44 protein-coding genes, 3 tRNA genes and 3 pseudogenes (1 of these 50 running past the window's edge) are annotated in these 57,671 nt (G+C 72.5%); 28 read left to right on the top strand and 22 right to left on the bottom strand.

Annotation, left to right across the window (positions count from 1 at the left end; translation table 11 throughout):
• Positions 1-117 precede the first annotated feature (117 nt).
• Positions 118-570 (bottom strand): TIGR03618 family F420-dependent PPOX class oxidoreductase, encoded by a 453-nt coding sequence (locus DTL70_RS32435; protein WP_114025605.1) that lies wholly within the window; start codon positions 568-570, stop codon positions 118-120.
• Between the two features lie 243 nt (positions 571-813).
• Between DTL70_RS32435 and DTL70_RS32440 the strand changes: the two genes are divergently transcribed.
• The 8 genes from DTL70_RS32440 (at position 814) to DTL70_RS32470 (ending at position 9,488) form a co-directional block, all read left to right on the top strand.
• Positions 814-1,593 carry a DUF4232 domain-containing protein gene (locus DTL70_RS32440; RefSeq protein ID WP_147266854.1) on the top strand — a complete coding sequence of 260 codons (780 nt, stop codon included), beginning with the start codon at positions 814-816 and terminating at the stop codon, positions 1,591-1,593.
• A 139-nt stretch (positions 1,594-1,732) separates the two neighbouring features.
• Complete coding sequence (locus DTL70_RS32445; protein WP_114025607.1) at positions 1,733-2,986, top strand: glycosyltransferase family 4 protein; 1,254 nt, start codon at positions 1,733-1,735, stop codon at positions 2,984-2,986.
• Positions 2,983-4,185, top strand: coding sequence for a hypothetical protein (locus DTL70_RS32450; RefSeq protein WP_114025608.1), 1,203 nt, complete (start codon positions 2,983-2,985; stop codon positions 4,183-4,185). Before DTL70_RS32445 ends, DTL70_RS32450 begins: the two co-directional genes overlap by 4 nt.
• A 156-nt stretch (positions 4,186-4,341) precedes the next feature.
• Entirely contained in the window at positions 4,342-5,289 is a 948-nt protein-coding gene (locus DTL70_RS32455) for an NADP-dependent oxidoreductase (RefSeq protein ID WP_114025609.1), read from the top strand.
• A 336-nt stretch (positions 5,290-5,625) separates the two neighbouring features.
• A complete protein-coding gene (locus DTL70_RS33805; RefSeq protein WP_181861162.1) occupies positions 5,626-5,790 on the top strand; it encodes a hypothetical protein in 165 nt (54 codons plus the stop codon).
• A 307-nt stretch (positions 5,791-6,097) separates the two neighbouring features.
• Positions 6,098-7,108, top strand: coding sequence for an RNA polymerase sigma factor SigF (locus tag DTL70_RS32460; RefSeq protein ID WP_114025610.1), 1,011 nt, complete (start codon positions 6,098-6,100; stop codon positions 7,106-7,108).
• Between the two features lie 198 nt (positions 7,109-7,306).
• Positions 7,307-8,392 (top strand): RNA polymerase sigma factor SigF, encoded by a 1,086-nt coding sequence (locus DTL70_RS32465; protein WP_114025611.1) that lies wholly within the window; start codon positions 7,307-7,309, stop codon positions 8,390-8,392.
• 352 nt (positions 8,393-8,744) lie between these two features.
• Positions 8,745-9,488: a hypothetical protein gene (locus tag DTL70_RS32470; protein ID WP_245980288.1), complete on the top strand. Its 744-nt coding sequence runs from the start codon at positions 8,745-8,747 to the stop codon at positions 9,486-9,488.
• Positions 9,489-9,592: 104 nt separating this feature from the next.
• On the opposite strand, the gene DTL70_RS32475 is transcribed toward DTL70_RS32470, so the two are convergent.
• Entirely contained in the window at positions 9,593-9,817 is a 225-nt protein-coding gene (locus tag DTL70_RS32475) for a hypothetical protein (RefSeq protein ID WP_114025613.1), read from the bottom strand.
• A 261-nt stretch (positions 9,818-10,078) separates the two neighbouring features.
• Here DTL70_RS32475 and DTL70_RS32480 point away from each other — a divergent pair, with 261 nt between their 5' ends.
• From DTL70_RS32480 to DTL70_RS32490, 3 genes are all read left to right on the top strand, one after another.
• Positions 10,079-10,555, top strand: coding sequence for a MarR family winged helix-turn-helix transcriptional regulator (locus tag DTL70_RS32480; protein ID WP_114016640.1), 477 nt, complete (start codon positions 10,079-10,081; stop codon positions 10,553-10,555).
• 187 nt (positions 10,556-10,742) lie between these two features.
• A complete protein-coding gene (locus DTL70_RS32485; RefSeq protein WP_245980290.1) occupies positions 10,743-13,259 on the top strand; it encodes an MFS transporter in 2,517 nt (838 codons plus the stop codon).
• Positions 13,260-13,446: 187 nt separating this feature from the next.
• Positions 13,447-14,406 (top strand): YceI family protein, encoded by a 960-nt coding sequence (locus DTL70_RS32490; protein WP_425470432.1) that lies wholly within the window; start codon positions 13,447-13,449, stop codon positions 14,404-14,406.
• 67 nt (positions 14,407-14,473) lie between these two features.
• On the opposite strand, the gene DTL70_RS32495 is transcribed toward DTL70_RS32490, so the two are convergent.
• Complete coding sequence (locus DTL70_RS32495) at positions 14,474-15,280, bottom strand: TetR/AcrR family transcriptional regulator (protein WP_114025616.1); 807 nt, start codon at positions 15,278-15,280, stop codon at positions 14,474-14,476.
• A 252-nt stretch (positions 15,281-15,532) separates the two neighbouring features.
• Positions 15,533-15,859: pseudogene (locus tag DTL70_RS32500) on the bottom strand (winged helix-turn-helix domain-containing protein); the annotation flags it as partial.
• 358 nt (positions 15,860-16,217) lie between these two features.
• On the opposite strand from DTL70_RS32500, the gene DTL70_RS32505 reads away from it, so the two are divergent.
• A complete protein-coding gene (locus tag DTL70_RS32505) occupies positions 16,218-16,733 on the top strand; it encodes a hypothetical protein (RefSeq protein ID WP_114025617.1) in 516 nt (171 codons plus the stop codon).
• 101 nt (positions 16,734-16,834) lie between these two features.
• On the opposite strand, the gene DTL70_RS32510 is transcribed toward DTL70_RS32505, so the two are convergent.
• The 4 genes from DTL70_RS32510 to DTL70_RS32525 form a co-directional block, all read right to left on the bottom strand.
• Positions 16,835-17,245 (bottom strand): VOC family protein, encoded by a 411-nt coding sequence (locus DTL70_RS32510; RefSeq protein ID WP_114025618.1) that lies wholly within the window; start codon positions 17,243-17,245, stop codon positions 16,835-16,837.
• 76 nt (positions 17,246-17,321) lie between these two features.
• Positions 17,322-17,681, bottom strand: a complete 360-nt coding sequence (locus DTL70_RS32515) for a helix-turn-helix domain-containing protein (protein ID WP_114025619.1) — start codon at positions 17,679-17,681, stop codon at positions 17,322-17,324.
• A 407-nt stretch (positions 17,682-18,088) separates the two neighbouring features.
• A tRNA-Arg gene (locus DTL70_RS32520) sits at positions 18,089-18,161 on the bottom strand.
• A 237-nt stretch (positions 18,162-18,398) separates the two neighbouring features.
• Positions 18,399-18,488: transfer RNA gene (locus DTL70_RS32525), tRNA-Ser, on the bottom strand.
• 456 nt (positions 18,489-18,944) lie between these two features.
• On the opposite strand from DTL70_RS32525, the gene DTL70_RS32530 reads away from it, so the two are divergent.
• Together DTL70_RS32530 and DTL70_RS32535 are read left to right on the top strand one after the other, a co-directional pair.
• Positions 18,945-19,301, top strand: coding sequence for an SSI family serine proteinase inhibitor (locus DTL70_RS32530; RefSeq protein ID WP_245980292.1), 357 nt, complete (start codon positions 18,945-18,947; stop codon positions 19,299-19,301).
• Between the two features lie 458 nt (positions 19,302-19,759).
• Positions 19,760-24,745, top strand: a complete 4,986-nt coding sequence (locus DTL70_RS32535; protein WP_114025621.1) for a PAS domain-containing protein — start codon at positions 19,760-19,762, stop codon at positions 24,743-24,745.
• Between the two features lie 53 nt (positions 24,746-24,798).
• On the opposite strand, the gene DTL70_RS32540 is transcribed toward DTL70_RS32535, so the two are convergent.
• The 11 genes and pseudogenes from DTL70_RS32540 to DTL70_RS32590 all read right to left on the bottom strand — a co-directional run bounded on the left by DTL70_RS32540 (position 24,799) and on the right by DTL70_RS32590 (position 36,442).
• Complete coding sequence (locus DTL70_RS32540) at positions 24,799-26,454, bottom strand: long-chain fatty acid--CoA ligase (RefSeq protein WP_114025622.1); 1,656 nt, start codon at positions 26,452-26,454, stop codon at positions 24,799-24,801.
• 311 nt (positions 26,455-26,765) lie between these two features.
• A pseudogene (locus DTL70_RS32545) lies at positions 26,766-27,332 on the bottom strand (SigE family RNA polymerase sigma factor); the annotation flags it as partial.
• A 170-nt stretch (positions 27,333-27,502) separates the two neighbouring features.
• Entirely contained in the window at positions 27,503-28,372 is an 870-nt protein-coding gene (locus tag DTL70_RS32550) for a DUF1906 domain-containing protein (protein ID WP_245980299.1), read from the bottom strand.
• Positions 28,373-28,718: 346 nt separating this feature from the next.
• Positions 28,719-29,879 (bottom strand): lipid-transfer protein, encoded by a 1,161-nt coding sequence (locus DTL70_RS32555; RefSeq protein WP_114025624.1) that lies wholly within the window; start codon positions 29,877-29,879, stop codon positions 28,719-28,721.
• A complete protein-coding gene (locus DTL70_RS32560; RefSeq protein ID WP_425470433.1) occupies positions 29,876-30,403 on the bottom strand; it encodes a MaoC family dehydratase in 528 nt (175 codons plus the stop codon). The genes DTL70_RS32555 and DTL70_RS32560 overlap by 4 nt, the downstream gene beginning before the upstream one ends.
• Positions 30,400-31,548 carry an acyl-CoA dehydrogenase family protein gene (locus tag DTL70_RS32565; protein WP_114025626.1) on the bottom strand — a complete coding sequence of 383 codons (1,149 nt, stop codon included), beginning with the start codon at positions 31,546-31,548 and terminating at the stop codon, positions 30,400-30,402. Before DTL70_RS32565 ends, DTL70_RS32560 begins: the two co-directional genes overlap by 4 nt.
• Positions 31,548-32,666: a bifunctional MaoC family dehydratase N-terminal/OB-fold nucleic acid binding domain-containing protein gene (locus DTL70_RS32570; protein WP_147266855.1), complete on the bottom strand. Its 1,119-nt coding sequence runs from the start codon at positions 32,664-32,666 to the stop codon at positions 31,548-31,550. The genes DTL70_RS32565 and DTL70_RS32570 overlap by 1 nt, the downstream gene beginning before the upstream one ends.
• Positions 32,663-33,799: an acyl-CoA dehydrogenase family protein gene (locus tag DTL70_RS32575; RefSeq protein ID WP_114025627.1), complete on the bottom strand. Its 1,137-nt coding sequence runs from the start codon at positions 33,797-33,799 to the stop codon at positions 32,663-32,665. Before DTL70_RS32575 ends, DTL70_RS32570 begins: the two co-directional genes overlap by 4 nt.
• A gap of 146 nt (positions 33,800-33,945) precedes the next feature.
• The gene (locus DTL70_RS32580) at positions 33,946-34,227 is read right to left on the bottom strand and encodes a hypothetical protein (RefSeq protein ID WP_114016697.1); all 282 of its coding nucleotides are present in this window, start codon (positions 34,225-34,227) and stop codon (positions 33,946-33,948) included.
• 562 nt (positions 34,228-34,789) lie between these two features.
• Positions 34,790-34,876 (bottom strand) — tRNA-Ser (locus tag DTL70_RS32585).
• A gap of 45 nt (positions 34,877-34,921) precedes the next feature.
• Positions 34,922-36,442, bottom strand: coding sequence for a S1C family serine protease (locus tag DTL70_RS32590; protein ID WP_425470434.1), 1,521 nt, complete (start codon positions 36,440-36,442; stop codon positions 34,922-34,924).
• A gap of 910 nt (positions 36,443-37,352) precedes the next feature.
• Here DTL70_RS32590 and DTL70_RS32595 point away from each other — a divergent pair.
• The 3 genes and pseudogenes from DTL70_RS32595 to DTL70_RS32610 all read left to right on the top strand — a co-directional run bounded on the left by DTL70_RS32595 (position 37,353) and on the right by DTL70_RS32610 (position 40,582).
• Positions 37,353-38,285, top strand: a complete 933-nt coding sequence (locus tag DTL70_RS32595) for a glycerophosphodiester phosphodiesterase family protein (protein WP_114025628.1) — start codon at positions 37,353-37,355, stop codon at positions 38,283-38,285.
• A 71-nt stretch (positions 38,286-38,356) separates the two neighbouring features.
• Positions 38,357-38,906: pseudogene (locus tag DTL70_RS32600) on the top strand (ATP-binding protein); the annotation flags it as partial.
• 686 nt (positions 38,907-39,592) lie between these two features.
• On the top strand, positions 39,593-40,582 hold the full coding sequence (locus DTL70_RS32610; protein ID WP_114025629.1) for a DUF5926 family protein: 990 nt from the start codon (positions 39,593-39,595) through the stop codon (positions 40,580-40,582).
• A gap of 279 nt (positions 40,583-40,861) precedes the next feature.
• On the opposite strand, the gene DTL70_RS32615 is transcribed toward DTL70_RS32610, so the two are convergent.
• Positions 40,862-41,437, bottom strand: coding sequence for a hypothetical protein (locus tag DTL70_RS32615; RefSeq protein ID WP_114025630.1), 576 nt, complete (start codon positions 41,435-41,437; stop codon positions 40,862-40,864).
• Between the two features lie 478 nt (positions 41,438-41,915).
• Positions 41,916-42,641 (bottom strand): bifunctional DNA primase/polymerase, encoded by a 726-nt coding sequence (locus DTL70_RS32620; RefSeq protein ID WP_114025631.1) that lies wholly within the window; start codon positions 42,639-42,641, stop codon positions 41,916-41,918.
• A 985-nt stretch (positions 42,642-43,626) separates the two neighbouring features.
• Here DTL70_RS32620 and DTL70_RS32625 point away from each other — a divergent pair.
• The 3 genes from DTL70_RS32625 to DTL70_RS32635 all read left to right on the top strand — a co-directional run bounded on the left by DTL70_RS32625 (position 43,627) and on the right by DTL70_RS32635 (position 47,858).
• Positions 43,627-44,907 (top strand): PP2C family protein-serine/threonine phosphatase, encoded by a 1,281-nt coding sequence (locus tag DTL70_RS32625; protein ID WP_342776527.1) that lies wholly within the window; start codon positions 43,627-43,629, stop codon positions 44,905-44,907.
• Positions 44,908-45,105: 198 nt separating this feature from the next.
• Positions 45,106-46,548, top strand: a complete 1,443-nt coding sequence (locus tag DTL70_RS32630; RefSeq protein ID WP_114025633.1) for an aminopeptidase P family protein — start codon at positions 45,106-45,108, stop codon at positions 46,546-46,548.
• Positions 46,549-46,754: 206 nt separating this feature from the next.
• Positions 46,755-47,858 carry a PP2C family protein-serine/threonine phosphatase gene (locus tag DTL70_RS32635; RefSeq protein ID WP_114025634.1) on the top strand — a complete coding sequence of 368 codons (1,104 nt, stop codon included), beginning with the start codon at positions 46,755-46,757 and terminating at the stop codon, positions 47,856-47,858.
• A 79-nt stretch (positions 47,859-47,937) separates the two neighbouring features.
• Here DTL70_RS32635 and DTL70_RS32640 read toward each other — a convergent pair whose 3' ends face one another.
• Entirely contained in the window at positions 47,938-48,381 is a 444-nt protein-coding gene (locus tag DTL70_RS32640) for an ATP-binding protein (protein ID WP_114016710.1), read from the bottom strand.
• 229 nt (positions 48,382-48,610) lie between these two features.
• On the opposite strand from DTL70_RS32640, the gene DTL70_RS32645 reads away from it, so the two are divergent.
• From DTL70_RS32645 to serS, 8 genes are all read left to right on the top strand, one after another.
• Positions 48,611-49,498: a hypothetical protein gene (locus DTL70_RS32645; RefSeq protein WP_114025635.1), complete on the top strand. Its 888-nt coding sequence runs from the start codon at positions 48,611-48,613 to the stop codon at positions 49,496-49,498.
• 336 nt (positions 49,499-49,834) lie between these two features.
• A complete protein-coding gene (locus DTL70_RS32650; protein WP_114025704.1) occupies positions 49,835-50,506 on the top strand; it encodes a YcnI family copper-binding membrane protein in 672 nt (223 codons plus the stop codon).
• A gap of 226 nt (positions 50,507-50,732) precedes the next feature.
• Positions 50,733-51,398 carry an SCO family protein gene (locus DTL70_RS32655; protein WP_114025636.1) on the top strand — a complete coding sequence of 222 codons (666 nt, stop codon included), beginning with the start codon at positions 50,733-50,735 and terminating at the stop codon, positions 51,396-51,398.
• Positions 51,395-51,922 (top strand): copper chaperone PCu(A)C, encoded by a 528-nt coding sequence (locus tag DTL70_RS32660; protein ID WP_114025637.1) that lies wholly within the window; start codon positions 51,395-51,397, stop codon positions 51,920-51,922. The genes DTL70_RS32655 and DTL70_RS32660 overlap by 4 nt, the downstream gene beginning before the upstream one ends.
• Positions 51,923-52,113: 191 nt before the next feature.
• Positions 52,114-54,279 carry a copper resistance protein CopC gene (locus DTL70_RS32665; protein WP_114025638.1) on the top strand — a complete coding sequence of 722 codons (2,166 nt, stop codon included), beginning with the start codon at positions 52,114-52,116 and terminating at the stop codon, positions 54,277-54,279.
• A 19-nt stretch (positions 54,280-54,298) separates the two neighbouring features.
• Positions 54,299-55,789 carry an iron uptake transporter deferrochelatase/peroxidase subunit gene (gene efeB / locus DTL70_RS32670; protein WP_245980303.1) on the top strand — a complete coding sequence of 497 codons (1,491 nt, stop codon included), beginning with the start codon at positions 54,299-54,301 and terminating at the stop codon, positions 55,787-55,789.
• Positions 55,790-55,831: 42 nt separating this feature from the next.
• Entirely contained in the window at positions 55,832-56,761 is a 930-nt protein-coding gene (gene pheA / locus DTL70_RS32675) for a prephenate dehydratase (protein WP_114025639.1), read from the top strand.
• Positions 56,762-57,294: 533 nt separating this feature from the next.
• Positions 57,295-57,671, top strand: partial view of a serine--tRNA ligase gene (serS, locus tag DTL70_RS32680; protein ID WP_114025640.1) — the beginning only. It continues 901 nt past the right edge of the window; the window shows 377 of its 1,278 coding nt (coding positions 1-377); its start codon is at positions 57,295-57,297; its stop codon lies off the right edge, out of view.

Genomic DNA, 57,671 nt, shown 5'->3' on the forward strand with positions numbered 1-57,671 from the left:
CCGGCAATAACGGCTCGATCTTCAGCCACTGCGCATCACTCAGCTCATGCCGTCGCACCATGCAGGACACCTGCCCAGCACCACACCGATCCATCACCAAGAGCCATCAGAAACGGCCTAGCCGTTGACGTCCAAGGCCGTCCCGTACAGCTGCTCGACCCTCAGCCGAATGACGAGCCTGCGCTCGGCGACCAGTTGCTTGAGGAACGCGTCCTCGTCCTCCGGCTTCGCGGGGGTGACCGTCAGCAGCTCCCGCCCCACCGCGTCGCCGGGAATCGTCGTGAGCTCGGAAGCCTCTGCGACACCCTCGGCGACGGCGAACGACCACACGTCGCCACCCGGCACGTGCAGCGCCGCGCGCGGGTCGCGCTGCACGTGTTTGACCTTGATGCGGTCGGCCGTGGTGGAGAGCCGCACGATGCGGGCTCGGGGATCCCAGCTGTAGAGCATGGTGGTCAAGTGGGGGTGACCACTTTTTTTGACCGTGGCGAGGGTCCCGAACCGCTGCTCGGCGAGTAGGCCGGAGAGCGCTTCGTCGGACAGGGATCGTGGTGCGGGCCCTTGAGTCATGCTGCGGTCAACTCCCCATGGAACGCGGACATTCCACAGCCCTCTCGCACCCTTTCCCCTCCTCCCTCCCCTGTGCTGTCGCCACAGGTGGTCGCAGCCGGGCGGGCCGTCGCCCGCCCGCCACCGCACCGGGCTGTTACACGGTGCGGACAGATTCCCGTGAACAATCCCCGTCGGGTCGTCATCACAGTGAATGTACCGACAAGCGAACCCGGCCGGGGACCCCCGCAAAAGTGGGCGGCCGTGCCGAATCGACACCTGTGGGGGAACCTCGTGAAGACCGCCCGTACGCGCCGTACCTTCCGATCCGCCGGCCTCGTCGCCGTCGCTGCCGCCGCCGCGTTCTCGCTGACCGCCTGCCAGGACGGGGGCGGCAAGGACGACGACGCCGGCTCGTCGTCCTCGTCGTCCTCCTCGTCGGTGGCCAAGGACTCGCAGGCCGGAAAGTCCGACTCGGGCGACTCCGGCTCGGCGGGTGACGGCAACCCGGACGACGGGAACGGGCACGGCGGCGACGGCAACGCCGTCAGCGGGCATGGGGGCGACCGGAACGCGCTGAGGGCCCAGGCGGATGCGGGGGGCGCGAAGGCCGCTTCGGGGGGCGTGAAGCGGTCGGCGTGCGACGTCGGCTCTGTCCAGGTCAGGCTCCAGCCGACCGGCGGCTCCGCACCGGTCATCCTGCTCAAGGCCACCAACAAGGGCGACGAGCGCTGCGACCTGTACGGCTACCCCTTCGTCGGCTACCCCGGCGCCCAGGCACCGATCAAGGTCGGCGGCGGACAGCCGCAAGCCGTGATCTCCCTGGAGCCGGGCACCTCCGCCTACGCGGCGCTCAGCCTGGAAGAAGGCGACGGCGCGAACATGCACCGCGAGAAGGAACTCACCGTCGAACTCGCCAACCGCGACCAGAACGGCACCGGCTCCACCGCCACCGTCAACGCACCCGAGGGCGCCGGTCTCGCGCTGAGCGACAACTCCACCGTCTCGTACTGGAACACCACCCCCGAACTGGCCCTGCAGTAAGCGAACCAACGCTGCACTAGGGCGATTCGGGGGAGCTCGCCGGATTTTTCCGGCGCCGCACGGTCATCGCTGCACCGCTGCTGTGGAAGACATACAGCGAGTGGCGGAGCGTCATCCACTTCTAGAGGTACGAGGAACGATGCACATCTCCTTCTTGATCTTCAGCGCGTACGGGATGGGAGGAACGGTCCGCACCACCTTCAACCTGGCGCAGGCACTCGCCGAGCAGCACGAGGTGGAGGTCGTCTCGGTCTTCCGCTACCGGGACAGGCCGTTCTTCGAACCGGACAACGGCGTACGGCTGTCGTCACTGGTCGACATGCGCCGGCACAGACCCACCTTCGACGGTGACGATCCCGAACACGCCCGCCCCGCCAAGGTGTTCCCCGCAGCCGACGGCCAGTACAAGCAGCACAGCGCGCTGACGGACCGCAAGATCGGTGAGTACCTGAGCAGCACCGAGGCGGACGTCGTCGTCGGCACACGGCCCGGGCTCAACGTGCACGTGGCCCGGCAGACGCGCCGCGGCCCCGTGCGCCTGGGACAGGAGCACCTCACGCTCGCCACGCACTCCGCGCGGATGAAGCGCCTGCTGCGCCGCACCTATCCCCGGCTGGACGCGGTCACGACGGTGACCGAGGCCGACGCCCGCGACTACCGCAGCACCCTGCGGCTGCCCGGCGTGCGCGTCGAGTCGCTGCCCAACAGCGTGCCCGAGCCGGACGTCGCCCCCGCGGACGGCAGCAGGAAGTGGGTCGTCGCCGCGGGCCGGCTCGCCCCGGCCAAGCGGTACGACGTGCTCATACGCGCCTTCGGCGAGGTCGTCCGCGAGCGCCCGGACTGGGGCCTGCGCATCTACGGTCACGGCCGCGAGGCGAACAAGCTGCGGAAGCTCATCGACGAACTCGGCCTCTACAACCACGTCTACCTGATGGGCTCGGCCAATCCCATCGAGGCCGAATGGGTGAAGGGTTCGATCTGCGCGGTCACCTCGAGCCTCGAGTCGTTCGGCATGACCATCGTCGAGGCGATGCGGTGCGGTCTGCCGGTCGTGGCCACGGACTGCCCGCACGGTCCCAAAGAGATCATCCGCGACGGTGTGGACGGGCTTTTGGTCCCGACGGGCGACGTGCAGGCGATCGCGGGCGGACTGCTCCGTCTCATCAACGACGAGGGGCTCCGCACGCGGATGGGCAAGGCGGCGCACAGCGCGTCGGCGCGGTTCGACCCCTCGCAGGTGGCCGCCCGGTACGAGGAGCTGATGACCTCGCTGGTCAACCGGCGGTCCGGCACGCTGCACCGGGCCCGCGGCACGCTCCTGGGCGGGGCGTACGCGGCCAGGGAAGCGGCTCGGCTGGGAGTGAAGTACGCCCTGGAAGGAGCACGGACATGACTCTCGCACTCTTCGGCACCTCTCCGAGCGGCGTGCCCCCGCGGGGCGTGTCCCCGCACGGCATGCCCCACGGCATGCCCCCACGCGGCGCAGCGGTGGCAGCTCCGCCGCTGGAGGTCACCTCTCCCTCCGGACCCGAACTCCCCGTATCGGAGATCTCCGTACCCGAGGCCCCCGTACGCGCGGTCCCGGCGCCGGAGACCCCCGTACCCGAGGTCCACCACCCGCGCGTCGACTGCACGGCCGACAGCACCGTGGGGCTCACCTTCACCGTGCGGCTCTTCGGCAAGGACGCCAAGGAGATCGCCGCCTCGCAGGTGCCGGAGTCGGCGGCCGTACTCCTGCGCCTGCGCCACCAGCACGGCCCGGACGCCTCCCTGCGGCTGCCGCTGAGCCCCGTCGCGGCGGACGGCAGGCTGCGCGCCACCCTGCCCAGCACCACACAGCTGCCCGAGGGACGCTGGGACGCCTACCTCTCCCTTGCCGACGAGGAGCCGCAGCGCCTGCTCCCCGGGGTGCACGATCTGCGTGCCCTCGTCGACGGCGGCTCGCCCTCCGACGCGCACGCGTGGCTCGGCGTACGTATTCCCTACACGACCAAGAACGGCAATCTCGCCGTCCGCGCGTGGCTGCGCAGACCGCACGCGGAGGCGGGGACGTTGCGCGTGGAGGACGGCACCATGGTGCTGCAAGGGAGGCTCTACGGTGCGCGGCTCACCGCCACCGCATCCCTGGAGGCGCTCCCCCGCGACGCAGCGGCGTCACCCGTGCGCCTACCGGTGCGCCCGGACAGCGGGGCGGACTCCGGCCCGGGGAGGGCCCCCGAAGGCCCGAAAACCTCCTCCAGGGCCCCGGAGAGGGCCCCCGAGGGCCTGGAGACCCCCGAGGGCCCGGAGGGGGAGCCCGGCGACGCCGACGCACGCCACGCGGCACGCGACTTCACCGTCGAGCTGCCCTTCACTTCCCTGCTGCCCGGACACCAGGCCTGGGATCTGTGGCTGCGGCCCTCCGCGGACGAGGAGCCCGTTCGTCTGGCACGGATCCTCGACGACATCCCCGACAAGAAGCGCATCTTCACCTATCCGTCGCGGCGCGTGGCCGACCGTGACGGTGCGCTCCATTCGGTGAAGCCGTACTACACGATCAACAACAACCTCTCGGTGCAGGTGAGCACCGTGGACACCCAGGCGGCGGGGTGACGGTCGCGGGAGACGGGGTGACCGGACAGAGGGCCGGACGGGCGGAAGCTCCCCGCCCCGCGAGGCCCCGCCCGTGCGGACTGCGAGGCGGGGCCGCCTGTCGTACGTTGAGAGGGCGACCGCTGGTCCCAGGGGGGAGCAGGGAGGCGCGGGCGGATGCGTGCTGTCGGTGTGCGGGAGCGGAACGGGCGGCCCGAGGTTCTGCAGGCGCGGCGGCCGGAGCCGGGCGAGGGCGAGGTCCTGGTGCGGATCGCGGCAGCCGGCCTCAACCCGCTGGACTGGAAGATCGCCGACGGCATGCTCGAGGACGTGGTGCCGTACGACTTCCCGCTGGTGATGGGCGTGGACTTCGCGGGGGTCGTCGAGGGGAGCGGCCCCCAGGCGCACCGGTTCGTCACGGGTGAGCAGGTGTTCGGACACGTGGTGAGCGAGCCCGTGGGGCGGGGCACGTACGCCGAGTACGTCGTCGTGAACGAGACGGGCAGCGTGGCGCCCACGCCTCTGACGCTGCCGCTGACCGCGGCAGCGGGAGCGCCCACGGCGGGGATGGCGGCGCTGGGGATCATGGGTTCGGCGGCGCTGCGTTCGTACCGGTCCCTGCTGATCATCGGCGCGGCAGGCGGCGTCGGTACGTTCCTCACCCAGCTCGCCGCGGCCGACGGCCTGCGGGTGGTCGCCGCCACGCACGGGCACGACCAGGCCCGTATGGCCTCGTTCGGCGCGGCCCTGACCGTCGATGCCAGGGAGCGTCCGCTGGAGGAGGCGGTACGGGAGGAGTATCCGGCGGGCGTGGACGCGCTGGTGGACCTCACCTCCCACGCCCGGGAGGACTTCGCGGCGCACGCGGGGCTCGTACGCGACGGGGGCGTGGCGGTCTCCACCGTGGACGCGGCGTCGCTCGACGCGCTCCACGGGCGCGGTATCGAGGGCATCAACTTCCACCTCGACCCCTCCGCCGAACTGCTGGAGGGGCTGGCCAGAGAGATCGACAGCGGCCGGGTGGCCGTCCCGATCGAGGCGGAGGTCCCGCTGGACGAGGCCCCTGGCGCGCTCGCCCGCAACCGGGCAGGCGGCGCCCGCGGCAAGACCGTCCTGCTGCCCTGAGGTCTTCCCCGCGGCCCTTGCTCCGGCTGGAGAGTGCCACTGCCCGCGGTGTGCAGTCTCGGGGTGGACGGGGGGCTGGTCGCGCCGTTCCCCGCGCCCCTTCGCGCCATTCCCCGCGCTCCTTCGGGCGCGTCCACGTCTTCCTGCCGCGCTGAGCCCACCCGCCGGCGTCTCGCACACCTCCCCATTCACGTCCTTCCCGCTACACTCGCCGCCGCACAGCCATACGGCGCACAGGCGGACGCAGAACAGACGTACTGGCGCACAAGAGTGCAAAAGACAGGACACGCAGGGGCGCAGGGTGTCGATGAGAGCACCCGGGGGAGGGACAGCGCGATGGCGCAGGCGAAGAAACTCGTGGGCTACCTTCTGGTCGTCTTCGTGCTGTACACGGTCATCACGTCCCCCGAACGCGCCGCCGATCTGGTCCAGATAGGTTTCGAAGGCATCTCCAGCGCCGCGCAGGGTGTCGGCCGGTTCATGACCTCGCTCGTGAACTGAGAGCCCCGCAGAGCCCCTCCAGCGCCCCGCAGAGCCCCGTCAGGACCCTCTTCTCCTGCACCCGCCGGGGGCTTCGGCATGCAACGGGCCAGCAACACGGAGTGATCTGGTGCTTGCGCACGGTGCACCTGTCTTGTGATGCTATGACCGCTTTTTGCAGGGCGAATCGCGACCGAAGTACGCGCGATCGATCACGACAGATCGGCACCGATCTGCACCGTAAAGGGGTGGTGGCTGAGTGGACGGGACCCGGACGCCCACCCAGACTCACTCCGGCGATGCCGCAACGGCATCCGACGCGCCCCCGGTGACCCCGGCCGCCGTCCCGCCCGCGGCCTCCCCGGCTGCCGCGTCTCCCACCGCCTCGTCTCCCACCGCCGCATCTCCCACCGCCGCATCTCCGTCCGCCGCGTCGGCTCAGCCCTCCCCCTCGACAGTCGCCACCTCGACGGCCGCCACCTCGACGTCTGCCACCTCCGCCGCCGGCTCTTCAGAGGCCCCCTCGGATGCCCCCTCGGAGACACCGCGCACGCCCGCCGAGGCGCAGCGGGAGCGGGCCGCGCGGACCCGGGCGTTGACGCAGTCCCTCTTCGAGCAGCTGTCCAGGCACGAGTCGGGCACGGCCGAGCACGAGCGCATCAGGGCCGCGCTGATCGAGGCCAACCTGCCGCTCGTGCGGTATGTCGCGGCGCGCTTCCGCAGCCGGAACGAGCCGATGGAGGACGTCGTCCAGGTCGGCACGATCGGGTTGATCAACGCGATCGACCGGTTCGACGCCGGCCGCGGGGTGCAGTTCCCCACGTTCGCGATGCCGACGATCGTGGGCGAGATCCGCCGCTACTTCCGCGACAACGTCCGCACCGTGCACGTGCCGCGGCGGCTGCACGAGATGTGGGTGCAGGTCAGCGGCGCCACCGAGGATCTGACGACGCTGCACGGGCGGTCGCCCACCACCGCGGAGATCGCCGAGCGGCTGAAGATCTCCGAGGAGGAGGTGCTCGCCTGCATCGAGGCCGGGCGGGCGTACCGGGCCACGTCGTTGGAGGCCGCTCAGGAGCGCGAGGACGGGATGCCGGGGCTGCTGGACCGGCTCGGCTACGAGGACCCGGAGCTCGACGGTGTCGAACACCGCGATCTCGTCCGCCACCTGCTCGTACAGCTGCCCGAACGCGAGCAGCGGATCCTGCTGTTGCGGTATTACCGGAACCTGACGCAGTCGCAGATCAGCGCGGAGCTGGGCGTCTCGCAGATGCACGTCTCGCGGCTGCTGTCGCGCAGCTTCGCCCGGCTGCGGGCCGCAAATCGAATCGACGCGTAACCGGTTCGAGCGACCTCAACTTCCGCCCCACCGCTCCCAGCTGTGCAGTTTTATCGACATGAGGCTACGTCGCGTTGCCTACTTGTGACATTCTGCAAGAGCTGCGTTTGCCGCGGCGGCGGTCCCGGTATGGAGGGGGAGGTGCCTCTTCCAGCCGAGGGCGCCGCAGCGACCCGTCCGCGACCTCAAGGGGGTGGCATGTCCGTAGAACTGGGCAGCTCGAAGGTGCTCACCGAGAACACGTCCCCGGCCCCGGGGGCACCTGACGGGCCGGGGGGGTACGTCCTCCCTCGCGCCCTCGTCGACGAGCCCGTCACAGAGCCGGGCGCCGAACTGGCAGAGGGCACAGGCCTGCCGGGTGGCGCCGAGCTGGCAGCCGACCTGACGAGTGACCTGGCCGGCGGAGCGGAAAGGGTGGAAGGGCCCGACGGGCCGGACAGCGCGGGCACGGCGGCCGGGGAGCTGGCGGGCGTCGCCGCGGCGTCCGGCGAAGGGCTCGACACGCGCACGCTCTCCCGCTCGCTCTTCCTGCGCCTGGCCGCGCTCGACAAGGCGGCGGCAGAGTCGCCCGGTACGGATCCGACCGCCGAGCGGATGTACGTGCGGGACACGCTCATCGAGCTGAACCTGCCGCTCGTGCGGTACGCGGCGGCGCGCTTCCGCAGTCGCAACGAGCCGATGGAGGACATCGTCCAGGTCGGCACCATCGGGTTGATCAAGGCGATCGACCGGTTCGACTGCGAACGGGGCGTGGAGTTCCCGACGTTCGCGATGCCGACCGTCGTCGGGGAGATCAAGCGCTTCTTCCGCGACACCTCGTGGTCGGTGCGGGTGCCGCGCCGCCTCCAGGAGCTGCGGCTGGCGCTGACGAAGGCGAGCGACGAGCTGTCGCAGACCCTCGATCGTTCTCCGACCGTCACGGAGCTGGCCACCTGCCTGGGCGTCTCGGAGGAGGACGTGGTCGACGGGCTGGCCGTCGGCAACGCCTACACCGCCTCCTCGCTCGACTCCCCCGCGCTGGAGGAGGACGGTGGCGAGGGCTCGCTGGCGGACCGGCTCGGCTACGAGGACACGGCGCTGGAGGGCGTGGAGTACCGCGAGTCCCTCAAGCCGCTGCTGGCCAAACTGCCGCCGCGCGAGCGCCAGATCATCATGCTGCGGTTCTTCGCGAACATGACGCAGTCCCAGATCGGTGAGGAGGTCGGCATCTCCCAGATGCACGTCTCCAGGCTGCTGACCCGCACACTCGCGCAGCTGCGCGAGGGACTGATCGCGGAAGACTGACATCGTCGAGGCGATCGGGGGGCCGAGTGCGGCGGGGGACACGCAGACGAGCAGGCATACGGAGCCGAGCTAGGACAAGGAGCCGAGCATGCGCACACGTACCGGCGTGCGAACGGATACGGGCAGACGGAGACTTCACATCTGACGGCACGTCAGTGACACTGGCGCCATGCGAGGGCAGAGGAGCCAGCGAAGCCACACGAGCCGGGCCGCCCGCGGAAGTCAGGGACGGCGGAAGAGCGGCGGCAGGACTCGGAGCCGCCGAGGTGGTCGGATAGCCGCCTCGGCGGCTCTCGTCTGTCTGGGCGCGCCCCTGCTCGGCGGGTGCGGCGGCAGCGGGGACGAGGGGTACGTGGCGGTCGGCGCCGGCGAGCCCTCCGGCGGGAGCGGGGACGGCTCCGACGCGGGAGAGGGGGGCGGCAAGGTCCGGCTGGTGCCGCTGCCGGGCGAGGGCGGGGAAGACGGCGGGGACAAAGGCGGCGACGCCCGGCGCGGCGACGGAGGCGGCGGGGGCGGGAGCGGCCGGGACGGCGAGCAGGACGGCCCCGCGGGCGCCGGAGAAGACCGGGAAGGCGACGGGGACGGCAGCGCAGCGGGCGGGGGGAGCGGTGGCGGCCGGCCGCCCGGCTCCCCGGCGTCAGGCTCCGGCGACACGTCGGCCGGCGGCGGGCCCGGGGCGGGCGGCGGAGGCGGCAGCCCCTCCCCCGGCGACTCCGGTGGCTCGGGCGGCTCGGGTGGGTCTTCGGGAGGCTCGGGCGGGCCGGATACGGAGCACGACGGTCCCGCGGTCCTCACCGCGGGCGAGCCGCAGCGGGCGAAGGCGGACAAGCGGTGGTGCGAGAAGGTGACCGTCCGTCTCGCCAACACCGGTGGCCGCCCGGTCACGGGCGGCAAGATCACTTTCTCCACCCACATCATCGGCGGTCTCGGCGTCGACTGGGCCACGCGCGAGAGCACGCGGGCGCTCCCCGTGCCGATCGACGCCGGGGAGAAGAAGGAGAAGACCTGGAAGGTGTGCGTGGACGCCTGGCGGGTGCCGCTGGGCATGCACGTCGAGACCCGCGAGGTGGAGCTCTCCGGCTGGAAGGAGAGGTGAGCCTCTCCGGCCGGAGGAAGAAAGGGGTGAGCCGGGCGGCCCGGTGACGCCGCGCACACCGTGTCAGGTGGCGTGACGCGGCGTGCACGCCGCCCGGGGAGCCGTCAGGAGAAGGCCAGCCAGGCGACGGCGCCGAGGACGACGACGGCTGCCACGATGCCGACGATCACGCCGACGCGCGGCCCCGCGGGGGCCGGTGCCGGAGCGGGTCGCCTGCCCTGCTGGGGGCCGCCCTCGTCGACGAAGGCGCGGAACATCTGGGTGTTGCCTGCCGGGTCGGGGTGTCCCTGTGCGTCCGGACCTTGGGGCGCGTGCGGGTTGTGAGCCATGCCCCAGGACCCTAGCGAACCGTCGCTCGGATGGCACAGCGCGGTCCTGACCGCCGGTGTGCGGTCCCTCACATCCGGCCCGGGGCCCTGCCGGCGGGGTGCCCCGCACCCACCTGGGATTCTCCCGGGCCCGCGGTCCGTGCTTGGCGGGTGCCACACCCCGACTTGGTCCAGTGTTTGCCTGGGTTGCCCGGAATCAACTTGCCTACAGCAACCAACCACTCGTATGGTTGCCTTAAGCAACAAGTTCATGGGGTGCAGATGGCCGAACGCAGTCAGTACGAGGAGCTGGCCCGGCAGATCAGCGCCATAGGCGCCGTCAAACGTGAGATGGCACGTGGTCTCCCCCCGGAGTGTCCGCCCGCGTCGGCGGCCGTACTGATGCTCCTGAACAAACACGGGGAGATGCGCACCAGCCAACTGGCCGAGCTGATGGCGATCGACATGTCGGTGACCAGCCGGCACGTCGCCCACGTCGCCGACCGCGGCTGGATCGAACGCCACCCTGACCCGCAGGACGGCCGCTCCCGGCTGCTGCGGATCAGTGACCGAGGTGAGCGGTTCCTGACGGACCTCTCGGCACACACGATCGAGTCGCTGGCCGCTCACCTGCACGACTGGAGCGACGAGGACGTCGCCCAGCTCAACGACCTGCTGAACCGGCTCCGCGCGAGCTTCGGGGACTGCCGCGCCCGCGGCGGACAACCCCACGAGACGAAAACCACCGCAACACACTGAGTGAGAAGGACGCCGAATGGCAACAACCCGACCCCAGCCACCGGTTGGGGGGCCCCGCGACACCGTGCAAGGGGCCGGCGGCGGGGCCCGACACGCGGCTCACGGACACGCAGTCGGCGGCCAGGCCCAGGCCCCGGCTCCGGGTGCGGGCACCCCTGCCGCACCGGCATCCGACGGCACACCGAAGATGACACACCGGCAGATCATGGAGGCGCTCTCCGGGCTGCTGCTCGGCATGTTCGTCGCCATCCTGTCGTCGACGATCGTCTCCACGGCCCTGCCGAAGATCATCGCCGACCTGAACGGCAGCCAGAGCTCCTACACCTGGGTGGTCACGGCATCGCTGCTGGCGATGACCGCCTCGACCCCGCTGTGGGGCAAGCTGGCCGACCTCACCAGCAAGAAGCTGCTGGTGCAGGTGGCACTGATCGTCTTCGTCCTGGCATCGGCGGGCGCGGGTCTCTCGCAGAACCCCGGCATGCTGATTACCTTCCGTGTGGTCCAGGGCATAGGCATGGGCGGTCTGTCCGCCCTGGCCCAGATCATCATGGCCGCGATGATCTCCCCGCGTGAGCGCGGGCGGTACAGCGGCTACCTCGGCGCCACGTTCGCCGTCGCCACCGTCGGCGGTCCGCTGCTCGGCGGCGTCATCACCGACACGAGCTGGCTCGGCTGGCGCTGGTGCTTCTACGTCGGCGTCCCGTTCGCGATCATCGCGCTGATCGTGCTGCAGAAGACGCTGAAGCTGCCCGTCGTCAAGCGGGAGGGCGTCAAGGTCGACTGGCTCGGCGCGTTCCTCGTCGCCGCCGCGGCCTGCACCCTGCTGCTGTGGGTCACCTTCGCGGGTGACAAGTACGACTGGGTCTCCTGGCAGACCTACGCCATGGTCGGTGGCGCCATCGTGCTGGCACTGCTGTTCGTGCTCGTCGAGTCGAAGGCCAAGGAGCCGATCATTCCGCTGCGGCTGTTCCGCAACGGCACGATCTCGCTGGCCGCCATCGGCTCGCTGTTCGTCGGTATCGCGATGTTCGGCGCGACGGTCTTCCTCAGCCAGTACTTCCAGCTGGCGCGCGGCGAGTCGCCGACGATGGCCGGTGTCATGACGATCCCGATGATCGCGGGACTCTTCGTCTCCACCACCATCTCCGGTCAGATCATCACCCGCACCGGTAAGTGGAAGCGGTTCCTGATCGCCGGCGGCGTGCTGATGACGGCGGGCATGGGCCTGCTGGGCACCATGCGCTACGACACCGAGTACTGGCACCTGGCGATCTTCATGGCGCTGCTCGGACTCGGCGTCGGCATGATGATGCAAAACCTCGTGCTCGCCACCCAGAACCAGGTCAAGGCAGCCGACCTGGGCGCGGCCAGCTCCACGGTGAACTTCTTCCGTTCCCTGGGCGGTGCGGTCGGCGTCTCGGCGCTCGGCGCCGTGCTCTCCACCCGGATCACCCACTACATGGAGGACGGCTTCGCCAAGCTGGGCATGAAGCCCGGCGGGACCGGCGGCTCCACCGGCGGGGGCGGCAGCGCGCTGCCCGAGGTCGACAAGCTGCCAGGCCCTGTGCGCACCGTCGTGGAGAGCTCCTACGGCCACGGCATCGGCGACATCTACCTGTACGCCGCGCCGATCGCGCTGCTGGCGCTGCTGAGCGTGCTGTTCATCCGCGAGGTCCCGCTGCGTACCACCTCGGCCAACGAGGCGGACGAGGACGACGCACGGCAGCCCGCCATGGCGACGGCTTCCGCGGGGGTCTCCGCACAGCCGGCCGACACACCGGCCGTCGAGCGCACGGCACCGCAGCCGCTGGCCGGCCCGCAGGGCGCACCGGCCGCCGTCGCCCAGCGGCAGTCCGCACAACCGGGGGGCGACACTCAGCAGTTCAGGGAGTACGCATCCATGGCCACAGCCCAGTCCCCGGCTCCGGTACCCACCAGCGGTTACGGGGTCTACGGCACCGTACGCAACGCCGACGGCATCGGTGTCGCCCGCGCGGCGGTCACGCTGATCTCGCTCAGCGGACGGCAGCTCGGTCGCTCCGTCGCCCACGCCGACGGCTCCTACGGGCTGGACGCGCCGGGGCCAGGCTCGTACGTCCTGATCGCGGCCGCCGACGGTCACCAGCCGCAGGCGTCCACGATCGTGATCGGCGAAGGTCCTCTCAGCCACGACCTGCTGCTGTCGGGCACCAGCGGCCTGGCGGGCCAGGTGCGCGGGCTGGCGGACGGCGCCCCGGTGTGCGGCGCGATGGTCGTCGTCACCGACGTGCGCGGCGAGGTGCTGGCCACCGGTGTGACCGGCGACTCCGGCGACTACCGCTTCGACGAGCTGGTCACCGGCACCTTCACGCTCGCCGTGAACGCCGGCGGCTACCGGCCCACCGCGGTCCCCGTCGAGGTCCAGGGCCAGGGCGTGACCCGGCTCGACATCGACCTGGCGTCCGGTGCCCGGGTGACCGGCACCGTGCGCGCGGGTGCGCACCGCACCCCGCTGCAGGACGCACGGGTCACGCTGGTGGACGCCGCCGGCAACGTCATCGCCACGTCCACCACCGGTGAGGACGGCGCCTACGCCTTCACCGACCTGGACGCCGGCGACTACTCGGTCATCGCCAGCGGGTACCCGCCCCAGGCGAACGCGCTGCGCGTGGCCGGACCCGGAGTGGACGCGTACGACATCGAACTGCACCACCCGGACGAGTGACCCCCCGGTCCGGACGGCGCGCGTCATCGAGCGGAGCGCGCGCCGTCGGGACCGGCCCGGGGAAGGGCCCCGGCCGCCCGGAGAACCGCACTGCGACCGCACAGCGAACCGCACGCGAGCGCGGGCAAGGGACGGCCCGCCGCCGAGGCGCCGGGGCCCGTCGTATGCGAGAAGGAGCAAGGAAGACATGACAGTCGGGGCAAGCGGAGCAGACGGCGCCCACGGCGCCGACCTCCCCGGGACAGGAGTCCCCGGGACAGGAGTCCCCGGGACGGGTGTCCCCGGGGCAGGCCCCCGAGGGGCGGGCGCCAGTGGTACGGGCGCCGGCGGGGGCGGCGTGCGCGCACGCGTGCGGACCCGGGACGGCTGGGCGGTGCAGCACGCCGTGCTGACCGTCACCGACATGACCGGTAACCAGATCCTGCGTGCAGAGGCCGACGACGAGGGGTTCGTGCGCAGCGCGGAGCCGCTGCCCGCGGGCCCGTACACGGTGATCGCCACGGCCGTCGGTTACGCACCGGCCGCCTCCACGGCGATGGTCACCGCCTCCGGGCGCGCGGACCTGGGCACCCTGGTACTCGCCCGGCAGGGCGGCGTCGAACTGCCGCCGCCCGGCGCCTGGACGATCGACCCGATGCATTCCACGGTCGCCGCCAGTGCCCAGCACCTGGGCATGACCAGCGTGCACGGCAGGTTCACCGAGTTCGGCGGCCGCATCGAGATCGCCCAGGACTCGGAGAAGTCGTCGGTGGAAGCCGTCATCAAGGCGGAGTCCATCAACACCGGCAACGACATGCGCGACCAGCACCTGCGCTCCGAGGACTTCCTCAACATCGAGACCTACCCCGACATCACCTACCGCAGCACGGGCGTCGACGTGGCAGGACCCGACCGGTGGACGGTGCACGGGCAGCTCGGCATGCACGGTGTCGTCCGCGACGTGGACCTGGACCTGACCTACCTGGGCACCGGGCCCGACCCGTGGGGCGGCGTGCGGGCCTCGTTCCGCGCCACCGCCGAGCTGCGGCGCTCGGACTTCGCGATGAACTACAACCAGGTGCTCCAGGCCGGTATCGCGGCCGTCGGCACCACCCTCAGGGTCGACCTGGACATCCAGGCCGTCCAGGGGGAGTCACTGCCGTTCTGACGGCAAGCGGCCGGCGTCGGGATCTCACGATCCCCGCCGGTCCACACCGGCCCCGGGACCCCCGCCCTCAACGGTCCTCGGGGGACGGTGGCTGAGGCGGAATCACGGGTGTGGCCCGGCCCTGCGGGGCCGGGCCACGCCCTCCTCGCGTTCCGGCCTCGATACCGGCGACCACGCACTCCAGCGCGACCCCGAAGTCCCGTTCCGCCACCGGATACACGGCCTCCGCACCGGCCGCGTACTCAGGACGCGCCCCCAGCGCCGTACGCAGCGCGTCGGAACAGTCCTGCGAACTGACCCCCGCCTCGCTGCACCGGCGGTTCCAGCTCTCCTCGACGGCCGCGTGCCCGTAGACGAACGAGAAGAGAGCCGCCAGCGCACCGTCCGCCTGCTGCTCGGGCAGCCCCGAACGCAGCAGCACCCGCCGCACCCCCAGCTGGAAACCCATCGCGCTCGGCCCGACGTTCAAGAAGCTGCCCAACGTGCCCGACGCCCACGGATGACGGCGCAGCAACCCGCGCAGCGCAAACGCCGCCTGCCGCAACTGCTCACGCCAGTCGGCGCCTTCGGCCAACGCGTCCGGCACCTCCAGCTCACCCTCGACCGCGTCCAGCGCCAGTTCGAGCAGATCGTCCTTGCGATCCACATACCAGTACACCGACATGGCCGTCACGCCCAGATCCGCGGCCAGCCGGCGCATCGAGAACCTCGCCAGCCCCTCGGTGTCCAACAACCGCACCGCCGCCGCCGTGATCTTCTCCCGGTCCAGCCCCTCCGTCTGCGACGCACCGGACGCCTTGCGGCGCACCTCGGGCCGCTCCTCCAGCCACACGCTGGTCCTGCGCATCCGGCTGGTGCGGCTGCCGTCGCTCATGGCACGCCCTCCTTCGTGGGCCGGCCCGGCTCCAGAGCCGGTCTCAGGGGCGGAACGGGGCGGCAACAGTCCGGGGGAACCCGGACCGTTACCCCCTCGATGCTAATCCGTATCCGCCCCCTCATCCGCCTTCGGCGACCCGAATACCGCTATTCCGGATCCGGGCAGGGCCGGATCCGGGCAGGGGCGAGGCCGGGTCCCGGGCCGACCCGGGACCGGGACCCCCAGGGGCCCGCCGCGTGCCGGGGCCGGCTACTCCACAGGGTGCGCGGGCTGCTCGGCGGGCTTGAGGACGTAGCCGGCGCCCCGCCGGGTGTGGATCATCCGCTCACGCCCCGCGTCCACCTTCCGCCGCAGGTAGGAGATGTAGAGCTCGACGAGGTTCGCTCGGTCGCCCGGCACACCGAACCCGTCGTTCCACACTCTGTCGAGGATCTGCGACTTGCTCAGCACCCGGCGCGGGTTGCGCATCAGGAAGCGCAGCAACTGGAACTCGGTCGCGGTCAGCTTGATCGCGTCGCCACCGCGCCAGGCCTCCCGCGTCTCCTCGTCCAGCGCCAGATCCCCGACGACGAGCAAGGGGCCGCCCGCACAGGCGCGTTCGCGCGCTCCGTGCGCCGTGCGCGCCGTGCGCGCGTCGCCCGCCCCGCCGGCCAGGGGCGCCCCGTGCGCCGCGTCCGTCCCGTACCCGTGTCGCTGTACGCGCGGCGCCGCGGCCGCGCTGCTTCCGCTCCGGCTCATCCCACCACCCTCGGGCAACAGCGTGAGAGGACTCTTGGCGGAATCTGTGATTCCGCTGAGAACGAGCGGGAGCGCCCCCGGTACGCGCACTCGTACCGGGCCCGGGCCCCCGTACCGGCGCCCAGGAAACCGGAAGGCACCGACGGCGCCGACGGCGTCGACGGCGCCGGGCCGCCGGGCCGCCTAGGGTCTCCCTGTGACAGCAGTCGTAGCAGCGATGATCACGGCCGTGGTCGGCGTTCTGGGCACCCTGTTCGCCCCCGTACTCACCCAGCGCATATCCGCACGACAGCGCGCGGAGGAACGGGCCGAGACCGAACGACTCCGCCGCTTCGAGGAGCGCCGCGCCGCCTACACGTCGATGAACCGCGCCTCCCGCCAGTTCAGCACCCTCCTCAAGGACGCCCTGCACCGCCTGCGCGACGGCGTCTACACCGACCACGAGCGCACGGCTTTGGAAGAGGCCCGCCTCGAGTACCGGGACCACTACGCGGAAGCCCAGATGATCGTCCCCGAACGCGTACTGGAGGCGTCCCGCGCCGCCAACCGCGTCCTGGCCGAGGCCGACGGAGCGGTCAAACGCATCGACCGGGGCCGCCCCCTCGATGGCGAGGACCCCGAGTCGGTCCGCCACACCCTCACCGCCGAGGGCGACCCCGAGCTGGCCGCCATGCGCCACCTCATGCGCAAGGACCTGGGCGTGACCGACTGAGCCCTGTGAGGTGCCTGCACGTCACTGCGGTTGCTGTACTTCTGTGCTGGACACCGGGCCCGAGGTGTGACCGTCCGCGGATGTCGAAGTGCCGGAACGCTTCAGGCCTTCGGCTGGGTGAAGCGGATGCGGTTGCCGAAGGGGTCGCGCAGACCGCAGTCGATCCCGTACGGGCGCTCGGTGGGCTCCTCGGTGAACTCCACCCCCTTCTCGAGCAGCGTCTCGTAGGTCTTGCGGCAGTCGTCCGTGGTGAAGACGAGCCAGCCACCCATGGCCCCCTTGGTCACCAGCTCGCGTACCTGCTCGGCCGTCTCTTCCGACATCGCCGGCGCACCCGGCTTCTCCAGAAGGATCTGTCGCTCGGGGTGACCCGGTACGCCGACGGTCAGCCAGCGCATGAAACCCATGTCGACGTCTGCGGTGATCTCCAGGCCGAGCGTGCCGACGTAGAAGTCGATGGCCTCGTCCTGGTCGAGGACGTATATCTGCGACTGCGTGATGGCGTTGAACATGACACTGACACTAGCGATCAGCCGGGACGAGAACTTATCCGAAACTGCTCAGCGAGTAAGACGTGCTGTCGTCCCGTCAGGCATGCGGTCGAGTCCACGCCATCGTGAAGCACGTCGGCACGCCCACGGCAACCGCTTCCTTGCGGTACGTCCGCGGCGTCCGGCCGACGATGCCGCGGAACGTCCGGCTGAAGGTGCCGGGGCTGTTGAAGCCGACCTCGAAACTGATGTCCGTCACGCTGCGGTCGGTCTCCCGTAGCAGGAACATCGCCCGTTCCACGCGCCGACGCTGCAGGTAGTGGTGCGGTGTCTCACCGAACGTAGCCCGGAAGGTACGCGTGAAGTGGGCCTGTAACACATGTGCGACGCGGGCCAGGGCGGGGATGTCCAGAGGCTGCGCGTAGTCGCGGTCCATCACGTCACGCGCTCGGAGCATACGGCGATTGGTCTCTTCTGCAGCGCGGCTCACGGCACCAGCCGCCCGCTGGGAATCGTGGTCACTGTTTTCCCCTTCGCTCGATCGCCTGCGCCGCACCATCTCACCTGCCTCTGGCACTCAGGCGGGGACGAGGACGATCGTCTGCAAGACCTGGGCGAACGGGCAGGAGAGATGAAGGTGCGAGTGGGGCAGGAGGTCGCTTGGGGCTGTGCCGTACCGATGCTTCAAGCGTGTAGTGAGCACCACGTGGGCTGCTCTACCGGAAGAGGCCCCTGTGCTCGGATGTGGTGATCTGGAGCCGTGCCAGTGAGGCGCGACCACCGACCCGGTTGCTGTACTTCGCTGCTGTACGGCACGAAAAATCCCCGCTCCGATGATCCGGAGCGGGGCTCTTACCTGGTGTGCGCGCTCGGCAGGATTCGAACCTGCAACCTTCTGATCCGTAGTCAGATGCTCTATCCGTTAAGCTACGAGCGCTTGCTGTCCGGCTGTTTTCTTGCCGGTCGGCGTTGCGGGAACAACATTACATGACCTGCGGCCGGAGGCGAAATCCGTTCAGGGGAACCGCTCTGACCTGCGGAAACGACGGATCCGGGCGGATAACGGTGCGGCGGTGGCGCGGCACGTGCGCCGCGCACGACGCACGCAGGGGCGCACACGACGAAAGCCCCGGCCTGGGGCCGGGGCTTCGGTGATCACGCTGCGGATCAGAAGCGGAGGCTCCGGGATTTGAACCCGGGATGGGGGATCACCCCAAACCGCATTAGCAGTGCGGCGCCATAGACCAGACTAGGCGAAGCCTCCACACACACTCGGCGCGCCCGAAGAGGCGGACGAGGTGTGTGCTGATGATGGCACAGCCTCGGGGGCTGTCTCCAATCGCCCCTACCGTACTCGGTCGGCGGACCCCTGGGCAAAGCGTGAGGCCGGTCCCCTTGCTCCGCCTCTACTCCGCCTCTGCTCCGTCTCCCCCGCGGCCTCCCGGCCGGCCCGGACGGCCACGTGCCCGGACGGCGCGCGCCCGGACGGGTTTCGGGGCGCAACGGGGCGGCCGGGGCGGCGTTAACCCACAGGGGGGCGTACTCGCGGCGCCCCCTTCTCTCTCACCCCAAAGGACTGCGCGCCCCGTCAGCAGTGGGGGCGCCCCTCACTCGCTGGAGTCGCCCCATGCCGTGTCGTACCGCTCTTGCGCCGGCCGCCCTGGTATCCACCGCGGCGCGTCTTCTGTTCCTCGTCGGTGCTCTCTCCGCTGCCCCGGCGGTGGTCCCAGAAGCGTCCGCCGCCGTCCGGCCCGCCGACGAGCTCGTCTTCACCGTGTCGGACAGCGGTACGTCGCACGACGGGTCGTACACGCTGCGGTGCCACCCCCCGGGTGGCAATCACCCTTCTCCGCGGCAGGCCTGCGCGGCACTCGACCGGGCGACCTCGCAGGGCGAGAACCCCTTCGAACCGGTGTCCGCCGACGCCATGTGCACGCTGGTCTACGGCGGTCCGGCGACCGCCCGGGTGACGGGCACCTGGCACGGTCGCGACATCGACGCCAGGTTCAAGCGGGCCAACGGCTGCGAGATCGCGCGGTGGAACAGCCTGGTGCCCGCCCTCCCGCGGACCGCCTGAGACCTCCCCTTCGCCGAAGACCATCCCCCTGCGGGCCGCCTGTGATCGTCCCCCGCGCAAAAACCCATCCCCCTGCGGGCCGCGCTGCCGTCCCCCTGCGCACCGCCTCCAGTCCCTCACTCGTAGGGAGCGTCCGAGGTCCCCTCGGCCCCCTCGTTCGGGCCGTCCCGAGACCGCCCCGCGCGGCCCGCGCAGGCGGCGGCCCGCCACGTCCACAGCCCGCCGTTGCGGCGGTTACGGGCGGGCCGGCCGTGGGGCCGTCGCGGCCGGTGCTTGTGCGGGACACGGGTGGGTCCCGTGCATCCGCCGCCGCGCTCATCACCGCGGCCCGTAGACTCCCCCCTAGTGACACGCCCGGGGCGAACGGCAGACTGGCAGCCGTGACCTGACCGGACCAACAGGGAAGAAACGGGCGGAAGGTCACGAGCACGTGAGGTCAGCAGGAGGGAATTGTCGCCGTGAGCAGCAGGCCATCCCGAGGCGCTGCTCGCCTCGCCGCCATACTCGACGCCCTGCCCGACGCGCTGCTCCTGGTGAACTGCAACGGCACGGTGGTGAACGCCAACGCCATCGCGCTGGAGGCCTTCGAGACGCCGGGGACGGCGCTCGTGGGGCGCGGACTACTCGATCTGTTGCCCGAGTTCGACTCGAAGCGTATTCCGGGCTCGATGCGCCGCCCCGACGAGGCCGAACAGGCGCAAGACCGCCAGAAGCCGACCCGGATGGTCGCGCGGCGCACGGACGGCACCGAGTTTCCGGTCGAGGTGACCAGCGCGAACCTTGAGGACGGGCGGACGCCCTACGCGTCCGCGATCGACGCGGCGTTCGCCGACCATCCGAGAGGCGTCGGGTACACGGGCGACGAGTTGCTGATGCTCGTCGTGCGGGACCTGACGGGCACCCTGGACACCGAGGCGGAACTGGCGCGCCAGCAGCGGCAGACCGAGATGATCCTGCGCGCCGCCTCCGAGGGCGTCGTGGGGGTGGACACCGCGGGCCGCGTGGTTCTCGTCAACCCCGCGGCCGCGCACATGCTCGGTTACCGCGCCAGCGATCTGGGCGGTCAGGAGCTGCACCCGTTGGTGCACCACTCCCGTCCGGACGGGGCGCCACTGCCGTTCGAGGAGACCCCGCTGGCCGACACCCTGCGCTCGGGCCGCAAGCACCGGGTGCGGGCGGGGCAGGTGTTGTGGGCGAAGGACGGCCGCGCGGTGGCGGTCGACATGACGACGGCTCCGGTACGGGACGGCGATCAGCTCGTCGGTGCGGTGCTGACGTTCGCGGACCGCCGTCCGTACGACGCGGTCACCGCGCGCCAGAAGCAGTTGCGCGCCGTACTGGAGGAATCGCTGCGCGGGCCGCTGGAACAGTTGCGCGAGGAGCTGGCGTCCCTGACGTCCGATCCGGCGGCGCAGCTGTGGCCCGAGGCGAACCAGGTCCTCCACCACCTTTCCGCCGGTTATGCCCGGATGACGACGCTCGTCGACAACGTCCTGGGCTATCAGCGGTTGGACGCAGGGCAGGAGCGGCTGAGGACCGAGCCGGTGCCCATGGACGCGGTCGTTTCCGCGGGCGTCGAGGGCGCCATCGAGCTGATCGGGCCCGGGCGCGCCCAGTTCGCCGTGCACGCGCCGCCGATCGAGGCCGAGGTCGATCCCGAGCGCCTCGCTGTCGCGCTGGCGCACCTGGTCGCGGACGTGGCCGGGGTGGACGCGACGGGGCGCGCGCAGTCCGCGCCGCCGCCCGGCGCCGACCCGACGATCGTGGTCGCGGCGGCCCAGCGCGGTGAGGTCGTCCGCATCGAGGTGCGCGGCCCGTACGGCGGCGGGAGTCCGGTGCACGAGCCGCTGGTGCGGGGCATCGTCACGCAGCACGGCGGTGTGCTGCAGACGCATGAGGTTCCCGGCTCGTCGGGCGGCAGCGCGTATGTGCTGGAGGTCCCGGTCAAGGCCGTCGGCAACACGGCGCGCCCCTCCGGCGCCCGCGCCCGCCGCGATGGCGGCGGCGGTGCGAACGGGACGGACGGTACGGGGAGCACGAGTACCGCGGGCAGGAGCGTGGGCGGTGCGACCGGTGCGGCCGGTGCGACCGGTTCGGGGGGATCGGACAGTACCGCCGGCGCCGGCCGGGGCGGCAGTCACGCCCGAGGGGGCCGACGTGTGCAGGGACAGGCGGGCGCCGGCGGCGGTGAGGGCGGTTTCGGGGTGCCCCGCGTCGTTCAGGGCAGCGAACACGGCGAAACGACGGTCATGCCCATGCCAGTCGCGCGGATGCGCGGAACGGACGGGCCCGAAGCGACCGAAGGGCCCGAGGGACGCGACGGACGCGACGGGCCCGAGGGGCGCGGCCAGAGCGTTCCGGCAACGCATCAGCACACGGACCGCGCACCGGGCGGTCCCCAGCAGCCGCGGCAGCCGTCGCGCCTCCCGGGCCCGGCGGCCGACGGCCCCGCTCCGGACACCGCGGGGGACGCCCGTGCGGGCAGGAAGCAGCAGGGTGGCCGGGCTCCGGCAGCCGCCCTGGAGCCGGTACGCGATTCTCGCCAGGGCACGAGCACGGGCGGCCACGTACCCGATCCGCGCCGGAGCCTCGAACTGGGGCCCGGTCCGTCCACGCCGCCCGGTGACGGCCCGCCGGTGCCAGGCGACGGCCCGCCGGTGTCCGGCGACGGCCCGCCGGCGCTTGGCGGGCCGTCCGCGCACGACCGCGTCGGCGCAAGCGCGCAGCCCGAGTTGAGTCCTGCCCGGGTACCGGGGCGCGAGCCGCAGCCCGGCCCGTCGGGCGCCCCCGCCTCGGGGCCCGGTGCGCCGGCCGATCCCCGCTCCGGCCTGGGGCCCGCCACGCCACCTGGCTGGGGCTCCGGGACGGGTGCCGGCGTCGCGGCCGGTCCGAGTGCGCCGACGGACCCGAACGCGTCGGTCGATACGGGAACACAGAGCGACCCGAACGCGTCCGCCGGGGCAGGCGCCGCGGCCGACCCGAGGGCCGTTTCCGTCGCCGCCCCTGGGACCCCTGGTGCCGCTGGGATCCCAGGGGCGCGCGTTCCCGCGCAGGAAGGTCCCTTCGAGGGGCCGTTCGACGGTCCGTACAACGACGCCGCGCCAAGCGTGCCCCGGCCCACGGGACGGCGGCGCGGCCGGCCGAGTCCGGACGAACAACTGCCCGACCAGTCCGCCGCCGGTACCGAGGGCGCGGCGGCCGGCGACGCCGCGGGCCCTCTCGCGCTGCCGCCCGTACCCGCCCAGAGCAGGGGACGGCGCGCCCGGCGCGCACTGGCCGAGCCCGCCGAGGGGGCGGCCGCCCCGGCCTCCGCAGGCAGCGAAGAGGTCCCGCATCCGGGTCCGATCCCGCCGCCCACCACGAGCGTCGCGGAGGAGTTCGCCGGCGAAGAGGTGGCGCACGGCTCCGAGGCGGGCGAGATGTCGGCTTCCGGTGGCGGGCGCAGGGAGCGGCGCATTGCCGCGGCTCGCGCGCGGGCGCAGGCGGAGGCCGAGGCGCAGCAGGGGCCTCGACACGCCCCGTTCGCGCTCCCACCCGCCCCCTCTCCGGACGCCTCTGTCCCCTCTGTTGAGGCTTCCGCACCGACCACGGCGCCCCTCGCCCCGGGTGCAACCACACCGGAGGTCACCGCCCCGGAGGCCACCGCACCGCAGCCCACCGCGTCGGACTCCGGCGGCCGGCAGGCACTGGACGCCGGCACGCGGCAGGCGGCGGAGGAGCCGACGGGCGCCGCCGCAGGGTGGGCCGAGAACGCTGTGGACGCCGCGGACGCTGTGGACGCTGTGGACGCCACCGACTCCGAGGGTGCGCAGGAGGCGGGTCGGGCCGAGCGGCCTGAGCACGCGGTGGTCGCCGCCAGCCCGATCCTGGGTGGCGGCCCGCCTCCGCAGCAGCCCCAGCCGTCCCAGCCGCCGCAGGAGACGCACGAGACGCGGCCCGGTGGGTACGGGGACGTGGAGCACGGGCCGCGCGTGCGGACGCTGGGCCAGGGTGTGCCGTTCACCGAACGCATGGCCGAGCAGGCGGCGCAGCAGTGGCCGGGCCCGCAGGCCTCGGCACCGTCGGCTTCCTCGGCCATACCGTCCACCCCTTCCACCCCCGCGCCCCCGCCCGGCTCGGGTCGCCGCCGGAAGCTCGCCACCCCGCAGGAGCGCTCGCACGGCGGGCCCGCCCAGCCGGGATCGGTGCCGTCGGGTTCGGAGTCGTCGGAGGCGGCGCGGCCGGAGGCAGCGCCGCCGCAACCCGCCGCCCATCCCGCACCACCCGAGGCCTGGACGCCAGGACCGGCGGCCGCGGGTCCCGAGCAGGGCGCCCCGTGGACGGCCGCCGGGGGCGGACCGCTCCCCGCGGAGGCCGGGCAGCACTCGGCCGCTCCAAGCACCGGAGCGCAGCCGCAGGGCCCGGGCTCCCAGCCGCAGGTCGCGGGTCCGCAGCCGCAGGTCACCGGGCCGGGCCAGGTCGGAGGCTCCGCGCCCGTTCCGGCACCGCCGCAGGCGGGCGCCGCGGCGCAGCACCAGCCGCTGCCCCAGCCTCGGCAGCAGCCGCAGCCGCCGTCTCTTCCCGGGCCGCTGCCGGGCGCGTACGAGCAGCCGCCGCACCGTCGGATGGGCGGCGAGGACGTGGCGGAGGGGCCTGAGCCGTTGGACGGTCCTGACAGTCCCGTCGCGGTGACGGACGGCCGTGGTCCCGGCGGTGCGCCGCAGGCCATGGACGACGAGTTGCCGCCCGAGCCGTTGGACAATCCGCGGCGGCTGCTGGTCTGGCCGGAACCGGACGTCTCCACGCAGCAGGCGCTGTCCGACCGTGGCTACCGTCCGGTTCTCGTGCGCTCGCGCGAGGAGGTGGACGCGCAGATAGCGGCCTATCCGGCGGCGCTGTTCGTCGATCCGCTGACGGGTCCGATCACCAGGACGGCGTTGCAGTCCCTCCGTACGGCTGCGGTGGCGGCCGAGGTTCCGGTGCTGGTGACGGCCGGGTTGGGGCAGGCGACGCGGGAGGCGGCGTTCGGCGCCGATCCCGCGGTGCTGCTCAAGGCGCTTACCCCGCGGGACAGCGAGCAGCACCCGCCCCGGGTGCTGCTGGTCGAGGAGCGGCAGGCCATCGCGGCGGCGTTCGCGGCGACGCTGGAGCGGCGGGGTATGCGGGTCGCGCACGCCCCGACGGACTCGGAGGCGGTCAGCATCGCAGCGCAGGTGCGTCCGAACCTCGTGGTGATGGATCTGATGCAGGTGCGGCGCCGCCGTGCGGGCATCATCGACTGGCTGCGGGTGAACGGGATGCTGAACCGCACCCCGTTCGTCGTCTACACCTCGGCCGACCTGGATCCGAGTGAGCTGCCGGGGCTGGCCTCCGGCGAGACGGTGCTGTTCCTGGCGGAGCGTTCCACCAACGCGGAGGTACAGGCGCGGATCGTCGATCTCCTGACGAAGATCGGCGCGAACTGAGCGGACGCCCTCCGGGTGTGCGGGGCCGGCCGCGCACACCCGGAGGGCGGGGCTCAGAGGGTGGTCACTTCCAGTTCCCCCGCCGCGTACTGTCCGCGCAGCACCTTCTTGTCGAACTTGCCGACGCTCGTCTTCGGTACGGACGGGAGGGTGACCCAGCGTTCGGGGAGCTGCCAGCGGGCGATCGTCTCCCCGAGGAAGGCGCGCAGCCGCTCGTACGGGACGGGTTCGGTGCCCTCCTTGAAGACGACCGCGGCCAGCGGGCGTTCGCCCCACCTCTCGTCGGTGACTGCGACGACGGCGGCCTCGAGAAGGGCCTCGTGCGCCATCAGCGCGTTCTCCAGGTCGACGGAGGAGATCCACTCGCCGCCGGACTTGATGACGTCCTTGGCGCGGTCGGTGAGGGTCAGGTAGCCGTCCGGGCTGATGACGCCGACATCGCCGGTGCGCAGCCAGCCGTCGGGGCTGAACTTCTCCGCGGGGCGCAGCGGCGGCTCGTCGACTCCCCCGAAGTAGGCGTCGGCGATCCACGGGCCGCGCACCTCCAGCTCACCTGGCGACGCGCCGTCCCAGGGCGCGAACCCGCCGCCGGGCGCGGCCAGCCGGGCCTCCACGCCCGCGGGGAACCGGCCCTGGGTGACCCGGTAGGGCCACTCGTCCTCCGGGCTGAGACCGCCGGGCGGGTGGGCCAGGCTGCCGAGCGGTGAGGTCTCGGTCATGCCCCAGGCGTGGCAGACGCGTACGCCGTGCAGCTCCTCGAACGCCCGCATCATGCTGGGCGGACAGGCGGAGCCGCCGATGGTGACCGTTTTGAGGGAGGAGATGTCGCGGGGAGTGGCGGCCAGCTCGCCCAGCAGACCCTGCCAGATGACGGGCACCGCGGCGGCGTGCGTGGGCCGCTCGGCCGCGATCATCTCGGCGATCGGCCCGGGTTGCAGGAACCGGTCGGGCAGCAGCAGGCCGACCCCGGTCATGAAGACGGCGTGCGGCAGGCCCCAGGCGTTCACGTGAAACATGGGCACCACAGGCAGCGTGGTGTCCGCCGTGGTCAGGCCCATGGAATCGGCCATGTTGACCTGCATGGAGTGCAGGTAGACCGAGCGGTGCGAGTAGACGACGCCCTTGGGGTCACCGGTCGTTCCCGAGGTGTAGCACATGGCGGCCGCCGTGCGCTCGTCGATGTCGGGCCACTCGTAGCTGGTGGGGCGTCCGGCCAGCAGTTGCTCGTAGTCGTGCACGCGGGGCGCGCAGCCCTCCAGTACGGACGTGTCGCCCGGCCCGACGACGACCAGATCTTCCACCGTCTCCAGCTGGGGGAGCAGCGGTGCGAGCAGGGGCAGCAGGGTGCCGTTGACCAGGATGACGCGGTCGGCCGCGTGGTTGGCGATGAAGACCAGCTGCTCGGGGGGCAGGCGCAGGTTGAGGGTGTGCAGCACCGCGGCCATGGAGGGGATGGCGAAGTAGGCCTCCACATGGGCGCTGTTGTTCCACATGAGCGTCGCGACCCGGTCTGCGGGGCGGACGCCCAGCTCGTCCCGCAGGGCGTGCGCGAGCTGGGCGGCGCGCTCGCCGGTCGCGCGGAAGGTCGTGCGGTGCGGTTCCGCGTCACCGGTCCAGGTGGTGATCCGCGCGTCACCGTGGACGGTCGTTCCGTGGCGCAGGATGCGCGAGATGGTCAGCGGTACGTCGTCCTGCATCGTGCTCAGCACCGGGGCCTCCCGAGGTACGGCGGTTACGCGGAGCGAGCGCATGCCGCGCACGACGGGCCGAGGGCGCTTACGTGCGAGTGATGCGCTGGTTCCGCGGAAGCCTGCCACCGACCGCGCGGTATGTCACGGGGTCGCGCTGCTCAGGCTGCCAGGGGTGCCTCTGCGAGCGCGCCGTCCGGCGGCAGGTGCGGCGCGCGGGCGTGCGGCACACCCGCGTGCGCCACCTCCGCCTCGCCGCGCGCCCCCGCGGGCTTCCTGCGTTCCGGGCGTTCCGGACGTTCCGCATGGCTCTCCGCGCGGATGTCCGCGACCAGCTGCGGGTCCTCCCTCAGCTTGGCCAGGGCACGGGAGACGGCGCTCTTGACCGTGCCGACGGAGACGCCGAGCACCTCGGCCGTCCGTATCTCGCTCAGGTCCTCGTAGTAGCGCAGCACCACCATGGCGCGCTGCCGGGCCGGCAGCTTGAGCACGGCCCGCCACATCGCGTCCCGTACGGCCTGCTGCTCGGCCGGGTCGGGCTGGGGCAGCGGATCGGGCTCGGGCAGCTCGTCGCAGGAGAACTCGTCCACCTTGCGCCTGCGCCACTGGGAGGTGCGCGTGTTGACCAGCGCCCTGCGGACGTAGCCGTCCAGCGCACGGTGGTCGGCTATGCGGTCCCAGGCCAGGTAGGTCTTGGCGAGCGCGGTCTGGAGCAGGTCCTCGGCGTCGCTGGGGTTGGCCGTCAGGGACCGGGCGGTGCGCAGCAGCACCGGGCCGCGGGCCCGCACGTACGAGGTGAAGGTGAGTGGTGATCCCCCGGAGCCTGGCGGCATCGCAGGGGACCCCGCGTGCGTCGTGGAGGTGGTCCGGGGAGTCCGAACTGTCCCAGGCGTGGTCATGGCATCCACGCTAGGAGCAGCCCGCCCTCCCCGGATCGCCCCAAGGTCCCGAAGCCGCGTCCGCCTCAGGGTGTAGGGGTGGTGGTATCTACACCTCCTGAAGGTGGAGAGCGTCCGCCGACGGGATCAGGGGCGCCTCGGGGACGCCCCCCGCACCCGGGTGCCGCCCCTCATCCGACGACGGCGACGGGCGCGTCCACCAGGTTGTGGTCGACGGTCACCGTGTGCCCTCCGTACGTGCGCTTCACGTTGCCCGTGTGCTGGTGGATGCGGCGGTGCGGCTGCCACGCCTTCGGGTTCAGATTGCGCTCCTTGTCGACCGAGGCGGGCACGTGCCACCGCGCGAACCACACGGCCGTGGGCAGCCCGCGCGCCCCCGCTGCGCGGGCCTTCTCCAGGTGCGCGATGCCGTAGTTGGCGCTGCTGTAGAAGCCGGCGACGTACCCCTGTGCGCGTACCGCGCTGTTCCAGCCCTGGATGAAGCGCAGGGTGGTGTCGGCACAGCCCTTCTTCTTGTAGCGGTAGGCCTCCATGTCGAGGTAGAGGGCGCTGTTCTTGGCCATGCCGAGCTGCTGCGCACTGCGCACCGCGTCCTGCCCCTCCTGCCGGCCCAGCCCGTAGGGGTCCTTGGTGTCCATGCGGAACTTCTGCTTGTTCTTCGCGATCACGCAGGGCGCCTGGGAACCGACGTAGACGGGCAGCAGTTTCCAGCCCTGCTTGTCGACCTCGGTGACCCACTCGGCGCTCAGGTGCTTCTGTTTCGGACAGGCACGGCCGCGTCCGCCGATGTAGACGCCGACGGCACCGAACGGGGAGGGCCCCTTCCACGCGCGCATGGTGGCGGCGGACGGTGCCTGGCAGGTGTCGAAGGCGTCTCCCCTGAAGATCTGCGCACCGAAGTCGCGCGGATCGCCCGTCACCAGCGACGGCTGGTCGGCCGGTACGCCGGGGGCGCCCGGCGCGTTCGGGTCGGCGGGTGCGTCGGGTGCGCCGGGGTCGGTCAGCCCCGTCCTGGGGTCGGCAGGGTCCGCGGGCGGCACGGCGGTCCCCTCCGTACGAGGCGGAGCGGGAGTCCCCTCCGTGCCAGGCGGCGCGGTGGGCGCCTCGGAGCCGGGGGGTGCGCCACCGGGATCGGGCGGCGGTGACACGGGTCGCCGGGTCGCGGTGGCGTTGGAGGGGGCGGGGTCGGTCGGGACGGGCTCCGCACCGGCGGCCGGGAGCACGCCGCTGGTCAGTGCGGCGGCGAGCCCGGCCGAAAGGAGAGCCACTCGTCGCATCATCGGATTTGTCGTCGCCATGGGGCGAGTGAACGAGTCCCGCCGCGGCGAGCCGCACAGGCGCGCCCACCGGCTGCGGGTTTTCAGCCGTCTGGATCCGTCCCGCCACCTACCGGGTCAGCACCAGCCCGGAGGTGGGGACGCCCGTGCCCGCCGTCACCAGCACCCGCGCACATCCGTCAACCTGGTTGACGGATGTGCCACGGAGCTGCCGCACGGCCTCGGCGATGCCGTTCATGCCGTGCAAATAGGCCTCGCCCAGTTGGCCGCCGTGCGTGTTGAGGGGCAGCCCTTCCTCGGCGACGAACGCGGCACCCTCCCCGCGCCCGCAGAAGCCGAACTCCTCCACCTGCATGAGCACGAACGGGGTGAAGTGGTCGTAGAGCACCGCCACATCCATCTCGGCGGGACCCAGCCCGCTGGTGCGCCACAGCTGGCGCGCCACGACGCCCATCTCGGGGAGCCCGGTCAGCTCGTCACGGTAGAAACTGGTCATCTGTTCCTGCCCGCGTCCCGCGCCCTGCGCCGCCGCCACGATCAGTGCGGGACGGTGCCGCAGCCCGCGCGCCCGTTCCGGTGAGGTGACCACCAGGGCCTGTCCGCCGTCCGTCTCCTGGCAGCAGTCCAGCAGCCGCAGCGGCTCGACGATCCAGCGCGAGGCGGCGTGCTGCGCCAGGGTGAGGGGCTTGCCGTGGAAGTAGGCGGCGGGGTTGGTGGCGGCGTACTTGCGGTCCACCACGGCGACGTGCCCGAAGGCCTCCGGAGTCAGCCCGTAGGTGTGCAGGTAGCGCTGCGCCGCCATGGCGACCCAGGAGGCGGGTGTCAGCAGCCCGAAGGGCAGCGACCAGCCCAGCACCGCCCCCTCGGCCGACGGTTCACGCTGCTGCACACCGGCGCCGAAACGCCGTCCGGAGCGCTCGTTGAACGCCCGGTAGCACACCACCGTCTCGGCCAGCCCGCAGGCGACCGCGAGCGCCGCCTGCTGAACCGTGGCGCACGCGGCGCCCCCGCCGTAGTGCACCCGTGAGAAGAACGACAGCTCTCCGATACCGGCCGCCTGTGCGACGGTGATCTCCGGGCTGGTGTCCATCGTGAAGGTGACCATGCCGTCGACGTCGCCCGGAGTCAGCCCCGCGTCGTCCAGCGCGGCGCGTACGGCCTCCACCGCGAGGGCGAGTTCGCTGCTCCCCGAGTCCTTGGTGAACGGGGTCGCGCCGATGCCGACGACGGCCGCTCGCCCACCGAGCGTGTCTGCCGCGTACAGGCTCATGAGGAAGCCCCCTTCCGGTCGGCGGGAGAGGCACTCTTCCGGTCAGCGGGAGAGCCGCCCCTCCGGTCGGCAGGGGAGGCTCCCGAGGCGCCCTCCTGGTCGGCCGCCATGCCGAGGGTGACGGTGACCGTGCCGGTGACGTGGTTGCCGAGCCGGCCTGCTCCCCGTACGGCGACCTCGACGGTGACCGACTCCGCGCCGGGAGCGTCCGGTGCCGGAGGGGTGACGGCGGTGACACGTCCGGACAGTGCGAGGGTGTCGCCCGGATAGGCCGGGACGCCCAGCCGGATGGCCACCTTGCGCAGGACGGCGTGCGGGCCTGCCCAGCCGGTGACGTAGCGGCCCACCAGACCGTTCGTGGTCAGGATGTTCATGAAGATGTCGGGAGAGCCCTTCTCCCTGGCGGCCTCGGCGTCGTGGTGGACGTCCTGGAAGTCGCGTGAGGCCAGCGCGCCGGACACGATGAGTGTGCGCGTCACGGGTATCTCCAGCGGCGGCAGCGGTTCGCCCTCGCGGGGGTTCACATCTCCTCCCTCCATTCGGCGTCCCTGGCGGGCACCGCCAGCGCCTCTCCGAGCGCGGCCAGCAGCGCCCCCGGGGAGCCGAGAAAGGCGTCCAGTTGGCGGCCCCACAGGAAGTGCCGGTGCACGGGATGGGTGACGTCCGCTCCGACGCCACCGTGCAGGTGCTGCCCCGTGTGGACGACCCTGCGGCCCGCCTCGGCGGCCCACCACGCGGCGGTCAGCGCCTGCGTGTGCGCGGGCAGACCTGCGTCGTACCGCCAGGCCGCCTCCAGACAGGTGACGCGGATCGCCTCGGTGTCCAGGTGTGCGTCGGCGGCCCGCAGTTGCACCGCCTGGTTGGTCGACAGGGGACGGCCGAACTGTTCGCGCTGCGCCGTGTGGGCCACCGCGTGCGCCAGGGACCCGGCGCACACGCCCACCTGGAGCGCCGCGAAGACCGTACGGGCGGCCCCGAGCGTCCCCTCGTACGCACCACCGTGCCGGACGCCCCGACCGCCCTCGATCGGCTCCCCTCGGGCCCCGGACAGCTCCAGGCGTCCCGCCGCCCACGGTGCCGTCGTCTCGACCGTCGCGACGTCGACCGCTCGCTGGTCCGTCGGTACGAGAAAGAGGCGGGGCGCGCCGCCGGAGGCCTGCCGTACGGGCACCAGCACGTGGGTGGCCGCCCGCAGCCAGGGAACCACCGGCATCACCCCCGACAGCCGCCCGTCCTGCTCGGCCCTCGGCGCGGGACTCCCTTTTGCGCTCCGCCCGACCGGCGTGCACGAGGCCCCCGCGGACGAGGCTTCCGCGAAAGAGGGAAGCGCGCCGGTCGCCACCGCCGTGCCGTCCCGCAGTCCGGGCAGCAGGCGGGCACGCTGTTCGTCCGTGCCGTACGCCGCGACAGGCAGCAGGCCGAACGCACAGGTCGCCGCCAGCGGGATCTGTGCCGTGCGCCTGCCCTGCTCCTCCAGGACGAGCGCCAGGCCCACCAAGCCGATCTCCTCCACCGCGGCGAGCAGGCCCGCGCCGCACAGCGTCTTCCACAGCACGGGGTCGGTGCCGGTACCGAGCGCGGTGAGGCGCTCGTGCGTGGCCAGGTCGTCGATGATGCCGGCCGCCAGGTCGCGTGCCGCCGTCTGCTCCTCGGTGGGCGTGAAGTCCATCAGGCGGCCGCCTGCTTGGGTGCCGACCGGAAGACGGGCAGTTCGAGCGCGTCGTCCACCCGCAGGAACTCCAGCTCGACCGGCATCCCGATGCGCACCTCGTCGCAGGGGACTCCGACGAGGTTGCTGACGATCCGGAACCCTTCGGCCAGTTCCACGAGCACCACCGCGTACGGCGGGTCGAACGCCGGGAAGGGCGGGTGGTGCATGACGACGTAGGAGTAGACGGTGCCGAGTCCGGCCGACTCGGCCGCCGACCACCGCGGCGAACCGCAGGCGTTGCAGCCGGGCAGCCACGGGAAGCGCGGTGCCGCGCAGGCGTCGCAGCGCTGGAAGAGCAGTTTGTGCGCGGCCACGCCCTCCCAGAAGCCGGCGCTGTCCCGGTTGACGACGGGACGCGGACGGCGGGGCGTCTCCGACGGGGACCTTTGCGACGGGGGCCTCTCGGAAGGTCCTGCGGGGGACCTCTCCGAAGGGGCTCTCACCGCACGAGGCGTGCCCGAGGGAGACGTGGCAGGGCGGTACTTGAGGATGCGGAAGCGGTGGGTGCCCGCCGTCACCCCGTCGACGCGTACGTCCATGCGGGTCGTCACGAAATAGCCGGTGCCCAGCTTGGTCGTCTTGCGCCCGGAGACCGACTCGATCAGCGCGTCGCACGTGACCTCGTCCCCCGGACGCAACGGCTGCGCGTACTCCTGTTCGCAGTCGGTCGCGACCACGGAGGTGAAGCCGGCGTCGTCCAGCGCGCCCAGCAACGCGTCGTACGCCCCCGTGCGGCCCTCGCGCCCCGCGAGCCCGGCCATCGTCCAGACCTGGAGCATCGTCGCCGGCGCGGAACCGTCGGGCGGCACCGGGTGGCCCAGCGCCTCGCACCAGTGCCGGATCATCGGGGTGTTCACGGGATCGCGGCCCCGCACCGACGCTCCGGCAGGGCGTCCCTCGTAGCCGCGCAGCAGGTCGTACAGCGCGTCAGGGTCCCCCGGGGCAGCGTGCCGCGCCTCCGCTGCGGAACCGGGCCCGGGCGCGGCCCCGGACGCGCCCCCCGACGTGGGCCCGGGCGTGGGCTCGGACACGGCCCGTGACGTGGGCCCGGACGTGGGCCCGTCTGTGCCGCTCATCGCCGCCTCCTGACCATCCCGAGCCGCATCGTCGCGACGATCTCCCGCTGGACCTCGCTCACTCCGCCGCCGAAGGTGTTGATCTGCGCGGCTCTGTTCATCCGTTCGACCTCGCCGTCCGCGAACGCGCCCGGCGAGCCGGCGCGCACCGTCCCGGCCTCGCCCAGCACCTCCTGGCACAGGGCGTGGACCGCGACGGTGCTCTCCGTGCCCGCGACCTTCACCCCGCTGGCGTCGCCGGGGGTGAGCGTGCCCGCGCCGACGTCCTGGACGAGCCGCCAGTTGAGCAAGCGGGTCGCCGCGAGACGGGCATGCGCCTCCGCGAGTCGCGCCCGCACCCAGGGTTCGCCGATCAGACCGGTCTCGCGTACGTGAGCGAGCACGGCGTGGTAGTGGTCCTCGGCCTGCATGCCGAGCGCGGCGAGCGCCACCCGTTCGTGGTTGAGCTGGTTGGCGATCAGGCTCCAGCCGCTGTTCTCCTCGCCGACCAGGGCACCGGGAGGCAGCCGGACGTCGTCGTAGTAGGTCGCCGTGGTCGTCAGTCCGCCGACCGTCTCGATGGGCGTCCACGAGAACCCGGGTGCGTCGGTGGGCACGAGGAGGATCGAGATGCCCTTGTGCTTGGGCGCGTCGGGATCCGTGCGGCAGGCCAGCCAGATCCAGTCGGCCTGCTGGGCGTTGCTGGTGAACGTCTTCGCCCCGTCGACGCGCCAGCCGCCGTCGGGGGCGCGCACCGCGCGGGTGCGCAGCGAGGCGAGGTCCGTGCCCGCCTCCGGCTCCGTGTAGCCGATGGCGAAGACGAGCTCGCCGCTGAGGATGCGGGGCAGGAAGAACGCCTTCTGCTCCGCGGTGCCGTACTTCATCAGCGTCGGGCCGACGGTGTTGAGGGTGACCATCGAGACGGGCGCCCCCGCGCGATAGGCCTCGTCGAAGAAGACGAACTGTTCGTCCGGGCCCCGCCCCTGGCCCCCGTACTCGACGGGCCAGCCGAGGCCGAGCAGCCCGTCGGCCCCGATCCGGCGCAGCAGCGCGCGCTGCGGGGCCTCGCCGCCGTCCGGCGGGCGTAACGCGCGGAAGTAGGCGCGCAACTCGGCACGGAGGGCGCGTTGGCGAGCGGTCGGAGCGAGTCGCATTTTCTGACTGTCCGTCAGAAACGCGCGCACTGTCAACCGTCCCTCCGCACACACGACCGCGCGCCCGCGAACGGATTCGCGGGCGCGCGGCCTCAGCCCATCCCCATGAACGCCCGGCCCGTCAGGCCGGCAGGGCGCTCAGTCGGTCACCACAGGTTGTGGAAGACGACGGTGGTGGTCTCGTTGTGCGTCACGTTGGTCTGGTCCACGTCCGCACCGTTTCCGTTGACGGTGGCGTTGTTGGCGTTGTTGGTGTTGTTGCCGTCGCCCACGGCGCCCTGCACCTGCGAGCTGGAGCTCGCGTTGGAATTCGATCCGTCGTCCGCGAGAGAGCCGTTGTCCGCGTACGCCACACCGGACATGACGGCGACGGCGAACGGAAGGGCGGCGGCGGCCGCGATGACGCGGGCGGTACGGATGCGTGCCATGTTCAATCCTCCAGGAACCGTGAGTGCGCCACGAGAGCGCTCTGCACCGTAAGTGCCTTTGCGCCGCCTGCAGTTGGCCGACTGCGAGGCGGTCTCGCTGTACGACGTCGCGGATCCAGAGTTGCCCACCGCACTCCGGGTGAACCCCTCCTGTCGGGTGGTTTCCCCCGCAAGTATGACGACGTGTCGATAAACCTCCTGTACGCCCCCGACTCCGGCCTTCCACCCCGCACTCCCCCGCACTCACCGCTCCGCGCACACGTGCCCGCCCGCGCCCCCGCACACCTCTCCGACACGTGTTCCGCCGGGGCCCGGGATGCGCACCGCTACGCCCCGCACGTTGTTCTCCCGCCCTTCCCCCAGCACGATCTCCCCCGGCGGCCACCAGACCTCCTCGCTCGCCGGAGATCCCCCACCCAGCGCGCGAGACCGGGACATCCTCTGTCTGGTGTCTCCACACGGCCCCGCTGTCGCGGCCCGCACACGGCGAAGGGGCACCACCGCGCGGGTGGTGCCCCTTCGGCGAACCGGGCCTCTACTCAGGCCGCGGATCCCCAGACTGCGGAGGCGGTGGGATTTGAACCCACGGAGGTGTCGCCACCTCTACGGTTTTCAAGACCGCTCCCTTCGGCCGCTCGGGCACGCCTCCCCGCACCGCCGGTACCGGCGGTGCGGGGGACAGCCTAGCGCGTGGTCACTTGTCGCCCTTGCGGGAGCCGAGGGTCAGCTCGACGGTGTGCTCCTTGCCGTCGCGCTCGTAGGTGACCTCGACCTTTTCGCCCGGCTTGTGGGACCAGATCGTGCCGATCAGGGTGGGGCCGCTGTCGATCACCGTGTCGTCCAGCTTGGTGATGACGTCGCCGGGCTTGAGGCCCGCCTTGTCGGCCGGGCCGTTCGGAGTGACGGGCTCGCTGCCGTTCTCCCCGTCGCGCGAGATGGTGGCGCCCTTGCCCTCGCCGCCCAGCTGCACCGTGGCGCCGATCATCGGGTAGACGGGTTCGCCGGTGTCGATGAGCTGTTCGGCCACACGCTTCGCCTGGTTGGACGGGATGGCGAAACCCAGACCCACACTGCCGGCCTGTCCCCCGCCCTCCATGCCGCCACCGCCGCCGCCCGACTGGATGGCGGAGTTGACGCCGATGACCGCGCCCTGCGAGTTCAGCAGGGGGCCACCGGAGTTTCCGGGGTTGATGGAGGCGTCCGTCTGGAGCGCGTTCATGTACGACGCCTGGCTGCCCTGGCCGTCGCTGGAGGCGACCGGACGGTTCTTCGCACTGACGATGCCCGTGGTGACCGTGCCCGACAGCCCGAAGGGAGCACCGATCGCGATGGTGGCATCGCCGACGGCCACCTCGCCCGAGTTGGCCACCGGCAGCGGATCCAGCTTGCGGTCACCGACACCGCTCAGTTTGAGGACGGCGATGTCGTACCCCTGCGCGTTGCCGACGACATGGGCGTCGTACTTCTTGCCGTCGGAGAACGTCGCGGTCAGCTTGCCGCCCTGGGTGGCGTTGGCCACCACGTGGTTGTTGGTGAGGATGTGGCCTTCCTTGTCGAAGACGAAGCCCGTACCCGTGCCCTCCTCACCACCGCCGGACGAACGGATGGTCACGACGCTCGGCAGCGCCTTGGCCGCTATCCCCGCGACCGACTTGGGCGAACGGTTGAGCTTCTCGGGGTCGGCGGAGGAGCTGATGGTGGTGCTGCCGCCGTCCGAGCGGTCGGCCGCCCAGAAGCCGATCCCTCCACCGATGCCGCCGGCGACGAGCGCGGCGACCACCACGCCGACGATCAGGCCGTTGCGGCGCTTCTTGCCGCCGGGCTCCGGGCCGCCGGGGCCTGAGCCCGGAGGCATCGCCCACGGGTCGTGCGGCGGCATCCCGCCACCGCCGGAACCGCCCGGGCCCACGGGACCGCCAGGGCCGCCACCGTACGGCGGCGCGGGTGGCGGGGTCGGGTGACCCGTGCTGCCGTGACCCCAGCCGCCCGCCTGTCCCGAGCCGCCGTCTCCCGCGGCTCCGTAACCACCCGACTCGCCGGGCCCTGTCGAACCCTCCGGCCGGTACGGGTGATCGGCCCCGCCGGGCTCGGACGCGCTCATGCCGGGGCCGCCGGACATCGCGGCGGCACCCGAGGCGGCCGCTGCCCCGGCGACGGGCGGAGCGGCGGGCGGCGGCGAAGGCTGCCGCGGCGGGGCGGCCGGGGCGGGGCTCATCGCCTCCGTTCCCGCTGCGGGAGCGGGCGCGTCCACGGGCGCGGGCGCTTCGCGTGAGCCGTCCTGCGGCGACTGCACCAGAGTGTCCGTGGACGCCGGTGCCGACATCGGCGCCGGCGCCTCGGCCGGACGGGCGACTGTGTCCTGGACGGAAGTGCCGTGCTGCGTACGGCCTTCGGCCTCCGGGGGCGCGCCGGGCGAGGTGTCGGACGGGGTGTCGGCGGGGGCGGCCGTGTCGGAAGAGTCAGGGGAGGGCAGCGAGAAGTCGCCGTCCTCGCGGCTCGTCGGGGCGCCGGCGGACGGGGCCTGGACCGGCGCCGGAGGCGTGGGACCCGCCCCCGCCGCAGGCGTCACGGCAGCGCCGTCGTTCTCGGTGCTCACAGCTCACTCCTCATCAGGTACACGACATCGCAGGGACGGATGCGTTCACGTATGCGGGTATCCATGGACAGCTTTTCCCATCACACGTCAGGCCGACGTAAGCCAACGCTGAGCCTCCGCACTTCCGTCTTTACATCGGGTCAACACGGACACACTTCCCTCCCCCGGGTGGTGGGGGACCGGCCCGGGCGAACCGGCGTCAGGGCGCTGCCGACCGCTCGTCACCCACACGCCCCAGTGATTCGCACGCACGTGCTCCGCAGTCACGGGACCCAGCGTAGGCGCGCTCCTCCCGCACCGCTTCCGGAGATCCGGGGAAGCCGGATCTCCGGCACCGAATCTCAGGGGTCGGGTTTCCGGGGGGGCGGACGGAGTCCCGGTGGGGGAGTCGGCGTGGTGTCCCGGGGAGGCGGCCGGGAGGGTGCGTGCCGGCGCCCCGCGGCGGAACGGCGCGCAGCACTCCGCGCGGCGGAACCATGCGCAGCTCCCTGCGCGGTGTGCCCGGCGGCTCCGGTGGGACGATGACCGCGTGAGCAACGAGTTCGCCGCCGGGTCGCGCCGCCTTCTCTCCCGCCCGCCGTCCGTCATCGCCCACCGAGGTGCCTCCATGGAGGCACCAGAGCACACCCTGGCCGCCTACCGCCGCGCCATCGAAGAGGGCGCGGACGGACTGGAGTGCGACGTACGGCTGACCGCTGACGGCCACCTCGTCTGCGTCCACGACCGGCGGATCAACCGCACCTCCAACGGGCGCGGCGCGGTCTCGGCGCTGGAGCTCGCGGACCTGGCGGCACTCGACTTCGGCTCCTGGAAGGGCAGGCACGCCGACCCGTACGAATCCCCCGACACCGCCCTCGACACCGACGTCACCGACGCGACCGACACGGCCTACCCGAGCGGAGCAACCGGCGCGGCCGACACCGCCCACCCGGCGGACGCGACCCGCGCGACCGACTCCCGCACCGATCCCGAACGGACCTCCGTTCTCACCCTGGACCGGCTGCTCGACCTGGTGGCCGAGGCGCCGCGCCCGGTGGAGCTGTCGATCGAGACCAAGCACCCGACCCGCTGGGCCGGACAGGTCGAAGCGCGCCTGCTCGAACTGCTGGACCGCCACCGCCTGAACACCCCCGTGCGGGTGATGAGCTTCTCCGCGCGCTCCCTCCAGCGCGTGCGCGCCGCGGCGCCCCACCTGCCGACGGTGTTCCTGACCCAGTTCCTGCTCCCCCGCCACCGCGACGGGCGGCTGCCGAACGGCGTGCGCATCGCGGGCCCCGGCATCCGCCTGCTGCGCTCGCATCCGGAGTACGTCGAACGTGCCCACCGCGCGGGCAACGAGGTGCACGTGTGGACGGTGGACGAACCCGAGGACGTCGAGTTGTGCGTGCGGCTCGGGGTCGACGCGATCATCACCAACCGGCCGCAGCAGGTCCGTGCCCAGCTCAGCGGCGGGCCGTACTGACGATCCGGGAGCGCACCGCGCCGGCGGGCGGGAGTGCACCGGCGCATTCGGTGCTTATTGCAGTCGCGCGAGTGCGTCAAGAGAAGGGGAGTGGCCGGTTTCCGCCGCACTCGGCTGGGGCATTCATCCCGATGGCGTGGGGCAAAGGAGGTCTCGGGGGTGGCGTTGGTGGTGGCACAGGAAGTGCCTACTTCGTCGACCATGGCCGTGCCCCATGGTCCGTCGGGTGTGCGGCTCGCACGGCGCAGGATGCGCGAGGAACTCCTCGCGTGCGGCGCTCCCGACACGGTCGTCGATGATGCGATTCTGATTCTTTCCGAGCTCCTCAGCAACGCGTGCCGCCACGCGCGGCCGCTGCACGAGGGGTCGTCGGTGACGCACGGAGCGGGGGGTGCCCATGGGGGCGACGGGCCCGAGGGAGGCCCAGGAGGCACGGCGGCCGACGCCGCGACGGTCAGGGCGTCGTGGTGCAGGGACGCGGGCGGCGAGGTGACCATCGCGGTCACGGACGGTGGCGGGCCGACCCGTCCACTTCCGGCCAAGCCCTCCGTCACCGCACGCGGCGGCAGAGGGCTCGCCATCATCACCGCCCTCGCCCGGGACTGGGGGGTGCGGTCCGAGCACCCGGACAGACCCCCGCGGACCAGGTTCGGGGCCCCGCGCACCGCTCCCGACGACACCGCTTCCGCCGACACTGCACACGGCCGGAGCGCACGCCGCGGCGGCGCCTCCCGCGCCCGTACGCCATCCGGAGGCTCCTCTGACACCGGTACGCGCGGCCCGTACGTGCCGGACGGCATCACGCCCGGCGCCCCGGCAGACGGGGAGCCCGCGGTGACGGTCTGGGCGGTGCTACGGCCGGACAACTCCTTCAGCGGACGGGTCGCCGCCAGCCTCGGCGGCCTCGGTGCGGGATCCGGCGGCCTCGGCGGCGAGCCCGGCGAGGAGTTCGACCTCGCCTCGGTGGAGGAGCTCTGAGCCTCCCGGGCCTACCTGCACCGCTCGGGACGGGGAATGCCGGCCCTCCCTGAGGAGCGTCGGCCCTTCCCGGGCGCATACCGACCCTGCCCGGACAGGGCACCGGTCCTCCCCGGACGAGGCACCGGCCCCTCCGGACAGGGCACCGGCCCTCCGGACGAGGCACCGGCCCCACCGGACAGGGCACCCCTCCGCTCGCAGCGCGGCCGGGCGTGCGGTCGGCCCCCGCTCCGCGTGCGGTGCGGCAGGGCGGTGCGGGCAGCGCGCTGTGCCCGGCAGCTACTAGGATCACGGCGCCCACAACGCCGCACCTCTGGAGAACCGCTCGCATGGCAAACAAGCGCCGACCCCAGAAAGCCGCCCCGGCCGCCACAGGGGCGGCAGACAGCGGGAACTACCCGGTGGTGGGGGCCCGCCAGCCGTGCCCCTGCGGTTCGGGACGCCGCTACAAGGCGTGCCACGGCAGGGCAGCCGCCCAGGCCGCGACGGAACTGGTGCGCCGCCCGTTCGAGGGGCTGCCCGGGGAGGCCGACTGGGTCGCCCTGCGCGAGCTGGTTCCGGCCGCCACCGCGCGTCTGACGCTCAAGGGAGGGCTCCCCGAGGGCGTCACGGCCGTCACGCTGGCGACGGTGCTGCCGATGGCGTTGCCCGCGCTGCACAGGGAGAGCGGTGAGATCCTGCTGGGCCTGCAGAACGACACGGCCTCGGGTGACCTGAGCCGGGACCTCGCGGACACGCTCCAGCGCGCGCTCGCCGCCAAGCCCGGCACCCCGGTCGACGCGGGCCGCGCCGACCCGCAGGGCCCGCGTCTGCAGGATCTGCTGGACCTCGACGCGCCGTTCGAGCCGGAGGTGCACTCCGGGTTCGAGTTCTGGCTGGAGGGCGAGGAGGAGCCGGCCGGTGAGGTCGCCGCCTCGTTGGAGAGCGCCAACTCCGCGGCCCTGCCCACCACCCGGCTGACGGGGGTCGAGGGGGCCTACTGGTGCGAGGCGCCGGGGAAGAACCACCTGCGGTGGGTGATGGCCAGGCCCGAGGAGGAGCTGCTGGACGCGCTGGCGCGCCTGCACGCCGCGGGTGCCTCGTCGCTGGACGAGCCGCAGGGTGCCGAGGGATCCCGGCTGGTGGGCTCTTTCCGGGCGCACGGGCTGACGGTCCCGGTATGGGACCTGCCCTCGAAGATGACGGCTCAGGACTGCGAGAAGCCCGCTGCGGCGTTCGCCGAACGCCTGGCCGAGGCGCTGGCGGCGACGGCTCCGCTGACGGCCGAGGAGCGCCGCGCGCGCAGCGGTCTCACCAACCGTCAGGTGACGCTCAACTGACGGCAGTCGGGAGATTCGGCGTGGGGTTCGCGAAGGTCCCGTGGGCGTGACACCGATCACACGCGCGGTCCAACTTGCCCTACTCACAGGTAAATCGGCGTCTCAATCGGAGCGATCGAATTTGCTAACCGCCGATCTCTTGTTACGGTTCTAGGAGCCCGGTCGCTGGTGCATCCCCCGTCGCCAGCGACCGGGTTTTTCTTGTGCCGTCGGCCCGCCCCTGACTCGCCGACTCGCCGGCGGACCGACCTTTCGTGGATGCCGCCGGGCAAGCGGACGTCAACTGCCGCTGTCGGCCCGTAGCAGACGCCGTCGCCCGTCGGCGGAGACGACCTCGGCCACCGCGGAGTAGGTCTCGTGCGCTTGGGCCTTGCCGCGCTCTTCCCCGTCGCCGCGTGGCGTCTCGCACACGCCCCGCCCGGCGGCCGCGGCCATGGTGCAGCGCACCCGGGTCGTACGCCCTTCGGGGCCTCGCAGGGTCAGGAGGGCGGGCAAGGCGCCCCGGGTGGTGTTGCGGTAGTAGGCGCGGGCCCAGGTCTCCTCGCCCTCGCTCACCACGCAGGCCCGCGCCTCCACCCCTTCGGGTGAGGTGATTTCCGGCCCGCAGGAGGACGAAGGCCGCCCCGGGTCGCCCACTCCCCGTCGCGCCGTCTCGCGCTCGGGCTCGGGCTCAGGCTCGCGCTCGGGCTCGCCGGCGGTCTCGTGCCGGGGCTGGGCCGCCTCGAACGCCTTGGCCGCGAGGCGGGCGTCCTCGCCCGCGACCGCCGCCGCGAGCGGTACCGCGGCGACGAGCGCGACCGTGCTGGCGAGGGTGACCACGCGGAGCCTGGACGCGCGCTGGTGCGGCTGGAGCATGAGGGAACCCACCTGAACGGGAGCGGAGCGACGAGGAGCGACGGGAGCGGGGCGGGGCGGGGCGGGCGAGCACGGGGCCGGGAACCGGACCGACCGGTGAGGTGAACATATCGGGGTCAAGGTGGCGTACACGCCCCAAAGACTCCCGTTTCCCCCTCAACTGCCCACGGCTCCAACCCGTACGAGTGAAGCCCCCGCTCTCCGAACCACACCTCGCACCGCGCAAAGCACCGTGCGTCGCACATCCGCGCCACCCGCGCCACCCGCGTCACACGCGCCACCGGCGCCGGCCACGAAACACACGTCACAGGCCACGTGAGCGACCGGCACACCGACCGCCCGCCCGCGCCCGCGCATCCCCGATCCGGACCCCGTCCCGGCCTGCGGCTCTCGGAGCCCCGAAGGCGCGGGCGCGCGAAAGCGCGGGCACCCGAAGGCCCCGGACGCCGGAACCCCGCCCCGACTCCGCCCCCGGTGCTCAGTACGCCAGTCGACTACCCGTGTCCGGGGTCGCGGCGCTCTCCTCGACGAGGACGTCCAGCAGCGTCTCCATCCGGGGCAGCCACGGCCGGCCGTCCGCGCCGGGTTCGGGCTCCCGCTCCCAGCGGGCCCTGCCGGCTCCGGTGAGGGCGCCGGGCAGCGCCACGTAGCCGCCACCGCCGTGGAACCGCAGGGAGCTGGGCACCCGGTCCTGGGCGTACAGCAGTTCGCCCAGCTCTTCGAGCGCGTAGGGCTCGACCAGTACGGAGAAGCGGGTGGGCGTCGCGATCACCGGGCCCACGCGGACACCCGCGGCGTCGAAGGTCGCCAGGGCGCGCGCCCCGGCGACCGCCGGCAGGCTCAACGCGCACGGCGCCGGGCCGCCGGTCGCGAGGATCACCGGGGCGTCGGGCCTGTTGGTCCACCACCAGCCGACCATGGCCTCGTCGGCCGTGGCCGCCAGCAGCACGGGGTCGAAGGGGTGTGCCCCCGGCACCACGCACTCCGGATCGCGGCACGCGCAGACGGCGGCCTCGCCCCGGCCCCCACTGGAGGCGAGGGCGGCTCCCGGGACGACGGGCCACTGCCACTCGGTGGCCGCTGTCAGCGCCGTGCTCCGCATCGGTGACCGGTGGGTACTCCGTCCGGACCGCGCCCGAAACCGTCGGCCCTGGAGCTGTCCCCAGGCCCTGAGGGAGCGTCGCCTTCCGAGGATCTCGCGCATGAGCGCTCGTTCCTTTCCGTGAACGCCGAACAACGCCTACAAAGCAAACAACGCCTGTTACGCAAACACAGTGAACAAACGGCGACCGGCCGAACGGGCGGGGCCGGCGGGACGACGGGAACGACTCGCCTGCCGAACGCCAATGACCGTGCCGACCGATCTCCCAGCTCAGTACGTGTCGTGAACTTTGGTGACCGTGCGTGTCTGGCAGTGCCTCGTGCTGCGGGCCCGGCGCGGAACGTGGCGAGGCGGCGGGCACACCGCGTGCGTACCGCGGACCGCCACCTGCGCCGATGCTGCTCGTACTTGCTTGTCACGCGCCGCGAACCTCCCCCGGCCCTCGGCCGGAAGGGACCCCGGCATCCGCTCGTACCGCGTCCGTGCTGCCTGTGCAATCCCGCGACTGGTGCCATCCCGCGAAGAGGGACGGGGCGGTGCCCGCTTCCCTCTAGGACGCCATGTCTCCCCACAGGGTTCCGTACCCGCAGCGGCGGTGCCAACGCGCTGCCGAATGGCCTCAGTCGACAGCAGTATGCACGCCAGGCGAGCGATTTTCCGCCAATCTTTCCACCGTACGGCCTGCCCCCGTGAGAGGCACCGTCTCTGCGGACATGCTCGGCACCGCAGCGCACGTACTGGACATGCCCCAACGGCATGTGTACATGTAGTGGCATTGATAGCGGAGCAACATGACATGGGGGTTTGCGATGCTATTGGACCAGTTTCTCCACCTTCCGGGTCGCTGCCCATGACCTCTCCGCACCTGCCGAAAGTGGCTGGAATCGAACCAGCTGTTTCCTCGAATTCCCCGACGTCCCCTGCTTCGTCGGAGCCCGCCGAATCCGCGGCCTCGGCCGCACCAGCCGCACCGCCCGCCTCCCCCGCCCCTCCCACAGCTGCCCGGGCCTCCGCCGCACCGGGCACGGACCCGCCGCCAGGGGACCCCCGCTCCCCCCAAGGCCGTCCACAGGACCACCCACCCGAGGTGAACCCCGGCTCGCCGGCGGACCGCAAACGGATCTGCGACCTGTCCTGCCTGCTCGACCTCACGACCCGGCTGGCGCGCACCGACCACTTCGACGCCGCACTCCGCGAGACGCTGCGGGCCGGCGGCACCCTCCTCGGCGCCCCGCGCGGCCTGGTCGTCCTCGAACCCGGTACGCACCCCGGCGCCGCCCACGGGCCGGTCCCCGAACAGACCCTCGGCATGGGCCTGGGCCGCGCCGAGCTGGGCGAGCTGGAGACCGTCCCCGCCCCCTCCCCGCCCGCCGGAACGCCCGACGCGGACCATGAACCCGGCGTCGCCTGCCCCGACCTCGCCGCCGCCCCCGGCCTGGGCGCGCACCACCGGCAGGTCGCCGCCCGCCTCGGCTACTCCGCCACCTACACCGTGCCGCTCACCACCGGCTCCGGCGTCCGTCTGGGCACGGCCGTCTGGCTCTACGACGAGCCGGGCGCGCCCACCGTGCGCCAGCGGGAGCTGCTGGGCGGCTATATGCGCTACGCCACCGAGCACTGCGCCCACCTGAGCGAACTCGCCCGCATCCGCGAGGAGTCGGCAGCCCTCGGCGCGGAACTGCTGCCCAGCACGCTGCCCCGGGTCCCCGGCGTCACCCTCGCGGTGCGGCACCGTACGAGCCCGTCCGGCGGCGGCGACTGGTTCGACGCGCTCGCGCTTCCCGACCGGGCGGTGGGGCTGGCCGTCGGGTCCGTCACCGGGAGCGGCCCCGCTGCGGTGGCCGCCATGGGGCGGCTGCGCGCCTCCCTGCGCGCGTACGCGGTGATGGAGGGCGAGGATCCGGTCGCCGTCCTGTCCGACCTGGAACTGCTGTTGCGGCTGACCGAGCCGGCCGCCTCGGCGACAGCTCTGTTCGCGTACGCCGAGCCGGCGGCGCGCAAGGTGCTGCTCGCCGGGGCCGGGCACTGCGCGCCCCTGATCGTGGGGCCCCGCCGCGTCGAGCCGGTGGAGACGGCGGTCTCGGCGCCGCTGGGGATGCTGGCCTGCTGGGAGGCGCCCAGCGCCGAGGTCGTGCTGGGAGAGGGCGAAACCCTCCTGTGCTACACCGACGGGCTGCTGCACCGCACGGGCCAGTCCATGGACCGCGCCTTCGCGCGGCTGCGGTCCGCCGCCGCCGGTGCGCCGCGCGCCACGCGTGAGGACCCCGAGGCGCTGGTCGACCACGTGCTGCGCACCGTTTTGCCCGCGCCGCTGGCCGACCTGCCCGACCACCCCGAGGACGTCGTCCTGCTGGCCGCCCGCTTCTGAGCGCCCGCACGCCGCACGCATCCCGCCCCCAGAGAAACCGCACGCCGTACGGACCTCGCTCACCCGCCCGCGCGGGCCCTCGCGGGCGGCGTGGTCCGCCGTCGCGGCCGGGGGAAGGTCACATCCGCACGGCTCTGGACCAGCCACGTGCCACCCATACGATGGAAGGTGGTTTCATCCGTCGAACAGGAGGCAGACGTGGCAGACGACGCCGCTGACGAGCAGCCGATCAAGCAGCGGAAGAACGGCCTGTACACGGGCGTCTCCGACGAGCTGGCCGAGAACATGAAGTCCGGCTGGGCGGACACCGAGCAGCACGGCCTGGAGCCGATCGCGCAGGCCGCCGAGCTGGCCGAGCGGCGCGAGAGGCTGTCGGCACGGTTCCCGGGCGAACGGCTGGTCGTCCCCGCGGGCAATCTCAAGACCCGCTCCAACGACACCGAGTACCCCTTCAGGTCGTCCGTTGAGTACGCGTACCTGACCGGCGATCTGACCGAGGACGGCGTGCTCGTCCTGGAGCCGACGGGTGCGCGCGGCCACACCGCCACGCTCTACCTCCTGCCGCGCTCCGACCGCGAGAACGGCGAGTTCTGGCTGGACGGCCAGGGCGAACTGTGGGTCGGCCGGCGGCACAGCCTCACCGAGAGCGAGAAGCTCTACGGTCTGCCGTGCGCCGACGTACGCACCGTCACCGACGCGCTGCGCCGGGCGAGCGGCCCGGTGCGCGCCGTACGGGGGTACGACGCCGGCGTCGAGGCGGCGCTGGCGGACAAGGTGACCGCCGAGCGGGACGAGGAGCTGCGCGGCTTCCTGTCCGAGATGCGGCTGGTCAAGGACGCGTTCGAGGTCGGCGAGCTGCAGAAGGCGGTCGACTCGACGGTGCGCGGTTTCGAGGACGTCGTCCGCGTGCTCGACAAGGCGCAGGCCACCTCCGAGCGCTACATCGAGGGAACGTTCTTCCTGCGCGCCCGCGTGGAGGGCAACGACGTCGGCTACGGCTCGATCTGCGCCGCGGGCCCGCACGCCACCACGCTGCACTGGATGCGCAACGACGGCCCCGTGCGCTCGGGCGAGCTGCTGCTCCTCGACGCCGGAGTGGAGACCCACACCCTCTACACCGCCGACGTGACCCGCACCCTGCCGATCGACGGCCGCTTCACCGACCTCCAGCGCACGATCTACGACGCGGTCTACGAGGCGCAGGAAGCGGGCATCGCCGCCGTCAAGCCGGGCGCCAAGTACCTGGACTTCCACCACGCGGCGCAGCGGGTGCTGGCCGCCAAGCTGGTCGAGTGGGGCCTGGTCGAGGGCCCGGTCGAGCGGGTGCTGGAGCTGGGTCTGCAGCGGCGCTGGACGCTGCACGGCACCGGGCACATGCTCGGCATGGACGTGCACGACTGCGCCGTCGCCCGGCGCGAGACCTACGCCGACGGCACCCTCGAGCCCGGCATGTGCCTGACCGTCGAGCCGGGGCTGTACTTCCAGGCCAACGACGAGACGGTGCCCGAGGAGTACCGGGGCATCGGCGTGCGCATCGAGGACGACATCCTGGTCACCGAGGACGGCAACCGCAACCTGTCCGCCGGGCTGCCCCGCAGCAGCTCCGCGGTGGAGAGCTGGATGGCGGAACTCAGGTCGTAACGCCCGTCGAAGTCCTAAAATCCGAGCACGGCGGCGAGGTCAGGAGACACGAGCGACGACAACGCGCCCGCTGAGCCTGTCACCGGCGAGCGGTCCCCCGGCGGCCCGGCACCCGGCACCCGGCGGGTGTCCCCGCACCGACGGGTGGCCCGCACCGACGAGTGGCCTGTCACCGACAAGGAAGAGAGCGCGCTTTGGTCTCCCGGATGAGGACCGGACTGCTGTCCGCGTTTCCCTTCCTCGCCATGGCCGTCGTCGGTGCCGCCGACATGACGGGCGGGCCCGGGATCGGGCTGCAGCCGATGATGGCGCTCGGTCCCGCGTTCGCCGGTCTGACCGGTGGCAAACGGCGCACGGCCGCCGTCGGCGCGCTGGCGCTGGTGCTGACCGTCGCGCTCAGCTTCTACAACGACCAGTTCGGGGAGCGGCGCGGCAACGCCACGCTGATCTCCGTCGCGGGCGTGTCGGTGGCGGCGCTGGTGGCCACCGCGATGCGGCAGCGGCGGGAGGCCGAGCTGGCCAACGTGCGCTCCATCGCGGAGGCCGCCCAGCGGGTGCTGCTGCGCCCGGTACCGCGCAGCGCCGGGCGGCTGCGGGTCGCCGTCTCCTACACGTCGGCCGTCGCCGAGGCCCGGATCGGCGGCGACCTGTACGAGGTGGTCACCTCGCCGCACGGCGTGCGCGTCATCATCGGGGACGTCCAGGGCAAGGGCCTGGAGGCCGTGGAGACCGCGGCCGTCGTACTCGGCGCCTTCCGGGAGGCCGCCTACGACGAGTCCGACCTGCCCGCCGTGGGCGAACGTCTGGAGCGGGCGTTGGACCGGCACCTGCTGGGCGAGAAATTCGTGACGGCGGTGCTGGTCGAAGTGGAACACAGCGAGCGGCCCCGGACGGCGACGCTGCTCAACTTCGGTCACCCGGCGCCGCTCGCGGTGCGCCACGACGGCAGCGTCCACTTCGCCGAGCCGCCCCGCCGGTGCCTGCCGCTGGGCCTGGGACTGCACGGCAGCGAACCGCCCTTCCCGCACCAGGTGCCCTTCGCCCCCGGCGACCAGCTGCTGCTCTACACCGACGGCGTCACCGAAGCCCGGGACGCCGACAACCACTTCTACCCCCTCGACCAACGCGCCCACCTGCTCAAGGACCCCGACCCCGAGGGAGCGCTGGAGGCCGTCCACCAGGACATCGAGGAACACGTGCGCTCCCCCCTCAACGACGACGCGGCGATGCTGCTGCTGCGCTACCGCAACTTCCGCGCCGGGCCCGAGCCCGCCACCACCGAGGACCAGCAGGTCGAGCCGACCTCGTGAACCGGCCGCTCAGAACGCGTGCACCCGTCGCTCAGAAAAACTCGTGCACCGGCCGCTCGGAAACCCACTCACCACTCGCTCAGAACGCGGGCAGCAGTGCTCCGTCGCGGCGGGCCAGCACCTTGTCGAAGCTGACGACCGCGCCGCCTCGCCCCGGCCGGTTGCAGAACCGCACGTGATCGGCGAGGCACTCGATCAGGTGGAGGCCGCGCCCGCTCTCCGCCTCGTTCCCGCACCGCACCGGGTCGTATCCGGCGGGAAAACCGGGCCCCGTGTCGGCCACCTCGATGCGGCAGCGGTCACCCTCCAGGTAGGCGGACACGCGGTAGGCACCCGCCAGGTCACCGGCCGCGCTGCCGTGCTCGACGGCGTTCGCGCACGCCTCGGACAGTGCGAGGCACATGTCGTAGGCCACGTCGGGGTCGACTCCGGCCGCTTCCATGGAGCTCAGCAGAAGGTGCCGCGCGAGCGGCACACTGGCGGCTTCGCGCCGTAGCCGGAGAGACCACCACAGGCTGCTCATGCTCACCCTCCACGCGGCTCGACACACGGGTTACCTATTGCCTGCGTGTCCGAGCACTACTCGGGCGCGTCGCGATGACCCCCGTACGGCGGAAACCGCCCGCCGTACCGACCGGCCGACCGTCTGCCCGGCCCGCACCCGCCGTACGCGCGGGGCCGCCGCCTGCGGTACACCGGGGCCTGTACCTGCCGTATACCGGAAGCGGACGCGGTGAGATGATGGCGCCGCCATGACTGCCGGAGCGGACCTGAGACTGCTGCGGGCCGCGGTGTTCGCTGCGGCCTGCGTCACCGTGTCCGCCGCCGGTCACATCCTCGCCGCGGGCACGATGGTCCCGCTGGTCCCGCTGGCGCTGGGGTTCGGCTGCGTGTTCACGCTCGCCGTGGCTCTCGCCGGACGGGAGCGCTCGCTGCCGGGCATCGCCGGGCTGCTCACGCTGGGCCAGTTCGCCCTGCACGTGCTCTTCTCCTTCGGCACGATGGGCGCCTCCGGCTCCGCACAGGCCGCCGCGGGCACGCGCCCCGGCTCCTCGGACGGCCCCGGCGGGGTGCGGGCGCTGGCCGGAAAGCTGCTGTGCAACCACAGCGCGGCGGGCATGAGCGAGGCCGACGCGCGCCGGATCGTCTCCCGCGCGGGGCTCGACCCGGACACCGCCGCCTCCGCCGCGGCGGGCGGCGGCTCGGCCGGGCACTCCGCACACCATGCCGCCCAAGCGGCCTCCTCGGTGCCGTTCCCCGACACCCCGCTCGACTGCCTGCGGGACGCGGCGCGCGCCGCCGTCGGCATGTTCGACGCACCGATGCTCCTCGGCCACCTGTGCGCGGCACTGCTGCTCGGCTGGCTGCTGCGGCGCGGCGAGGCGGCGCTGTGGCGCCTGGTGCGGCTGTCGGCCGACGCCGCCGACACGGCCGACGAACTGGTGGCCGCGCTGGCTCTGAGCCGGGCCCTGGCCTACGTACGGGCGCTGCACGCCGGACTGCTGCCCAAGACACCGGCACGGTCCGTCTTTCCCCGTCCACGTGACGAGCGGGCGCCGCGCTCCGTCACACTCGACCACACCGTCCACCGGCGCGGCCCGCCCGCACGCACGGCGGACGCCTTCGCGCTCGCGGCCTGACGGCCCCGCACACGGACGACGACCGCCCCGCGCCCCCTCTTCTCTCCGCTCCCCCACACCGGTGAGCCACGGCAACAGAGCCGTACGCCTTGTGTGCTTCGGTGAGCCGTACGCCCTGTGCGCTTCCCTGGGCCCTACGTGACCGACCGGAGCGCCGTGCGAGAGAGAGGCGCGCGCGGTCGGGCAGCTGCGCCGTGCGGGCCGTACCGCACGCCCGCGCGCACGCGTACCCCGCACGCATGCTGCCCGTCATTCGCCCTGTCCGTCAGGAGCACACTCGTGAAGAACTCCCACCGCCGCGCCGTGACCGTCGGCGCGCTCGCCGCCGGCACCCTCATGCTGGTCGCCGGACCCGCCTCGGCGCACGTCAGCGTCGACCCGCAGGAGGCGCCCAAGGGTGGTTACAGCACCGTCAACTTCAAGGTGCCCAACGAGAAGGACGACGCCTCCACCGTGAAGCTGGAGGTCACCTTCCCCACCGACCACCCGCTGGCGTCCGTGATGCCGCAGCCGGTGCCCGGCTGGGACATCAAGGTCGACAAGAAGAAGCTGGACAAGCCGATCGAGACCCACGGCGAAAAGATCACCGAAGCCGTCTCGAAGGTCACCTGGAGCGGCGGCAAGGTCGAGCCCGGCGAGTTCCAGCAGTTCCCCGTCTCCATGGGACAACTCCCCGAGGACGGGGACCAGCTCGTCTTCAAGGCCCTGCAGACCTACGACGATGACGACGTCGTACGGTGGATCGAGGAGCAGCAGAAGGGCGCGCCCGAGCCCGAGCACCCGGCGCCGGTGCTGAAGCTCGCCGCCGCCGAGGAGGACGGGAAGGCCGCGGGGTCCGCGTCGGGCGACGGCAAGGCCACGGAGCAGACGGCGGCCTCCTCCGGCACGGACGCCGACTCCGGCGACGGCTCCGACACCACCGCACGCGTCCTGGGCGTGGTGGGGATCGTCGTGGGCGTCGCCGGTATCGGCTTCGGCGTCCTGGCGGGCCGCCGCCGCACCTCCTGACCCCACCTGCCCCCTTCTGACCCCGCGGTCCGACGCGGGTGGTGCGGCCCGGCGCGTGAGCCGGGCCGCACCACCCGCGGGCCCCGTGTCCGCCCCTCTCGCGCCCCTCGCTCCTTCGCCCCCTCGCACTTTTCGACACCGGCCCCGTCACGGCCCCGACACCGATCCCCATACCGACACCGACACGCACACCCGACCCCGAACCAGCACGAAGCGGATCACCACCATGCGCACTACCAGAACGGTCCCGGCGGCAGCCGCCCTTGTCGCGGCCGCCGCCCTCGCCCTGACCGGCTGCGGCACCGACGGCGATGACGGCGGCAAGGCCGCCGACAAGCCGGCCACGGTCGAGAAGCAGGAGAAGGGCGGCACGGTCCTCGACCAGCCCTTCGACAAGCCCGACCTGACGCTCACCGACACCCACGGCGAGAAGTACGACTTCATCGAGGAGACCAAGGGCCACCCCACGCTCCTCTACTTCGGTTACACCAACTGTCCCGACGTCTGCCCGCTGACGATGAGCAACATCGCGGTGGCCAAGGCGAAGCTGCCCAAGGAAGAGCAGAAGAAGCTGCGGGTCGTCTTCGTCACGACCGACCCGGAGCGGGACACCCCCGAGGAGCTCGGCAAGTGGCTGCGCGGCCAGGACCCGTCGTTCACCGGGCTGACCGGTGACTTCGACACCATCCAGGCGGGCGCCCGCAGCCTGGGCGTGAGCGTCGAACCGTCGTACAAGAAGAAGAACGGCGACGTCGTCTCCACCCACGGCGCCCAGGTGCTCGCCTTCTCCCCCAAGGACGACAAGGCGCACGTCCTCTACACCGAGGGCAACACCGACCCGAAGATCCTCGACAGGGAACTGCCCAAGATCATCAAGGGGGAGAACCCGTGATCCCTCGTCCGCTCGGCGCCACGGCTCGCCGTTCACTCGCCGCCACCGCGCTCGGCGCCGCCTGTGTGCTCACCCTGGGTGCCTGCTCCTCATCCCCTTCGTCCTCTTCGTCCTCCTCGTCCGGAGACAAGGAAGGGAGCGCCGCGGCGACGGGGCGCCCCGAGTTGAAGGTCAGCGGCGCCTACGTGCCGCAGCCGCCCACCGACAAGATGGCCGGCGGTTTCCTGACCGTGCGCAACAGCGGCGGCAAGGCCGACAAACTCACCTCCGTCTCCAGTGACGTGGCGGGCGAGGTCGAGATGCACGAGACGGTCGAACAGCAGATGCGGCAGGTCGAGTCCCTGCCGGTCCCCGCGCACGGCACCCTGAAACTGGCGCGCGGGGGCAACCACCTGATGCTCATGGAACTCAAGCACAAGCCGGTCAAGGGCCAGACGGTGACCTTCGTCCTGCACTTCGCCAAGTCCGGCTCCGTCACGGTCAAGGCTCCCGTCGAGGCGACGAACTACACACCCGAGAAGTGAGGTTCGCAGGCGTGCCGTACACCACTGAGCCCCCTCCGTCCGCTGCCGCGGCCGGCCGGCGTCACCGCCCGGCCGGCCGGCCGGCGCTGCCCCGCGCCGCGACGGCGCCCCCTTCCCTCCGAGCGGCCACACAGTCGTCCCGTGCGCGGACGGTCGCCCCGTCGGCCCGTGGTGCGTGGAAAGCGCTCGTGATGGCTCTGCTGACCGGTGGGCTGGCGCTGCTGGGGATCCTGGCCACCGCCGGGCCCGCCGCCGCGCACGCGGCGCTGACCGGCAGCGACCCGGCGGACGGCTCGGTGGTGCGCGACGCGCCCCGCCAGGTGACGCTCGACTTCTCCGAGGGCGTGGCCATGTCCGACGACTCGATCCGCGTCCTCGACCCGCACGGCAAGCGGGCCGACACCGGGGCGATCCGCGACACCGGCACAGGCGGGAAGACGCAGCGCGCCGTGTCGCTCAAGTCCTCGCTCTCCAAGGGCACGTACACGGTCGCCTGGCAGGCCGTCTCCGCCGACAGCCACCCCGTCTCGGGCGCGTTCACCTTCTCCGTCAAGGAACCGTCCGAAACCAGCGCGACCGTCCCCCAGCAGGACGAGAACGCCGGCGGCGGTGCCGTGGGGACGCTCTACGGGATCGGCCGGTACGCCGCCTACGCGGGCTTCGTCCTGCTGGTCGGCGGAGCGGGCTTCGTCATGCTGTGCGCCCCGCGCGCGGCCTCCTCGCGGGCGGTACAGCGGCTGACCGTCACCGGATGGGTCACCCTGACCGCCGCCACGCTGGCCCTGTTGCTGCTGCGCACCCCCTACACCGGCTCGGGCAGGCTCGCCGACGTCCTCGACCTGGGCGGGCTCAAGGAGGTGGTCGCCACCAAACCGGGCACGGCCCTGGTGTCCAGGATGCTGCTGCTGGCCGCGGCGGCCCTGTTCGTCTCGGTGCTCTTCGGGGCGTACGCGCGGCGCCGCAAGGACGGTGCGGTGAGCACAGACGGTGCGGTGAGCACGGACGGCGTGGCGGACACGGACGGTGCGGTGAGCACGGACGGTGCGGCGGACACGGACGGTGCGGTGAGCACGGACGGTGCGGCGGACACGGACGGTGCGGCGGACTCGGACGAGCCGGTCGGCGCGCGGGAGCGGCACGACCTGCTGTACGGGCTCGCCATCGGCGGCACCGTCGTCGCGGCCGGGCTCGCGGCGACCTGGGCGATGGCCGAACACGCCTCCACCGGCATCCAGACGTCCCTCGCCATGCCGGTGGACATCCTGCACCTGCTGGCTGTCGCCCTGTGGCTCGGCGGACTGGCCGCGCTCTTCTGTCTGCTGCGCTGGGGTCCCTCGCCCTCGGGCACGGCAGTGCGGCGTTTCTCCGCGGTGGCCCTGACGAGTGTCACCGTGCTCGCCGCGACGGGGCTGTACCAGTCGTGGCGCCAGGTGGGGACTCTCGACGCGCTGACGAGCACGTCGTACGGACAGCTGCTGCTGGTGAAGGTCGCCCTGGTGGCCGTGCTGGTGGGGATCGGCTGGTTCTCCCGCCGATGGACAGCCAGGTTGTCGGAGGTCCCGACGGAGACGACGGCTGTCCAGGGGGAGGCGACGGAGGTTCCGAGGGAGGCGGAAAACGGCCGCACGGAGAGCGTCCGTACGGACATCCCCGCCCGGACAGCGTCCCTTCCGCACACGCGCTCTCCGCAGCCGCCGGTCCGCGCCTCCGCTCCGTCTTCCAGCCTCTCTTCCGACAGCGCCTCTGCCGAGGATCCTTCCGGCGACGGCACGGCCGACCCCGTACGCGCCGCGCAGCTCGCGCGGCAGCGGGACGCCGCCGACGCGGCACAGCAGCGCAAGCGGCGCGAGGCCGATCCCCAGCGCAGTGGACTGCGCCGCTCGGTACTGACGGAGGCCTCCATCGCCGTCGTCCTGCTGGCCGTCACCACGATCCTGACCAACACCGAGCCGGGCCGCACCGAGGCGCAGGCGCACGCGGCGGGGAACTCGGGAACGAGCGCCTCCGCCGGTCCCGTGGAGGCGAAGGTGCCGTTCGACACCGGCGGCCCCGGCGGCAAGGGCACCGCCGCGCTCACGCTCGACCCGGGCTCCCGCGGCCGCAACACCCTCCAGGTGCACACCACCGCCCCCGGCGGCCGACCGCTCGACGCACCGGAAGTGAAGGTCACCTTCACCCTCCCCGCGAAGGACCTCGGACCGCTGCCTGTCACCCTGAAACCGGTCGCGGGGAAGAAGGGCCACTGGAAGGCCACGGATGTCCGGCTCCCCATGGCCGGAGAATGGAAACTCGCACTCACCGTCCGCACCTCGGACATCGACCAGGTCACCACCTACAAGACCGCCACCATCGGCTGAGCCGGAACCGAACCACACCATGAGTACGCACAGCGACCACGAATCCGCGAACCACTCCACGGACGGCAGCCCCGAGCGGGGCGGCGAACCCGTCCGCGGTCCCCGCGCGACCGCCGTCAACGCCCCTCGTAAGCGGCGAGAACGCCGCCGGGGGTCCCCGTCCCGGGAATCTGTCCCTCCCCCGGCCGCGGCGGAAGACGAACGCGGTACGTCGTCGGGTGGCGATGCGTCGTCCGGTAGCGGGGCGTCGCCAGGTAGCGGTACGCCGTCCGGGAGCGGCGCGCCGCTGTCGCGGAGGCGGTTGCTGGGCACCGCCTCCGCCGCGGGCGCGGGCGGGCTGGTGCTGGGTGCCGCGGGCGGCGCGTGGGGGCACGCGACGGCGCAGGACGAGCCGCCCACGGCGCTGACGTCCCTGGGCTCGACCGGCGTGGCGTTCCACGGCACACACCAGGCGGGCATCGTCACACCGGCGCAGGCGCACGGCCACCTGGTGGCGTTCGATCTCGTGTCCGGTGCCGGGCGCAGGCAGGCGGCGGCGCTGCTGCGGCGCTGGTCGGACGCGGCGCGGCGGATGATGGCGGGCGAGCCGCCGTCAGGCGGCGAGCGGGACACCGGAATCGCGCTGGACGCGGGGCCCTCGTCGCTCACGGTGACGTTCGGATTCGGCCGTACGTTCTTCACCCGTACGGGTATGAAGAAGGAGCTGCCGCGGCAGCTGGCCCCGCTGCCGGACTTCTCCGCCGACGCGCTGGACAAGGAACGCTCCGACGGCGATCTGTGGGTGCAGATCGGCGCGGACGACGCGCTGGTCGCCTTCCACGCGCTGCGCGCGCTCCAGCGGGAGGCGGCGGGGGCGGCACGGGTGCGCTGGCAGATGTCCGGTTTCAACCGTTCCCCCGGGGCCACGGACCGTCCCCGCACGGTGCGCAACCTGATGGGCCAGGTGGACGGCAGCAACAACCCGAAGACCACGGACGACGACTTCGCCGAGCGCGTCTTCGTGCCGTCCTCGGGTGAGCCGTCCTGGATGGCGGGCGGCTCGTTCGTGGTGCAGCGGCGCATCAGGATGCTGCTCGACAGCTGGGACGAGCACGCGCTCGGCGAGCAGGAGCGGGTCATCGGGCGGCGCAAGTCCGACGGCGCGCCGCTGTCCGGCGGGCACGAGCACACCGCCCCTGACCTCGACAAACGCGGCAAGGACGGGCTGCCGGTGATCGCCGCCGACGCGCACGTGCGGGTCGCGGCGCCGGAGACGAACGGGGGCGCGGCGATGCTGCGCCGCTCCTTCTCCTTCCACGACGGCTTCGGGGACGGGGGTGCGCCGGACGCGGGGCTGCTGTTCCTGGCCTGGCAGGCGGACCCGTTGCGCGGCTTCGTACCCGTGCAGCGCAAGCTCGACAGGGGGGACGCGCTCTCGGACTTCCTGCGGCACGAGGCGAGCGGGCTGTTCGCCGTTCCGGGCGGTCCCGCGCGGGGCGAGTACGTAGGCCAGCGGCTGCTCGAGGGCTGAGACCGGCACTCGGCGGGTGCCCGGCGCGGCTACCGTGGCGGCATGTCATCTGCGAGCCGCTACACCTACCTCGGTCCCGAGGGCACGTTCACCGAAGCCGCGCTGCACACGCTCCCCGAGTCCGCCACCCGCCAGCTCACCCCGATGGTGTCCGTCCCGGCGGCGCTGGACGCCGTGCGGAACGGGGAGGCGCAGGCGGCGTTCGTGCCGATCGAGAACTCGGTGGAGGGCGGGGTGACCGCCACGCTGGACGAGCTGGCGGGCGGCGGCCGGCTGATGATCTACCGCGAGGTGCTGTTGCCGATCGCGTTCGCGCTGCTGGTGCGGCCTGGGACGACGCTGGAGACGATCAAGACGGTGACGGGGCACCCGGTCGCCCAGCCGCAGGTGCGCAACTGGCTCGCGGCGCATCTGCCGGACGCCGTGTGGGAGTCGGCGGCCTCCAACGCGGACGGTGCCCGCCTGGTGCAGGAGGGCCGGTACGACGCGGCGTTCGCGGGCGAGTTCGCGGCGGCGAGGTACGGGCTCCAGCCGCTGGTCACCGACGTCCACGACGCGGAGAACGCGACGACGCGGTTCGTGCTGCTGGGCCGTCCCGCGCGCCCCGCGGCGCCGACGGGTGCGGACAAGACGTCGGTCGTCTTCTGGCTGCAGGGGGACCAGCCGGGTGCGCTGCTGGAGGTCATGCACGAGTACGCCTCGCGGGGGGTGAACATGATGCGGATCGAGTCGCGGCCGACGGGTGAGGGCATCGGGCAGTACTGCTTCTCGGTGGACTGCGAGGGGCACGTGGAGGACCGCCGGGTGGGGGACGTGCTCATGGGGCTGAAGCGCTCGTGCCGTGCCGTGCGCTTCCTGGGTTCGTATCCGCGCGCGGACGAGCAGCCGCCGACGCTGCGTCCCGGTATGGCGGACGAGGACTTCGTGGCGGCGGCGGACTGGCTGACGCGGTGCCTGGACGGGCGGGACTGAGGTCCGGGCGACGCTGTTCCCACTGTGCACAGCCGCGGCGAAGTTATCCACAGGGGTGAGTGGCGACCTGTGAACAAGTCGACAGGCGAAACGGACTCTGTCGACAAAACGGCATGGATACCGCATCGCCGTCCACAGCCGCCAGCACGCGCCTCGTCAGCACAATTCCCTCGATGAACCCTTCGGTGGGAGCTGATCCCCCTCAAAAGGGTGGGAATTTCGGGTTTACGGCGGGAATTCCCGGAGGACCGAGCAGGCGCCGGAAGGGATCTCTCCCATTTCCACAGCATCGCCTCCCCGCCTGTGGAAAAGTCGCTCCGCACCGGTGGCCGCTGTGGATAAACCCGGTGGACGCGACGCCCAACTGCCCTGACCGGCCCCGCGATCACCTTCACCACCACCCTCTGGAAAGAGAGACGGGATTCCCGGAAGGGGTCGGCAATGCGGGCCTCGCAAAACCGCAAATTCGGACAAATTACACGCAAAGGGATTTCGGATCGAGAGCCGTCGGAGGTCACCGGTACCCTGGCGGGGTGATTGACCTTCGCCTGCTCCGTGAGGACCCCGACCGTGCGCGCGCCTCGCAGCGTGCCCGTGGAGAGGACGTCGACCTCGTCGACGCGGTGCTCTCCGCCGACGAGCGGCGCAGGTCCTCCAGCGTCCGCTTCGACGAGCTGCGCGCCGAGCAGAAGCAGCTCGGCAAGCTCATCCCCAAGGCCGAGGGCGAGGAGAAGGCGGAGCTGCTGCGCCGCACCGGCGAGCTGGCGACCGCGGTCAAGGCCGCCGACGCCGAGAAGGACGAGGCCGCCGCCGAGACGCAGGAGCTGCTGCGCCGGCTGAGCAACCTGGTGCACCCGGATGTCCCGGTGGGCGGCGAGGAGGACTTCACCGTCCTGGAGACCCTCGGCAC

The sequence above is a fragment of the Streptomyces diacarni genome (assembly GCF_003323715.1).
Lineage (GTDB): Bacteria > Actinomycetota > Actinomycetes > Streptomycetales > Streptomycetaceae > Streptomyces > Streptomyces diacarni.

Bases quoted from the DNA above. Each gene is read 5' to 3' on its own strand.
- DTL70_RS32635 (WP_114025634.1), top strand. From the start codon at position 46,755: ATGAGGACCGGACTGCTGTCCGCGTTTCCCTTCCTCGCCATGGCCGTC.
- DTL70_RS32455 (WP_114025609.1), top strand. From the start codon at position 4,342: ATGCGTGCTGTCGGTGTGCGGGAGCGGAACGGGCGGCCCGAGGTTCTG.
- DTL70_RS32435 (WP_114025605.1), bottom strand. From the start codon at position 570: ATGACTCAAGGGCCCGCACCACGATCCCTGTCCGACGAAGCGCTCTCC.
- DTL70_RS32480 (WP_114016640.1), top strand. From the start codon at position 10,079: ATGGCCGAACGCAGTCAGTACGAGGAGCTGGCCCGGCAGATCAGCGCC.
- DTL70_RS32575 (WP_114025627.1), bottom strand. From the start codon at position 33,799: ATGCGACTCGCTCCGACCGCTCGCCAACGCGCCCTCCGTGCCGAGTTG.
- pheA (WP_114025639.1), top strand. From the start codon at position 55,832: ATGTCATCTGCGAGCCGCTACACCTACCTCGGTCCCGAGGGCACGTTC.
- DTL70_RS32640 (WP_114016710.1), bottom strand. From the start codon at position 48,381: ATGAGCAGCCTGTGGTGGTCTCTCCGGCTACGGCGCGAAGCCGCCAGT.
- DTL70_RS32650 (WP_114025704.1), top strand. From the start codon at position 49,835: ATGCTGGTCGCCGGACCCGCCTCGGCGCACGTCAGCGTCGACCCGCAG.
- DTL70_RS32475 (WP_114025613.1), bottom strand. From the start codon at position 9,817: ATGGCTCACAACCCGCACGCGCCCCAAGGTCCGGACGCACAGGGACAC.
- DTL70_RS32645 (WP_114025635.1), top strand. From the start codon at position 48,611: ATGACTGCCGGAGCGGACCTGAGACTGCTGCGGGCCGCGGTGTTCGCT.
- DTL70_RS32665 (WP_114025638.1), top strand. From the start codon at position 52,114: ATGGCTCTGCTGACCGGTGGGCTGGCGCTGCTGGGGATCCTGGCCACC.
- DTL70_RS32620 (WP_114025631.1), bottom strand. From the start codon at position 42,641: ATGCGCGAGATCCTCGGAAGGCGACGCTCCCTCAGGGCCTGGGGACAG.
- DTL70_RS33805 (WP_181861162.1), top strand. From the start codon at position 5,626: ATGGCGCAGGCGAAGAAACTCGTGGGCTACCTTCTGGTCGTCTTCGTG.
- DTL70_RS32615 (WP_114025630.1), bottom strand. From the start codon at position 41,437: ATGCTCCAGCCGCACCAGCGCGCGTCCAGGCTCCGCGTGGTCACCCTC.
- DTL70_RS32555 (WP_114025624.1), bottom strand. From the start codon at position 29,879: ATGAGCCTGTACGCGGCAGACACGCTCGGTGGGCGAGCGGCCGTCGTC.
- DTL70_RS32580 (WP_114016697.1), bottom strand. From the start codon at position 34,227: ATGGCACGCATCCGTACCGCCCGCGTCATCGCGGCCGCCGCCGCCCTT.
- DTL70_RS32445 (WP_114025607.1), top strand. From the start codon at position 1,733: ATGCACATCTCCTTCTTGATCTTCAGCGCGTACGGGATGGGAGGAACG.
- DTL70_RS32450 (WP_114025608.1), top strand. From the start codon at position 2,983: ATGACTCTCGCACTCTTCGGCACCTCTCCGAGCGGCGTGCCCCCGCGG.
- DTL70_RS32590 (WP_425470434.1), bottom strand. From the start codon at position 36,442: ATGAGCCCCGCCCCGGCCGCCCCGCCGCGGCAGCCTTCGCCGCCGCCC.
- DTL70_RS32485 (WP_245980290.1), top strand. From the start codon at position 10,743: ATGACACACCGGCAGATCATGGAGGCGCTCTCCGGGCTGCTGCTCGGC.
- DTL70_RS32515 (WP_114025619.1), bottom strand. From the start codon at position 17,681: ATGCTCCGAGCGCGTGACGTGATGGACCGCGACTACGCGCAGCCTCTG.
- efeB (WP_245980303.1), top strand. From the start codon at position 54,299: ATGAGTACGCACAGCGACCACGAATCCGCGAACCACTCCACGGACGGC.
- DTL70_RS32610 (WP_114025629.1), top strand. From the start codon at position 39,593: ATGGCAAACAAGCGCCGACCCCAGAAAGCCGCCCCGGCCGCCACAGGG.
- DTL70_RS32570 (WP_147266855.1), bottom strand. From the start codon at position 32,666: ATGAGCGGCACAGACGGGCCCACGTCCGGGCCCACGTCACGGGCCGTG.
- DTL70_RS32495 (WP_114025616.1), bottom strand. From the start codon at position 15,280: ATGAGCGACGGCAGCCGCACCAGCCGGATGCGCAGGACCAGCGTGTGG.
- DTL70_RS32655 (WP_114025636.1), top strand. From the start codon at position 50,733: ATGCGCACTACCAGAACGGTCCCGGCGGCAGCCGCCCTTGTCGCGGCC.
- DTL70_RS32565 (WP_114025626.1), bottom strand. From the start codon at position 31,548: ATGGACTTCACGCCCACCGAGGAGCAGACGGCGGCACGCGACCTGGCG.
- DTL70_RS32490 (WP_425470432.1), top strand. From the start codon at position 13,447: ATGACAGTCGGGGCAAGCGGAGCAGACGGCGCCCACGGCGCCGACCTC.
- DTL70_RS32510 (WP_114025618.1), bottom strand. From the start codon at position 17,245: ATGTTCAACGCCATCACGCAGTCGCAGATATACGTCCTCGACCAGGAC.
- DTL70_RS32465 (WP_114025611.1), top strand. From the start codon at position 7,307: ATGTCCGTAGAACTGGGCAGCTCGAAGGTGCTCACCGAGAACACGTCC.